The sequence below is a fragment of the Hydrogenophaga palleronii genome, from assembly GCF_031457455.1.
In the GTDB taxonomy this organism is placed as follows: Bacteria; Pseudomonadota; Gammaproteobacteria; order Burkholderiales; family Burkholderiaceae_C; genus Hydrogenophaga; species Hydrogenophaga palleronii_A.
Genome location: NZ_JAVDWU010000003.1, coordinates 507,567 through 554,626 on the forward strand (window position 1 = coordinate 507,567; position 47,060 = coordinate 554,626).

Here is a 47,060-nt window from a genome sequence, read left to right on the forward strand (position 1 = left end):
AGACGGGCCAATCGCAGATGCCGGGAGCGGCCGGAAGGCGCAGGCATCTCAGTAATAGTTGGCTTGGGTTGACGACTCTTCCTTGTTGAGGACAACGCCCAGGAGGTTGGATTTGGCAAGTCGCATCATGCACTCCTCGATCTCTGTCTCGGACGAGGCCCCATTTGCAATCACCAGCAGTACGCAGTCCATGTGCGGCAGCACAGCCATGACATCGTCAGCCACCAGCATCGGCGGAAGATCAAAAATCACCGTCCGGTCCTGGTAACGGTTACGCAAGTCGGCGATCAGATGATTCACTTTGGTAGAAGAAAGCACCTCGGCAGCCTTGGCAATCGGCCTGTGGGTAGGCAATACCACCAGGCGCTCCATGCCAGGATTGACCAAGGCAGCGGCCACATCGGCCTTGCCCTCAAGTACTTCATTAAGTGACTGGTTCTGGTGAAGCCCAAGCGACGCAGCCACCCTGGGCCGCCGAAAGTCGAAATCCACCAGCAACGCTGTCCGATCTGGCTGCTGCGCGATGCTGATGGCAAGATTGATGGCCATCAAGGTTTTGCCCGACTCCACCGTGGGAGAGGTAATGGCCAGCGTCCGCCACCCCTTTTCTTCCATCTGTTGCAACACCTGTGTTCGCAGCACATCAAAGGCCCAACTGGCCTGATGCGACTTCTGATGGGCCACGATGCGATGCTGCTCGAGATGCCTCTCGTCGAGTCTGACGACCGGGGTTTTTTGATACTGGATGGAAGCGGGAGCCGGATTCACCACTTCTGGTGCTGCATCCTCCGGAACCGGGGTCGGATCGATCTCCGGCTCATTGGCCGTCGCCAGAGCGATGCGGCCCCCTGTTTTCGCTTTCTCGATGGCGAGCTTGATGCGTTCCATGTGGCAGAGGACCTTCAACCCAGGCGGGCAAACATAGCAATCAACAGGGTGTTCAGGGGCATGATGAACAGATGGATCAGCGCCAGGCACAACAGTCCTGCGCTCGCGATCAACCATGCCGACCGCTTGCGCAGAGCATGCGCCGCCCTCTGTTCTGCCATGGTCGAGATGTAGGGGACAACCACCAAGGGGCGCTGCCCTGTGATGGCGCTCACCGCATTGACGCCACGCACGCGCGCAAACAGGTTCTCAAGCACCACCACCACGCCGGCAGCAGCGGCCAAGGAAAGGAAAAAGCCCAATGCCACCATTTTTTTGCGACTGGGCTTGATCGGGTATTCCGGCAACAAGGGCGGCTCCAGCAACGTGAACCGCTCGGCTTGCTGCCCGCCTTCCATGTTTTCGACCACCTGCGCAGACAGTTGTTTGGCACGCAGGTCTTCATACTTGGCTTGGGCCGAATCGTAGTCGCGCTGCAAGACGGCCAGGTCTCGCTCCACCTGCGGCGCTCTCAGCACCTGTGACCGAAGCCGCGCAATGTTGGCTCGAAGGCTGCGCTGTTGATCCGCTGACAGTTCCGCTCGAGCACGTGTCGAGGAAATCTGCGCCTCCAGCAGAGAAACGGCCAGTTGCGCCTGAGCGGCGGCAGCGGTGCGCGATGGGCTGACGGCATTGGCTTCAGCAATTACCGCCTTTTCCAGGGTTTCGATTCGGCGTATCTGCGCACGGATATCAGGATGACTCTCGGTATAGATTCCCCTGATGCGAGCCAGCTCAGCTCGGGCCCGCTCCAGCTCCTGTTCAGTGGATGTTGGCCCTATGGAGGCGCCTGCACCCGGCGCCATCACGCCTGCCCGCGCACCCGCCAGCTCCACTTCAAGTCTGCGCAACTCATCCAGGGCAGCCTGATGATCGCGCTCGGCGCCGCGCAGGTCGGCCTCCAGCGCCTGGATGCTTGCATTGCTTGTGGCATCGGGCATCACCCCACCCTGACGCTGCTTGTACGCAGCGATCTCCCGTTCCAGTTGCTCAAGCTGCTCTTTCAGTCTCTCGGCTTCTGCATTGAAGAACTCGGTCGTTCTTGCGGCCTGCTCGACACGCGACTGCGTATTGCTCTGCAGAAACAGCGTCACCAGTTCCTGCGCCACCGCAAGAGCCTTTTCAGGTTCCGAATGCTGAAACGACAGGTTGAAGGAGACGGAGGCGGGCCTCTGCCAGTCGCCTCCCCCGAGAGTCATCACCTGTACACCAATGCTGCCTCGCATCGCTTCAGTCACCTCGATTTCCTTGCCCGGACTCGACATGGCCTCTTCGGGAAACAGCTCGTGCTTTCGCACGATGCGAAGCAGATTCTCCCGCGTCATGAGCCTCTGGCGAAGAACTTGGACGCGATCCTCTGCGGGATTTGCATTGCCTGCTCCGCCCGCATCGGCCTGTATCCGAGGTCCCTCGACCAGAATCGTCGCGTAGGACTCGTAGACCCTGGGAGCGAGCAAAGCGATCACCACAGAGGCCGCAAGGACGGATCCGATGACAAGGATGATCACCACCCCCCAACGGCGAACGATGGACAGGTAATCATGAAATGTCAGTTGATAGTCGGCCGCCATGGTACGCAAGATTCAGAAATTGGGGTGCGAGTAGACAAGCCCGAGTCCAACGAGATTGCCGCTTGCACGACCGTCTGCAGCTCTCAGTCGCCGATGCTCCATCCCGAAACTCATCGACCAGAACGGCGTGAGCTCGGACAGCAACCGCGCAGAAAAACTGGAACCCGTGGTGTCTTCAGGGGCAAGAGACTGGGCCCGGCTGGCCCGTAGCGAGAGTGAGGTGCTGGACGTCACCACATAGTTCAGGGTCCAGTCCACTTCCTGCGTGCGCAGATAGCCCCCAACCGTACCGCCAGCCGCCACATTTCGAGCCCACCCGACTGAGGTCGAAAACCGCTCGCCGGCATACGCCAATTGAAGCCGCCCCACCGGATCCGTTTGGCTTCTCGATCCGCTGGTACGCACCACGCCCACCTCAGAGGTCAAGGTCAGGACTTCACTCAATGGCCTCTCATACCTGAACAACAGTCCCGCACGCGAGTCGTTTTCCGACTCGCCGTCGGGCACCAGGCGCGCGGCACTGGCTTCCAGGGAATACGTTTCGTCTTCCCCACGATCACGCTCAATGGCGATGGATGCCGCCGTCTCGTGGTAGTCCTCGAGCAAGGGGGCGTCGTAGCTCACACGGGTATGCACCGCTCCCAGATTCATCCGGGTGTTCGGCGCCAGATCCTTGGTCCATCTTGCCCCGAGCACGCCGGTTTCCTGGGTACTGTCGACCGAGACACGTCCAAAATCTGCAAATTCGGAAGAGCGGGTAGAGTCCCGGCCATAGGATGCACTCAAACTGAGAACAGACGTAGGACGGCTCAACTCCAAGGTGTAGCCAACGTCAGGAAGGTTGCGATTGGCGCTCAGTGCGGTGTTGCTCGACTGCTCGATGGCCACACCCATGGTCAGTACCGTTCTCACATCATCACGCACCGACTCGATTTCGTAGCGTGGGGCCAGACGGAACACGGTTACACGGCCCTCCCCGTCCGGAGCCAGCCCAGGATTGGTAACGCTTTCGACCTCGAGCGGTACGGTCAGAGAATGTTGTGCCCACCCATAGGGGGCAGCGACGACCAGCGACGTGGCCAGAAGCCTGCGCATGAGTACGCGTTTCATGCTCACGGCACCAGAATCGTGTCGCCAGGCATCAAGACGACGTTGGTGTCGAGCTGTGATCCTTTGATCAAGTCGTCGTAGCGAACTGGCAACACCTTAGGCCCTGACGGCGTATTCCTAAGCACGCGGATCGAATTGCCGTCGGCAAACCGGTCCAGGCCACCCGCCTGGCTCAGCATCTGGAGAACGGTTGTATTGGGCCCTGACAATACGACGGGGCCCGGATTGACCACCTTACCCAACACATAGACGCGACTGCCGTCTGTTCCGATCACTGCGACCGTCACCACAGCCTCCGGAATGTACTTCCTGAGCTTTTCGGCCACGCGCGCTTCCGCCTCCGGAGTGCTCAAACCGGCCACTTCCACCCGCCCGGCCAGAGGAAAGGTGATGCTGCCATCTGGCAGGACCCGCACTTCCATGCGCAAGGCTTCATCGCGCCATACGGAGACCATCAGTGAATCACCATGACGCAGGATGTAAGGGCTCGACGATTGGGCGAACGCGGCACAACTCGTCAAGCAAAGGATCGCGAACCTGAGGTATTTGGACAATGTCATCGCTTCGCTCCATTAATCAATCTAGCTTACCACCGCGCACGTTTGTGTCTGCTTGGAGCCGCATAGCTGCCGTCCTCTGAGGCGCGCCAGCAAGCGCACGACCATTTTCACAGCACCGCACACTGTCTGACTCCCTGTGCCGTCGATTTTGCGCCCATGTGAGAACTCTTAACGCTTTTCTCGGACAATGTGATCCACACTTGCGGGGAGCCTCCGTCACGATGAGGCGGCCGACGGACCGTTCACAGCGCTGAAAATTCGAGGCGCCAAGAGAAGTGACGGCGATCAGCGGGCCGTCGATGCCCGATCTCCGACGTTCCTTGTAGACGCTGCTCCTTTATGCCACACTCATTGCGCACCACCGACAACTTTCTTATGCATTTGCAGAGGACAGCAAGGCGTGACGCAACGAGCCTGGTTCTAGACAATCCTTCGCAAATGGGCGCCCTAGTGTCTGGGGCTCCTGCGTAGTTGGCTGCCACAGCGCGTTTGTGATGACTCTGTTTTGCTAGCGATCCTCATTTGAACTGTTTCAACATGCTCAAAAAACACCTGGCAGCGTGTCTTGTTGGTTTTGCCGTATGCACGACGGCCTTTGCCAATGACAAGTTCAGCGTCTTCTATATTGGGCACAGCCTCCTGAGCGACATCCCTGCCATGACCAGGACGCTGGTAGAAAGCGACCGAGGGTCTCGATTTTCGCTGCGCCAGCAGGAAATCCCCGGAGCGCCGCTGCGCTGGCAATGGGAGGCAAAAGACCGCAATGATCAGTTCGAGCCCCATTTCGGCGGCCGTTACGACATCCACCTCAGCAAGGGCGAATTCGATACCTTGGTGTTGACCGACAGCGTTCCGCGCGGCGGCCCTGGCATGGAGGCAGAGACGGTCGATTATCTTGGACGCATCGCCGACTTTGCCAGAAAACATCGGCCAGACATCCGGATTTATTACTATTCGACTTGGCACTTCCTCACCAGCGGAACGCCCAACAACTCACCGTATGACAAGGATGCGCCCAATCGGAATCTGAAGTGGCGCGAACGGATTGACGCCGATGCAAAGATGTGGGAGCGCATCGTCGACAAGGTGAATGCCGCCAGGCCAAGCGCTCCGCCGATACGGATCATTCCGGGAGGAACCGTTCTTGCCGCCCTTTCCGACGCCATTGATGCGGGTGAGTTCGCAGAATGGAAATCCATTCAGGATTTGTTTTCTGATGACATTCACACCAACCACTATGGCAAATATGCGGTGGCCTTGGCCCACTATGCCGTGCTCACCGGAAAGAGCCCGGTGGGTCTCACTTCCAACCTCAAGGATCTCTGGGGCCGGCCGTACTGGAATCACAAGACCTGGGATGGAAAAATCTATCCACCGATGCGCCCAGAAACCGTGAAAAGGATGCAGGAGATCGTGGCCAATACGATCTCCTCTTTGCCACGTTGACATTCAACGCGACAAGGCAGGGCACACCTGGCCAGTCGCTCTACTCATTGATTCTTAAGTGCGAATGACTGGAGCATCTTTATCCATGACATCCGCCCAGGCCCATACAACCCTTGGCGTGGTAGTGATCGGGAGGAATGAAGGCGAACGGCTCAGGCGCTGCCTGGATTCTGTCAAGCATTTCGATGCGCAGATTGTCTACGTCGATTCTGGATCGACCGACACCTCAAGAACGATGGCGGCAGAGATGGGCGCCAGCGTGGTTGAACTCGACATGTCCGCTCCATTCACGGCAGCAAGAGCGCGCAACGAAGGGGTTTTTCACCTCCTGGAGCTCCAGCCTTTCATCGAATACATCTTTTTCGTCGACGGCGATTGTGAAGTTGCTCCCGGCTGGCTCCACGCAAGCATCCAATATCTGCAAGACCATTCGGACTGTGCGGTGGTTTGCGGGCGGCGGCGTGAACGTTTCCCACAGCAAACCATGTACAACCGCTTGTGTGATCAAGAATGGGACACACCGATTGGCGAAGCCCGCCAATGCGGGGGTGATGCGGTCATGCGGACCCTTGCCATCACTTCCGTGAATGGTTATAGAGGCTCGATGATTGCCGGTGAAGAACCAGAGCTTTGTGTGCGACTTCGACAAAAGGGCTGGTCTATTTACCGGCTGGATCACGAAATGACTTTGCACGATGCGGCGATCACACGCTTCGGCCAATGGTGGAAGCGCAGCATGAGAGCGGGTCATGCATACGCTGAAGGCGCATGGCTGCACGGGGGCCTCCCGGAACGCCACTGTGTTGCCGAGACACACAGGGCACTTTTGTGGGGAGCGGGAATTCCTCTGACGGTTACTGCATTGGCGCTGATTTGGGGGCCCTGGTGGATGATGCTGTTGAGCATCTACCCGCTCCAGCTCTTTCGCCTTTGGCGGAAAAACCGCTCTTTCCTCACGGCATGGTTCATGCTGGTGGGCAAGTTCGCCGAAACCCTGGGCATCCTGAAATTCCATTGGACCAGAATCAAAGGCGACGCCGCCCAGATCATTGAATACAAGTAATCAGCTCACAAAGGCTTTCACTTGGCTCAAGGCATGATAGGCACTTGGTCTCCAGGCTTGGGGGACCCATCGATCGGAGGATGGCTCACGGTGCTCCTGTATGCCACCACCGCAGCATCCATATGGATGCTGCTGAGGCGCGTTGACTTTGCCCGCCAGGATCGCGAGCGTTGGGTCTGGCAGGTGCTGCTCATGGCATTGATTGCACTGGGAATCAACAAACAACTGGACCTGCAAAGTGCGCTGACCGAGTTGGGCCGTATCGTCGCTCAGCGTGAAGGATGGTATGAGAGTCGCAGGCAAACTCAGCTGGCATTCATTGCCGGCGCGGGCATTCTGGGCCTGACTTTCATGGTCGCCCTCCTCTTTCTCGCATGGGGCTCTCATCAGGCGACACTGTCTGCACTCATTGGGGGATTTGCACTGCTGCTTTTTGTCATGATTCGGGCAGCGTCGTTTCATCAGGTCGATCGGCTTTTGAACGCAGATTTTGCAGGGCTTCGATACAACTGGATCATTGAAATGGGAGGATTGACATGGATTCTTGCAAGCAGCATGCGGCGGTTCCGGAATACCTGATGGATTCCGCACAGGTGCACGGAGCCCCCATTGAAGAAAGCTAAGCACCTCGTACGCGATGCGGCCGCAGAGATCCTTCTTGCCGGTCGCATCACGCACCCCTCCGTTCGCGCGCGAGACAAGCTCACCATCGTGACCTTCCACCGCGTATTGCCCGCGACGATTCTGGGCCAATACCCGCTGCCCGGTATTGCCGTGACACCCGAGGAACTCAAGCGGTTCCTGGAGGTTTTCCAGGACCATTATTCGGTGGGGAGCCTTTACGAATGTGCAAGACTGCATCAATCCGGGGAACGCTCCGAGAAGCCGCCGTTGGCGGTTACTTTCGACGATGGTCAGCTCGACAACTATCTCTTTGCATTGCCTGTGCTGAATGCAATGAACATGCGTGCAAGCTTTTATGTCGTCACAGACGCCATCGAGAGCAATGAAGTCCTTTGGCACGACAGAATCGCCTATGCCGTGCAGAGGCTCCGGCAGCGCAGCGAATCCGAACTTCGCACCTGGCTTGCCGACTGGGGGGTATCGGGCGATGCAGCCGACCCTGTGAACGCCGCAGTGGCCGCAGCCAAATTGCTCGATCCTGGTGAGCGGAACCGGCACCTGGAGCGACTCGAAAAAATTGTTGGCGCTCACATGCGTCCAGATTGGGACGGGATGATGACCTGGGACCAACTCCGGGAAATGCAATCGGACGGGCATGAAATCGGCTCGCACAGCACCAGCCACCCCATTCTGCCGCTGGTCTCCGATCAAGAGCTTCATCAGGAAACAAGCCATTCCCGACGTCTGCTCGAAGCGCAGCTGGATCACGAAGTGCGGTCATTCTGCTATCCGAACGGCGACTATGATCAGCGGGTCATCGCGTCCGTGCAGCAGGCAGGCTACGAGTTCGCTGTCACCACACGCTATGGCATCAACTCTCAAAACAGCGATCCGTTCAGCCTTCGGCGCGTCGATCTGCAAAGTGGGTATGGAACAAATGCCGCCGGCAGGTTCAGATCGAGTGGACTCCTTCTTCGCATGTCGGGCCTGCTGCCCGGCATGGCCTAGCCAACAAGCCGCCGGAGATTGGGCAGAATGAAGGACGAAATTTCGTACGTATTGATTTCCCCTTGCCGCAACGAATCCCGCTACATGCGCGAGACGTTGGACTCGGTGCTTGCCCAGTCGGTGCTTCCGACGAAATGGGTCATCGTCGACGACGGATCGACCGATGCCACGCCCGACATCCTGCGGGAATACGCAGCCCAACACACCTGGATCCAGATCGTCACAAGAAAGGATCGAGGGCACCGGGCCGTGGGACCGGGCGTCGTCGATGCTTTTTATGCTGGCTATGAGGCGATCGAACCCTCCGACTACACATTCCTGTGCAAGTTGGACCTGGACCTGAGACTGCCACCCAGGTATTTCGAGATACTGATCGAGCGCATGCGGGCCGACGACCGCCTGGCCACCTGCAGCGGGAAAGCCTACGTCATGCAGCATGGCCAGCTCGAACCCGAGCGGCACGGAGACGACACTTCACTTGGCATGACGAAGTTCTACCGCACGACGTGCTTCCAGGCCATCGGCGGTTTTGTCCGGGAAGTGATGTGGGACGGTATCGACAACCACCTCTGCCGCATGCGGGGCTGGATCGCATGCAGCTGGGATGAGCCGGATTTGCGATTCATTCATCTGAGACCCATGGGCTCCAGCCAGGACAGCATCTACGTGGGCCGCATGCGCCACGGATACGGCCAGTACTTCATGGGCACGGGACTGTTGTTCATGGCCGCGAGCGCCTTTTCCCGCATCACCCAGAAGCCCTATGTCATGGGCAGTGCCGCCATGCTGTGGGGCTGGATCAAGGCGGCGATACAGCGAAAGCCTCGCTACGAAAACCCCGCGTTCAGGCGCTTTCTGAGGCAATACCAGATGCGCAGCCTGCTGATGGGAAAAGAAAAGGCGCTGCAATCCATGGAACGGAGCCACTGATGTGCGGCATTGCTGGAATCATCGGCGCCCAGACGGATGCGAACCGGGCCGCCTTGCGCCGCATGACCGATGCCATGCGGCTTCGCGGGCCGGATGGCGAAGGGTTCTGGGAATCGCCCGCTGAGCCAGGCGGCCATGCGGTCATGTTCGGTCATCGGAGGTTGTCGATACTGGATCTCTCCGACCACGGTGCCCAGCCGATGATCCACCCTGGATCTGGGAACGCCATCGTCCTCAACGGCGAAATCTACAATTTCCAGAAGCTGCGCGCCGAACTCGGCCACGCCGCAGACACCCTGCAATCGTCGGGCGACACGGCGGTCCTGCTGGAGGGCTTGTCCACCCGCTCGGAGCGGGCGCTACCCACCCTGCGAGGCATGTTCGCCTTCGCCTTCTGGAACAAGTCCACCGGAGAATTGCTGGTCGCGCGCGATGCCATGGGCATCAAGCCCCTGTACTTTGCGACGAATCCATCGGGCGCCGACAACTGGACTTTTGCCTTCGCATCGGAAGTGCGGGCGCTGTTGGCTGCGAAGCTGCTTCGAAATCCTAAGCTCAATCCCATGGCGGTGGGCTCGGTTTTGTGGAACGGCTACACGGTGGCACCCGAAACCGCCGTACGGGGTATCGAGTCGTTGCTGCCCGGCGAGGCCATGTGGTTGGATAGCCAGGGGCGCGTGATCCGAAGATTCAGCTACTGGCGCCATCCCGATGGTCGAAGCGGGAAAATTGCCACGCAAGAAGAGGTCGAAAATGCGCTGACCGAGTCGGTTCGGGCGCACATGATCAGCGACGTTCCCTTGGGCATCTTCCTGTCGGGTGGTATCGATTCTTCAGCCGTTGCGAACCTGGCAAAACGGGCTGGCGCTGCAGAAATCAATTCCTTCACACTCACGTTTGAAGAAGCAGACAGCAATGAAGCGGTCTTTGCCAGGCAGGTTGCCGATGCCATCGGCACCAGGCACCAGGAAATCCTGCTGACGGAGCAATCGTTTCTGGACCATCTGGAAACGGCACTGGACAGCCTGGACCAACCCAGTTTTGACGGCCTGAATTCGTACTTCATGTCGCGGGCCGTGCGCGATGCCGGCTTCAAGGTGGCGCTGGTGGGCACGGGTGGTGACGAGTTGTTCGGCGGCTACCAGTCTTTCTCCGATCTCCCCAGGTTGCATGCCGGCCTGGGGTTTCTGCATGCGATGCAAGGTGCACCGACGAGGCTTGCGGCGCTATTGGCCCACGCTCTTTTCGGCCGTGCGAGCAATGGATACCCTCCCCAGACCCGGTGGGCCAAGCTTCCCTCCATGATCGAGCAGGGGGGATCGTTGCTCTCGCTTTACCAGATTGCCTATTCGCTGTTTCTGCCGGACACCCAGCGTTCGTTGATTCACGCGGACATTCGATCACTTGTGCTCCCGGACGGGCTTCCCAGCGGCCGGCGCGACGCCTTGATCGCAGATCTAGAGGGAAGATCGGCGCTGGACACGATCAGCGTGCTGGAACATCGCATGTTCCTGGGTGAGCGCCTGTTGCGTGACACAGATGCGGCCAGCATGGCGGCGTCGCTGGAGACCCGGCTTCCCTTTGTCGACACGGAACTGCTTTCGGTGATCAGCCGGATGGAGCCGGGCGCGCGATTCCAACCGGTGAAGACCAAGCTTGCCTTGCGACGGGCCGGCTTGAAGGGGCTGGATCCCCACATGTTCGACCGCCCCAAATCCGGTTTTGAGCTCCCCTTCAATCGATGGCTCAAGAGTTCGCTGGGTGAGGAGATCGGTAGCACCCTGCTCGATGCCCCCCTGGTGGCTTCCGCCGGATTGCAGCCTGAAGCGGTGGCCCGCCTGTGGCAGGCATTCATTGCTGGCGCCAAAGGTCTGTACTGGACCCGCATCTGGGCCCTGTATTCACTGATTCGCTGGGTACGCGTCAACCGAGTCACCTTGTAAACCATGCCTCATCCCCACGTCGGCTATGTGCTGAGCGAATACCCAAAAGTCAGTCACACATTCATTCGCAGGGAAATTCTTGCGCTGGAAGGCGCGGGCGTTCAGGTGGAGCGCTTTGCGATCAGAGGGTGGGGTGAAGATTTGCCCGATCCGACAGACCGAGACGAGGCCACACGCACCCGCTATGTTCTTGCCAGCGGTTTCATGTCGCTGCTGGGTGCGATGCTGGGCTCGCTTCTCCGCTCACCACTGAGAACCTGGCGTGGTTTTTGGCTTGCAACACGAATGGGCTGGCGAGGTGATCGCCCCGTGTTTGTGCACTGGATCTATGTCCTGGAGGCGGCCTTGATCTCGAAATGGGTTCGGGAACGGGCGGTCACCCACTTGCATGCCCACTTCGGAAGCAACCCGGCCGAAGTTGCCATGCTCGCCGCTGAACTGAGCGGCATCACCTACAGCTTCACGGCGCACGGCACGGTGGAAACGGACGGAGCCATCACCATCAAGCTCCCGGAGAAGATTCGCCGCGCCGCTTTCGTGGTGGCGGTCAGCGAGTATGGCCGGGCCCAGATGATGCGCTGGATCCCTTTCGAAGACTGGAAGAAGATTCACGTCGTCCACTGCGGTATCGATGCCGACTTTCTGGAACATGAACACACTGATGTCCCCGACGTCGATCAGTTTGTTGCAGTGGGGCGGCTGTCGGGCGAGAAAGGACACCTCATCCTGGTCGAAGCGCTGGCCCGATTGGTGGCGCAGGGCCAGACCTGCCGGCTGGTGATTGCCGGCGATGGACCGCTGCGCTCAGCCATCCTGAAACGCTGCCGTGAACTGGGAGTGGAACGTTTCGTCACCATCACGGGATGGCTTTCCGGCGAGGAGATACGAGCTTGGTTGATCAGGTCGCGCGCCTTGATTCTTCCCAGCTTTGCGGAAGGCCTTCCCGTGGTGATCATGGAATCCCTTGCGCTCGGGCGACCCGTGATCGCCAGCTGGGTATCAGGGGTACCGGAACTGGTCAAGGACGGACAAACTGGCTGGCTGGTACCGGCAGGGGACGTCCCGTCGCTTGCGGAGGCCATGAGCGCATGCCTGCGATCCACGCCGGAACGGCTGGCGGCCATGGCGAGCGCGGGAAAGACCGCCGTGCGCAAAGCCCACGATGCCAAAATCGAGTCGCAAAAGCTGGCGGCTTTGTTCCGGTCGATCGACGAGACGCCAGCCGCTGTGCCCACTCCGGTACGAGATCCGTTGTAGGACGCTGACAGTCTCCCATGTCCACTGTATTCACTCGACACTCACCAACATGAAGCCCTATGACGGCGACAAGGTAAAACAATGGGCTGGGGACAGCCATTTCCGCGCGTGGCGTGCCGATCTGGCCCGCTTCAAGCAGCAGGGCTACAACGGATGGGGTTCGGAGGGCTTCTGGGCGCTGAGCATCTATCGCCTGCAGCGATCACTCCTCTTCAGAAAGCCGCGACTGCTCTGGCTTCCCATTCGAATCCCGGTGGCCTTGCTTAAAAAGCTGCTGACCGTGGTGACCCACATCAATCTGTGTCCCGAGGCCGAAATCGGACCTGGTCTTTTCATTCCGCATGTGGGGCCGATACAGGTTTTTCCCTGGGCAAAGATTGGGGCCGATTGCTCGATCCATCAGGTATGCACCATCGGCGCAGGCTCCCGCCCAGGGGGCCCGGTCATCGGTGATCACGTGATGATCGCTTGCCACACCTGCATCCTTGGCCCGGTATCCGTAGGGGACGGCGCCGTGATCGGGGCCGGTGCGGTGGTTGTCACCGATGTGCCCCCGGGCTGCACCGCCACGGGCGTGCCAGCCAAGTGGCGGGGCGAATCGATGACAGCCGTTGGCCACAGATCCCCGCCCTGATACACGCCAGAGGACACGGCACGCAAGCTCAGAAGGTCGCCCCCCGGTATGACAAGGGGTTGGCCCACAAATTCATATCCCCAGCCGTCGGCGAATGCGCGCCCGGTTGCGGGTCACCGTCTGCCTCGCCAGCAATGCTGAAGCACTGTACAGCGACATCCAGCCCGTGCGGACGGCCTCGATGGCCCATGCCCAGCCCAAGCGGCCAGTGTAGTCAGGTCGCCATGGTTTCTTGACCGTGAAATGACAAATGCCGCTGAGCGAGCGAATTGCAGTGGGGTCAGCAGGTTGCAGCGTTGGCGCTTCAAGAGAGGGCACCACGCCAAGGTTGGACATCTGCATGTTCCAGCGCGGGTCCAGCCGCCCCCAGTGACCTGCCAATATGGCATTGAGGGCATCTTGATCAGGAAAACTCAGCCGGTGGCTGTGCTGATCCAGGAATTTGAACGTGCGCTCTGAAATATTTTCAGCTCTCCAGACTGGCAAATTGAAAAGCAGCATGCCTGAATTGAAATACACCCCATCCTCCGGAGCGGCAAGTTCTGGAAACGGCGCTCGCACCTGCCGCTCGAAATCACCCAGCGAATAGTTTTGCACCGCCCAAAGAGGAAATACACCCATGTCAATATCCCATAGGGCCGCAAGGTCCGCTGTAACCAGAATATCGCTATCGAGATAGAGCGCCCGCTTGCGTTCCTTGGGTAAAAATTCCGGGATCATGATACGCAGGTATGCCGAGCTGGAATACAAGGCACTGTTGAGCCCGGATACGCGCTCCATTCGAGGCTCTGCAAAACGCAGCGTCAACTGGGGATGGACCTGTCCGAGCGTCGTTTCAATACGAGCGCGGTTGTCTTCGCCCAGTCCACCATCAGCAACCACAATCTCCACTGCACGCCGCCGGTCAAGTCGGCGAAGCGCCGAGTGCAACGTCACGGTCAGCGGCAGGGCAAACGCAGCGTCTGCGCCAGCGATGATGCAGATCGGTTCTTCCGTATTGTTCTTGGTCATGATCACACCTTGTTTGAGGCAGGCAGCCGGAAGAGACAACAGTCATTCCGATGGCTGTGAACAGCTTCGAGACGGAGGTCCATGGAATGCATATCTGCTCCATGCGAATTTACTACACCGAGACTGGCGGCCTGTGAACCAGCAACGGCGTCGGCCGCCTGAATCCGGGGTCTATATCGGGTCTTTCGACATCCGTCTATATGCAATTCGTCCATTCATCGAGGTTTTGCCGAACCAGTGAACTTGTACACTTGACATCGTCTTGTTGATGGTGACTACTTCATCCGTGATGCCGTGAGCGCGGTGCCGGGATTCTTTGAAGACCCCGCGATAGGACAGCCACGGTGGAAGCGACACACTTCGCTGCAATGCTCGCGTCCTTCCGTGCCACTTTGCGGCCATACATCGCGTTGTCATGGCAATGCGAATCAATGGCGGCAAATCGCTTTGCGTTCGTGCGTCCGGCAAGGCCGTGGCGTTTCATGAAAATGTCCAAGCGGAAGTCAGTTCGCAAAGGACAACGATGCACCAAAGCAGGTGTGCAACTGACTGTTTATGCGGAATACCACTCAACGTCTTTCCTCAAGCTCCAAGCAGCACAGCGATCAAATCACCGATGTCCAAGGGTGGGTCAAAGTCTGCGTAGGGGCGCTGCTCCTGGTCGGACTGAGCGCACGTTTGTCCCCGCTGCTCGACATCGAGGGTCGTCTGTTCTGGCAGTACATGACCGAGGACGGCTATCTGATGCAAACGGTGGCCCGCAACATGGCCATCGGATTGGGCATGTCGACCGCTGAAGGCACGATGCCGACCAACGGCGTTCAGCCGCTGGCAACCTTCTTGTTCGCCGGGTTGCATTTCCTCGCGCAAGGCGACAAAACGCTGGCGATCGCCCTGGTGACAATTTTCTCCACACTGGTTGCCCTGATTTCAACCTGGCTTCTGGTATGTGTGGGTGCAAAGGTTTTTGGCCATTTGCCGCATGGGCGGGGTTTGGCCTATGTGGCCGCCGGACTCTGGTTCGCGGCGCCATTGATCACGCGGCACAGCATGAACGGTCTGGAGACGGGGCTGTATCAGGGAACCCTCCTGCTGGCCACGTTGTTCTATTTGCAGCGTTTTTGCACAACAACGGCTCCAAGCCGGAACAGCCACTTGCTGCTGGGTTTTCTGCTGGGCCTGACCTTCCTCGCCCGAAACGATGCCGTGTTTTTTATCGCAGCCTTGCTGATTGCCCACCTGCTCTTGCCGGTACCAGGCCGCAGTGACACCATTGCGAGCCGTTTCACCACCGCAATGATTGCCGGTTCCATCAGCATCGTGGTGGCCTCGCCGTGGCTGACCAACAACTACCTGGCCTTTGGATCGATTGTTCCGATCAGTGGCACGGCCCAGTCCCATGCAGCAGACATTGGGCGCAACCTGCCCTGGGTTGCCGCTTACCTGTTTGAGAACGCCTGGTTATGGCTTCCCGTGCCAGGCAGGGTCGAAGCCTTGCTCCCGGTTCAATTGGTGACCTTCACCGCCACAGCGGCGGCGCTGGTGACCTACTGGTTCCTCATTGGGCGCCTTGCCGCCGCAGCCAGAATTCATTTTGTAGCGGGCACATTGTTCACAGCTGGCCTTGTGACCTATTACGGGTTGTTCTTCGGCGCGAGCTGGTTCCTGCCGCGGTATTTTTCCGCCGCATCGCCCTTCCTCTGGTTGTTCGTCGTGGGTGCGGTCTACATGGGGGGCCGAACGGTACTGGCATCGGGTCGACTTCGGCTGGCCGCTGTCTACGTGGGCGTGGGTTGCCTGACCGCCATGGCCGCCCTGTTTGCTGCGAACGACTACCGGAAAGGAACCACACACATGCACAAGCAGGTGGTGGACTGGACACAGACCAACCTGAAAGCCGAGGTATGGGTGGGCGCGCCCCAGACAGGCACACTGGGGTACTTTCATGACCGAACGATCAACCTGGATGGCAAAGTCAACCCCGAAGCCCTGCGCAGCCTGCTGAACGACGGGCACAACCTGAACTATGTGCTGGCCTCGCCAGTGCAATACATCGTAGACTGGGTTGGCATGGCCCAATGGGTGAAGCTGGATCATTTCAGTGCCCGCTTCGGGCAGGAGTTTGAAGTGGTCGTCGAAGACCCGGTACAAAACCTCGCGGTGCTCCGACGCCTGCCTTCGACACCCTAGATGAACGACCTGACCTCCGCCACCGCCATCCTCACTTCGTCGCGCCGATGGGCACTCGGCGTAGTGGCGGCCATCTACCTTGCAGTGGCCGCCGCGGTGCTCTCTCAGGTCAACCGCGAGACCCTGCAGCTGGCGGCGTCTTTGCCCCTGTGGATCATGCTGAGCCTCCTGGGGCTGTCTCTGCTCAACTATGCGCTGCGGGCGGTGCGTTGGGTCATGCTCTCGCGCGCCCTGGATCTGCAGGTTCCCCACCTTGCAAACACGCTGTATTACTTCAGCGGCTATTCGCTCACAGCCACACCCGGCAAGGCCGGTGAAGCCATCCGCCTGTGGCTGATGAAGTCCGGACACGGGATCGCTTACAGCCGATCCATGCCGCTCATGCTCGCCGACCGCGCACTGGATACCTGGGCCATCATGCTGCTCACGCTGGTGTCCTTCTCAGGCTTCCAGGCCTATCGCTGGCATGGCGTCGCCTTGCTGGTGATTGTGGTCCTGTTGTCGCTGCCGCTGGTTCGCCCAAAGATGCTGGAGCCGTTGCTCCTGGCGGCGGCGGGCGTTGTCAAACGACGCGTACGTCTGTTGGTGCGTTTGCGACGGGTGCTTCGGGCCATGGGCCGTCTGAGCAGTTGGAAAACCTACGGCGCCACGCTGGTGCCCAGCGTGATCGGATGGTGGGCTGAGTCCTTTGCCTTGTATCTGATCCTGCAACACTTCGGAGCCGATGTGAGTGTGACCAATGCGGTCTTCGTGTTCTCGTTCAGCATGATCGTGGGCGCCATCAGCATGCTGCCTGGTGGTCTGGGCAGCACGGAAGCCACCATGGTCATTCTGCTGACGGCACTGGGTGTCAATATGGACGTGGCGTTGATTTCGACAGCGATCATCCGAGCCACCACATTTTGGTTCGCAGTGGTGATCGGTCTGCTGTTGACGCCGTCGGCCATGACCACATCGCGCAAGGCAGCCAAAGCGGGCATGTTGCTCAGAGTCAAGGAAACCGCCTGATGCCAACCTGGGCACAAAAGGAACTGCAAGGGTGGGGCCGCGTGCTTCGCTCCACCGCCGAGGTCGCCAGACCCGAGCGCATGCCCGTCATTGCCGGGCTTCTCACTGAGGGCACTGCCTCTGTGCTGGCGCGAGGCAACGGACGCAGCTACGGGGACGCTGCCCTCAACAAGGGCGGCCAGGTCATCCTGACGTCGCGCCTGGACCGGCTGCTGGATCTCGATGAGGTGGGCAACTGGGTCACTGTGGAGGCCGGAGCCACCTTTGGGGATCTTGTCCGCACCCTGGTGCCCCGGGGTCATCTGCCCGCCGTGGTGCCAGGCACCGGCTTTGCCACGGTGGGTGGTGGACTGGCCAATGACATCCATGGCAAAAACCATCACTGTAGCGGCAGCATCGGCCAGCAACTGGACTGGATGGAACTGCGCACCCCAGACGGGCAACTGCACCACTTGATGGGTGATGACGACAGCGATTTGCTGCGAGCCACGCTGGGCGGCGTGGGCCTGACCGGGGTGATCGAACGGGCCCGCATCCGAACCGAACGTGTGCCATCGAATGCGGTGTCTCTCAAACGCGAGCGCATGGGCCATCTGGATGAGTTTCTGGCCCGTTTGCGTGAGGAACAGGACCGCACCCCGTATGTGGTGGGCTGGATCGATGCCATGGCGCGCGGTGCGCAACTCGGTCGCGGCATCCTCGAACTGGCCAGGCCCAGTGAGCAGGGCGTCACGTCGGCGCCTCAGCGCGCCCGCCGTGTTCCGACGGATTTCCCCTCGTTGGCCCTGAATCGATGGAGTGTGCGGGTCTTCAACGAGCTGTACTCCAGGCGCATTCCAGCGCAGGGGCGAACAGAGTTGCTTCCTTATGAAAAATTCCTGTTTCCGCTTGATGCGATCCATGACTGGAACCGGATCTACGGCCACCGGGGTTTCCACCAATTCCAGTGTGTGGTGCCTTTCGAAAGTGGCGCAGCCGCGCTGCGCCTGATGCTGGGTTTGATCGCGGATTCCGGCATGGGCTCATTCCTGGCCGTGCTTAAGACCATGGGCGCGTCAGGCCGAGGCTATCTGTCCTTTCCGCGTCCAGGATTCACCCTGGCCCTTGACTTCCCGAACGGCCCCCGGGTCGCCGATCTGATGGCGCGCCTGGAGTCGATCACCTGCGACCACGGCGGGCGGACCTACCTCGCCAAAGATTCCACGCTCACACCTGGCAACATGCGACAGATGTACACCCAGCTCGATCGGTTCAGCGAGGTGCTCGCCCAGGTGGATCCGCTGGGGCGCATGGCCTCCGATCTTTCCCGAAGGTTGCAGCTCAGAGGAGCGGCCATCACATGAAGGAACACTGGCTGGTCATCGGCGCCACTTCAGCGATTGCACGCGCCTGCATTCGTGAACTGGCCCAGCAAGGCGCAGACATCACGCTGGTGGGGCGTGATCTCAGCGACCTAGAAGCCTCCGCCAGCGATGCTCGGCTGCGTGGCGCTGAAAATGCGCGGGTTTTGCCCTGCGACGTCGGCGATCCACACGCACGGCAGATTCTGCTGGAACAGGCCTTGATCGAACAGACCCGGCTGAACGTGTTGGTAGCGGTCGGCCTGATGCCGGAGCAGGACACGATGGACACCGACCCCGCGTTGCTGGCGCGCATGGTGGAATCCACCTACACCGGCCCCATGGCGCTGCTGCAGGGCCTGGCACCGCATTTCGAACGGCAGGCCGGTGGTCAGGTCGTCGTGATCGGGTCTGTGGCAGGTGATCGCGGTCGGCGCAAGAACTACCTTTACGGCTCGGCGAAGGCGGGGCTGGCCACCTATGCGGAGGGCCTGCGCGCCCGGCTGTTCCCGTGTGGCGCCACGGTCACCGTGGTCAAGCCGGGCTTCATTGACACGGCCATGACCTGGGGGCTTCCCGGACTGTTCCTCGTCTCCTCGCCGGAGAGTTGTGCAAAGGCCATCCTGAAAGCCGCAAAAAAGGGGCAAGCCGTTCTCTACCACCCGGGCTTCTGGCGCCTGATCATGCTCATCATCCGCCACATTCCGCCAACGATCATGAAGCGCCTCAAATTCTGAGCGATGTCCATTGCCGAATTTGCCCCTGTGAAGGCCCTGGAATGCAAACCACCCTAAGCGAAGCGCAAACCGAGGAGGTCCGCCAAGCACTGCTCGGCCCCTGCTCCGACGAGCTGATCGATTTCATCGTGCGGTTGAACCTCTCACTGCCGGCGGGTGAATTGCCGCAGGCCGTGGTGGAAACCGCATCGAGGCTGGGATGGGCAAGCTTCGATGCACAGCCACAGCTCAGTCCGCTGGGATGGCTGGTGGCAGACCCTCTCAGGGAGTACCGGATGTGGCTGGACCGAGGTCGCCGCATCCATGGCGAAGGAGACAGCGCGCTGCTGGCGCCAGAAAGCTACGCGGGCAAATCGGTGCTTGAGGTCGGATCGGGTTTCGGTTGCAACCTTTTGTCCCTCGCTCGAAGAACGGACGGGAAATTCGTGGGTGTCGAGCCGATGGCGATTTACCGCCAGTTCACCCCATTGCTGGCTGAGCGCGAAGGCGTGGTGGCGCCTGAAGTGGTCGATGGAGCGGGAGAAGCGCTGCCTTTTGGCGACCGGCAGTTCGATATTGTCCTGTGCTATTCAGCCCACCAGTACATGGACATCCGCAAAGCACTGCAGGAAATGGCCAGGGTCCTCAAGCCAGGTGGCCAGTTGCAGGTCATCGGCGGCTCGCCGGACTCCTACGTCCAATACGTCAATCAATACCTGTTGACGCGTCAGCCAGTGGCACTCTTGCTGAACCGGGTTCGCACGCTGATCAATACCCTCAGCTACCAATGGCTGGGCAGGCGCATGCTGGTGTCGCCTTCGGTCTTCGCTACCGCGGCGCCAATCTATCCCTCGCGGGCAACCATGTACCGTTGGATCGCCTCGACCGGATTGTCCCTGCGTCCCGACCTGACTCAGCGGGTGGGCGGCGAAACCTGCTTCGTGGCAGACAAGCCCTGAACGCCAACGCAGCTTCGGACCAACGTACACATTCCGCATATGGAAAACCGAAAACCTGCCCATCCAGATGCTCTGCCGTTCTGCGTGGATCTTGACGGCACGCTCATCCGTACCGACCTCACATTCGAGAGCCTGCTTTCGGTATTGAAGCGTGCACCGTGGACATTGTTTCTACTGCCCTTGTGGTTGCTTAGGGGAAAGAGCCATCTGAAGCATCAACTGGCAACACGAGCACATCTGGACACCACGGTGCTGCCCTACAACCCCGCCGTCGTGGAACTGACCCGGGCAGCCAGGGCCGCAGGTCGCACCACCGTTCTGGTCACGGGCAGCCATGAGCAGCTGGCGCAGCGGATCGCCGAAGACCTGTCGCTGTTTGATCAGGTGCTGGCCACCCAAGCCGGTACCAACCTGATCGGCTCCAACAAAGCGCGCCGGCTGGATGAGGTGTTCGGGCAGGGCAACTATGAATACGTGGCCAATGCCCACGTGGATCTTGCAGTCTGGCGCAGTGCGGCAGCGGCCGTCACCGTGAATGCGCCCCGACGGGTTGTGCGTCAGGTGGTGGCCATGGGCAAGCCCCACAAAGACCTGCCAGCATCCGGCAACCCCCTGCGGGTCTGGTTGCGCGCCATCAGAATCCAGCAATGGGTCAAGAACTCGCTGCTGTTCATCCCCATTCTTACCGCCCACGAGGTGCTGAACCTGGAAGCGGTCGTCGATGGCCTTATCGCATTTGTCTGCTTCGGGGTTTGCGCATCCGCCACCTACATCGTCAACGATCTGCTCGACCTCGACGCAGACCGGCACCACCACAAGAAGAAGAACCGCCCCTTCGCTGCAGGAACGCTCAGCGTTCAATGGGGCATCGCCTCAGTCGTGGGTTTGATGCTCACCAGTTTGCTGCTCGCGCTGGCATTGCCATTGGGCTTCCAGTTGAGCCTGCTTGGCTACCTGGTGACCACCCTGCTGTACTCGCTGTGGCTCAAGCGGGTGGCCAGTCTCGACGTGCTGGTTCTCGCAGGCCTGTATACGCTTCGGATCATTGCCGGCGGTTTCGCAACAGGCATCGCACTGTCCTTCTGGCTGCTGGCCTTTTCCATGTTCATCTTCCTGTCCTTGGCCTTGGTCAAGCGCGTCGCGGAACTCGTGGAAGTGCGCAAGCGGGAAACAGTGGCAAAGGCGACCCTGGGCAAACTTCGCGGCCGCGAATACGACACGGAAGACATCCCGGTGCTGCAAAGTCTGGGGACCAGCAGCGGATACCTGGCCGTACTGGTGCTCGCGCTCTACATCCACAGCACGGAGGTGTTCGAGCTGTATCGCCGACCCGAAATACTCTGGTTCATTGCGCCATTGCTGCTGTTGTGGGTTACCCGACTCTGGGTCGTGACAGCTCGCGGTTACATGGACGAAGATCCCATTTTTTATGCGGTCAAGGATCCTGAAACGTGGGCCACCGCAATGGCCGTTGTCCTGATCATGCTGGCAGCGACCTTTTGGCCCCTTTGACGACCGACAGACCGCTGACCGCCCGCAAAAAAATGAACCCATCCACCCCGCCTTCAGTCTGTACGATCTGCGGTCTGCCGGTTGTTCTGGCCAGCCTGCATGAAACGCTCGACGACCTGCTGGCCCGCATTGCGCGCGGTGAAGGCGCATGGTTGTTGACCCTCAACACCGAGATGCTGGCCCGAAGTGCCAGAGACCCGAACTACCGCAATCTGATGCTCCAGGCCGACATCATCACCGCTGATGGCATGCCACTGGTCTGGGCCTCGCGGTTCAAGCGGACAGGTCAGATCATTGCGGGAAGAACCACGGGTGTCGACCTGGTCGATGCTTACCTGCGCCTTCCGCAAGTGCCGCCCTACGCCATCATCGGCGGACTGGACCCCATGGCCACCCTGGCTCTGTACGAACCCGCCGCCAGGGAGGCCTGCCGCTACCTGTTCGATGGCAAAGTCGACCTCGGCGAAGCGCAGCTGGAACAGTTTGCCAGCGCCTTGAAAGAGCAGGAGGTGCGAACCGTCTTTATCGCGCTGGGTGTCCCCAAACAGGATCGACTCGCATTGCAACTGCGTGCCAGATTGCCTTATCTGGTGCTCATGGGCATCGGCGGAACCTTTGAAATCCTTGGACCCAACGGCGGGCGGGCGCCCGGTTGGATGCGCAGTGCCGGGCTGGAGTGGCTGTACCGGCTGGCCCGGGAACCCGGCCGCCTCTGGAAGCGCTATCTGCTCAGCTATCCCGCCGGGATCGGGATGCTTCTCAAAGACTGTCTGAAAGTGCGCCCCTGACAGTACGGTCGGGAGAAGGCACCTTTGTTGGCGCAAGAGGCATGGGGTAGACTGCCTGTCCGGATCATCAACCTGGCAAATACGGCGAGCCTGGCAAGCAAATGCAAGGCCGTCGGATGAACGCCTTTATGGCGCGGAAACGGAAGAGCGTGTACGAATCGTTTTACGGCCTGACAGAGAAACCTTTCTCCATTCAGCCAGATCCGGACTTCCTGTTCATGAGCCAGCGCCACGCGCAGGCTTACAGCATGCTGGAGTACGGAATGATGAGCCGGGCAGGGTTCACCGTGATCTGTGGCGACATCGGGTGCGGAAAGACGACGCTGGTGCGCCGCCTGCTCAACAAACTGGGCGAAGAAGTCCGTGTCGGGTTGGTCACCAACACCCATCAGGACATGGGCAATCTGCTGGAGTGGATCATGCTGGCCTACGGGCTTCCATTCGAGGGCAAATCACAGGTCAGCCAATACGATGCGTTCCAGCAATTTCTGATTGCCGAATACGGCATGGGCCACCGGGTGGTGCTCATCATTGACGAAGCGCAAAACCTCAGCGTGCCTGCGCTGGAATACTTGCGCATGCTCTCCAACATCAACGCCGACAAGGACCAGCTGCTTCAGATGATTCTGGTGGGCCAGCCGCAGTTGCGAGACAACCTCAAGCGCCCGGAACTCACCCAGTTTGCCCAGCGGGTGGCGGTGGACTATTTCATTCCGCCCTTGGGCACGGTGGAAGTGGCGGACTACATCGAACACCGGCTTCGCGTGGCCGGGCGCGACCGCAAGCTTTTCAGCCCATTGGCGATGGCCAAGATCGGCAAGGCTGCACAGGGCGTTCCGCGCAACATCAACACGCTTTGCGACATGGCCCTGGTCTATGGCTACGCCTACGAGGCCCGTGTCATCGATGTGCACATCATTGACGAGGTGCTGCACGATCGTTCCCAGTTCGGTGTCCTGGGGGATCATCCGCCCACAAAAGCGGGGGAAAGTTTGCCTGGTCGTGAATAATTTGTCAGTCTAATGTTCTATTCCTGACGCGATAATGGCGGTTTAACGGGGGGCGCCATGTGGCAGGAATCACTGAGGTCGGTGTGACAACGCAATCAACTTCAACCAACGACATTGCCATTGTCGGCATCGCTGCCCACCTTCCTGGCGCCACCCATCCACAGGCTTACTGGAACAACCTGCGGGAGGGCATTGAGTCCATCCGGCGACTGAGCGAAGCCGAATTGCTCGCAGCTGGCGAGAGCCCCGAGCGCATGCGGCACCGCAACTACGTGCCCGCTGCCGCGGTGCTCGATGGTTTTGAGCAGTTCGACGCCGATTTCTTCGGGTTCAGTCCCAAGGAAGCGGCCATCATGGACCCCCAGCACCGCCAGTTTCTGGAGGTGGCCTGGGAGGCGCTGGAGAGTGCGGGGCATCCGCCCGAATCCTTCCCGGGCGCCATTGCTGTCTACGCCGGCTGTGGCATGGGCAGCTACTTCTACTTCAACATCTGCTCCAACCCGGACCTGGTGGCCAACACCGGCATGTTCCTGTTGCGCCACACCGGCAACGACAAAGACTTTCTCTCCACCCGGGTCAGCCACATCTTTGACCTCAAGGGCCCCAGCGTCAACATCCAGACCGCCTGCTCCACGTCACTGGTGGCAGTGCACTACGCCTGCCAGTCGCTGCTGGGCGGCGAATGCGACATGGCCCTGGCCGGGGGCGTGACGATCGAGTTACCGCACGCGCGTGGCTACGTCTTTCAGGAAGGCGAAATCCTCTCACCCGATGGCCACTGCCACGCCTTTGACCACCGTGCCCAGGGAACGGTGTTCGGTTCGGGCGCAGGCGCGGTGGTGCTGCGCCGCCTGGAAGATGCCCTCAAGGACGGCGACCACATCTGGGCCGTGATCAAGGGCACGGCGGTCAACAACGACGGTGCGGCCAAGGCCGGTTACCTGGCGCCCAGCGTGGACGGCCAGGCCAAGGCCATCGCGGAAGCACAGGCCGTGGCTGGCGTGTCGGCCGACACCATCGACTACGTGGAATGCCACGGCACAGGCACCTTCCTGGGCGACCCCATCGAAGTAGCCGCATTGACCCAGGCGTTCCATGAAACCACAACCGAGACCGGCTTCTGCCGCATAGGCTCGGTCAAGACCAACATCGGCCACCTGGACACCGCGGCCGGCGTGGCCAGCCTGATCAAGGTGGCGCTGGCGCTCAAGCACCGGGAGCTGCCGCCGAGCCTGGGCTATGAGCGACCCAATCCTTCCATCGACTTCGATGGCAGCCCGTTCCAGGTCAACCACACCCTGACCCCCTGGGTCTCGCACAAAGGACCACGCCGCGCGGGCGTGAACTCCCTGGGCGTGGGCGGCACCAATGCCCACGCCGTGCTGGAAGAAGCGCCCGAAGCCGCAACCAGTGAGCCGTCGGACTGGCCGTTCCAGCTGCTGGTGGTGTCAGGCCGCTCGCGCGCGGCGGTGGACGCGAACGCCAAGGCGCTGGCAGCGCACCTGCGCGCCCACCCCGAACAACCCCTGGCCGACGTGGCCTTCACGCTCAAAGAGGGTCGCCGCGCTTTTGAACACCGGCGCGTGCTGGTGGCCGAAACCCACGAAGACGCCGCCACCCTGCTGGAAGGCACCGACACCCGCCGCGTGTTCAACCACAGCCACCTGGGCGACGACCCGGAGGTGGTGTTCATGTTCCCGGGCGGCGGAGCTCAGTACGCCGGCATGGCGCGTGAACTCTACGCCACCGAACCGGTGTTCCAGGACTGGATGGACCAGGGCCTGGCCGTGCTGCAGCGTCAGCTGGACTACGACATCCGCGCGCTGTGGCTGCCCGAGCCGGAGCAGCAGGATCATGCGGTGGAGAAGCTCAAGCGCCCTTCGGTGCAGCTGCCGCTGATCATGATCGTGGAATACGCGCTGGCACAGTTGTGGATGTCGTGGGGCGTGAAACCCGCCGCCCTGGTGGGCCACAGCATGGGCGAGAACACGGCCGCCTGCCTGGCCGGCGTGATGTCGTTCGAAGACTGCATTGGCCTGGTGCTGCTGCGCGGCCAGCTGTTCGACACCGTGCCCGTGGGCGGCATGCTCAGCGTGCCGCTGCCTGCCGCCGAAGTGCGCGGCCTGCTGGGCAGCGAGCTGGACATGGCCAGCGTGAACGCGCCCGAGCTGTGCGTGGTGTCCGGCCCGCAGCATGCGCTGGACGCACTGGAAGCTGCGTTGCGTGCGCGTGAGGTCGAACCCCAGCGCGTCCAGATCGACATTGCCGCGCACTCGCGCATGCTCGAGCCCATCCTCAGCCGCTTCGAAGCCTATCTGCGCAGCATCCGCCTCAGTGCCCCCAAGCTGTCCATCATCTCCAACCGCGACGGTCAGCCCCTGAGCGCTGCGCAGGCCACGGATCCGCTGTACTGGGTCGCCCACTTGCGCAACACGGTGCAGTTCGCCGACTGCCTGGCCACGCTGATGAAAGAAAGGGGTCGGGTGTACCTGGAGGTTGGACCGGGCAAGGCCCTGGGTTCACTCGCGCAGGCCAATGGTGTTGCGTCGAACCAGGTCATCAATTCGCTGCGCCACGCCGACCATGCCATCGCCGACGACGTGTGGTTCCTGGGCACGCTGGGCCGGTTGTGGGCCACCGGCGTGAAGGTGGACTGGGAGCCGATCTGGGGCGAAGCGCGTCGCCATCGCGTGCCACTGCCCACCTACGCCTTCCAGCGCAAGCCGTATTTCATCGAACCCGGCGAAGCCCGCCATGCCGCGACCGAGCCCGTGCAACTGGTGCGCACCGACGACGTGAGCCAATGGGGCTACCAGCCCCGCTGGCGGCCACGCCAAGCCGATGTGGAGATCGATGTCTCGCAAGACCTTGCCACGACCACACCACAGAACTGGCTGGTGTTCATGGATGACGCGGGCCTTGCGGACAATCTGGTCCACCGGCTGCGCCATGCTGGCCACCCTGTGACGGTGGTGCGCGCAGGCGACATGTTCGCCCGCGTGAGCGAGCTCGAATACGTGCTGGCGCCGGAACGCGGCCGCGAGGGTTACGACGAACTGGTGCGCGACCTGGTGGCCACGGGCCACACGCCGCAGCAGATCGTTCACGTCTGGCTGGTCACAAGAGGAGAGCGCTTCCGGCCTGGCAGCAGCTTCTTCCATCGCAACATCGAGCAGGGTTTTTTCAGCCTGCTGTTTTTGGCCCAGGCGATGGCCGGCGAGAACCTGCCCAAACCCATGCACCTGACGGTGCTGAGCACCGGCGCCGCGCGCGTGCGCGACGAGGCCTTGCCCTACCCCGAAAAAGCCACGGCCATGGGACCTGCCCGCGTGGCGCCGCGCGAGCTGCCCGGGCTCACCTGCTCCGTGATTGACGTGGTCCTGCCCACTGTGGAAAAAGGCTGGCGCACCAAACCGGATGCGGGTGCACTGAACGCTATGGCAGAGCGCGTGCTCGAAGACCTGTTCGCCACACCGAGCAATCGGGTGGTCGCCCTGCGGGCCGACAAACGATTTGAACTGGGCCACGCACCGCTGCCGCTGGCGCCCACCGATGGTCTGCCCGGCATGCGTGAGCGTTGCGTCTGCCTGCTCACCGGCGGCCTGGGGGGCATCGGCCTGACCTTGGCCGAGCGCCTGGCCCGCGAAAAACACGCACGCCTAGTGCTGCTGGCGCGCCAGCCACTGCCCAAGCCAGATACCTGGGACGCCCTGCTGCGCAGGGGCGACCCCCTGGACCCGGTGGTCCAGCGCATCCTGGCCGTTCGCCGCCTCGAAGGTCTGGGTGCTGAAGTGATGGTGATCGCCGCCGACGTGTGCAACGTGAAGGACATGCAGGCGGCCGCCGAACAGACCCGCAACCGCTTTGGTCGTATCGAGGTGGTGATTCATGCCGCGGGCGTGGTGGACGACGGACCACTGCTGACCAAGACCTCGGGCGGTGTCGAGGAAGTATTTGCACCCAAGGTGCATGGCGTGCAGATCCTGCACGAGCTGTTCCCTGATGGCAGCATCGACCGGCTGGTGCTGTTCTCCTCCACCAGCACCATCACCGCGCCCGCCGGCCAGGTGGATTACGTGGCGGCCAACGAATACCTCAACGCCTACGCCCGCAGCCGCGCCGGCGGCCGCACCCAGGTGCTGGCGATTGACTGGGGCATCTGGAACGAGGTGGGCATGGCGGCCAAGGCCATGGCCAGCCGCCTGGGCGAAGGCGCTCCGCCCCCCCGCCACCCGGCGGGCAGTCCACTGCTGGATGAAGCCACCTTCGACGCCGCCGGTCACCGGCTGTTCACGGCCCACTGGCGAACCTCTGATCGCTGGATTCTGGACGGCCACCGCACGGCCTCTGGCCAGGCGCTGCTGCCCGGCACCGGTTACCTGGAACTCGCGGCGCAAGCGCTGCGCGGCAATGGTGAGACCGGGCCGTTCACCATCAACGACCTGTACTTTTTCCGCCCGCTGGAAGTCAACGACGACCAGACCCGCGAGGTGCGCGTAAAACTGGAGCGCAGCGAGGAGGGCTACAGCCTCGAAGTGCGAAGTGACGTGCTGTTCGAAGGTCGCAAAGGCTTCCAGCTCAATGCCCAGGCCAGTCTGGTGCCTGGCGCGCTGGACCACGCCGAGCGCATCGACGCCGCTGCCCTGCTGTCTCGCTGCCCGAACCACCGCGACGAAGACCCCAACGGCCTGCGATCGCCACAGGAAGCGCACCTGAACTTCGGCCAGCGCTGGCGCGTGCTGCAATCGGTGGCCTACGGCGAAGGCGAGGGCATCGCCCGCCTGCAGCTCCCGAGCGATTTTGAAGCCGATCTCACGACCGGGTACCTGCTGCACCCGGCGCTGCTGGATCTGGGCACAGGCTGGGCCATGCAGCTGATCGCAGGTTATGCCCCCGACCATCTGTGGGTGCCGGTGTCGTACCGCTCGGTCAAGGTCCACCGGCCGCTTCCAGCCTGCGTGTGGAGCTGGGTACGCAATGCGCAGGACAACCGTGCGGACGCACCGTTTGCGGTGTTCGACGTGACGCTGTTCGACGCGCAAGGGGCAGTCTGCGTGGAGGTGCAAGGCTTCTCGATCAAGCGCCTTCAGGAGGGCGGGTTTTCATCGTCGGTCAGCCGCCTCGACGCGCGTGAGCTGGTCTTCGACGATCCCGCCCCTGGTGGCACGCATGCCAAACTCTCCCAGGCGGAAGAACAATTGCAACACAACATGTCGCAAGGCATTCTGCCGTCCGAAGGCGCTGACGCCTTTGGGCGCGCGCTGGCCACGGGCTTGCCTCAGGTGGTGATCACGTCCATGAACCTGGACGCACTGGTGCGCCAGGCTGGCGAAGCCATGGCCGCAGAAGCTGGCTCAGGTCAGAAGTTCCAGCGCCCCGATCTGGACAGCGACTATGTGGAGCCCCGCAACGACGTGGAACGCACGCTGGTGGGTTTCTGGGAGGAGCTGCTCGGCGTGGATCAGGTGGGTGTGCAGGACAGCTTCTTCGATCTGGGGGGTCACTCCCTGATCGCCGTGCGCCTGTTCGCCATGGTGAAGAAGGCCTATCGGGTCGAGTTCCCGATCTCGGTGCTGTTCGAGGCCCCCACCATTGCACTGTGTGCCGACATGATCCGCGAGCGCATCGGTGACACTGGCGCCGATAGTGGCAGCAGCGCGGACACGATTGGCAGCGTTGCAGCGCCGCCCAAGCGCCGCTTCACCCACCTGGTGGCCATGCACGATGGCGAGGGCGGCGAACGCACCCCGTTCTTCCTGGTGGCCGGCATGTTCGGCAACGTGCTCAACCTGCGCCATCTGGCGCGGCTCATCGGTGCGGGCCGGCCTTTTTATGGCCTGCAGGCGCGTGGCCTGTATGGCGACCAGGCGCCCCACGAAACCTTGGTCGAGGCGGCCACCGACTACATCCTCGAAATGCGCCAGGTTCAGCCCCATGGGCCCTACCTGCTGGGTGGCTTTTCGGGCGGAGGCATCACGGCGTACGAGATTGCAAGACAGCTCGAAGCGGCAGGCGAGCAGGTTTCGTTGCTGGTGATGCTGGACACGCCGTTGCCGGTTTCACCGCCCTTGAAGCGGATTGACCGGGCCTTGATCAAGCTTGGCGAATTGCGCCGCGAAGGTCCCGGCTTTCTGTGGCACTGGGTCAAGCGACGCTACCTGTGGGAGCTCAGTCGCTGGCAGTCGGGTCATGGGCCGCAAGCCCCCGCATCGACCCACCAATTGCACAATGCAGCCATTGAAGCGGCGTTTCGCAACGCCTTGCCTCGCTACGATGTGCAGCCATGGAATGGCAATGTGGTCCTGTTCCGTCCACCACTGAACCGCCGCTGGAAGGTCACCGGCGGTCGCTGGGTCGGTGCTGAGCGAGAGTACCTGTACGAGGACAACGACTGGACGCGTTTCATGCCGGCACTGCAAGTCATTGAAGTCCCTGGCGACCATGACTCGATGGTGCTGGAGCCCAATGTGCGTGTGCTGGCCAGCCACATGAAATCGTATATCGAAGCGGCCGAGAGGCAGGAGCCCCGCGCATGAGCGCCGCAGCGCTTGGCACGGAGGGCCGTCCATTGAGCCGACCCACTGGCCCCACCGTGCTCACAGTGCTGCTGAATTTCCGAACGCCTGACATGACGCTTAGGGCACTGGAGGCTGTGCTTCGGGAGATGCGGGACATCGCCGGTGCCATTTCGGTGGTGGACAACCACTCGGGTGACGGCTCGTTCGAAAAAATGCGCGATGCCGTGCAGGCGAGGGGCTGGGATCGGGTGCGTGTACTGCAGTCGGGTCACAACGGTGGCTATGGCGCAGGCAACAATTTCGGCATGCGCCAGGGACTGCCCGATGGTTCGGCCCCCGATTTTGTGTATCTGCTGAACTCTGACGCCTTCCCTGAACCTGGGTCGCTGCGTATTCTGCTGGACCACATGGTCCGGCATCCGCGCGTCGGTTTTGCCGGGGGGCGCACCCACGGGGAGGATGGCGAGCTCCACAACACCGCGTTCCGGTTTCCTTCCATCTTCAGCGAGTTCGAGAGCGCTGCCGTCACCGGGCCCATTTCCCGCCTTCTGAAGAACTACATCGTGGCCATGCCGGCGCCTCAGAACGTACAGGAAGTCGACTGGCTGGCCGGTGCCAGCCTGATGGTGCGGCGCAAGACGCTGGACGAAATCGGCATGTTTGACGAGCACTACTTTCTCTATTTCGAAGAAACTGATCTGTGCTTGCGCGCCCGCCGAGCCGGCTGGACATCGGTGTACGTGCCGCAAAGCCAGGTGATGCACATTGGTTCGGTCACGACCGGCATGAAAACCTGGCGACGCATGCCTTCCTATTGGTTCGACTCGCGCTTGCGGTACTTCGCGAAAAACCATGGGGTTCTGTACGCGGCCACGGCCACCCTTGCTCACCTGGCAGGTGCCTTGATCCTGCGATTGCGCTGGCTGCTGAGCAGCGGCAGCCGAAAGAGCGAGGAGCCTGATCGCTTTTTGCGGGACCTGATCTCCCATGACCTGCGCTGCATGTGGCGCCGCAAGCTGGGGGCGGATCATCCTGGATCCACACCTTGAGTCCGCAACCTGGCCCGCAGCGACCGCGCGACTGATTTCTTTTTTCTGAGTCCGGAGCATTTCATGAGCAGCTTTTCCTGTGTGGTGATGGGCAATGAGTCCCTGTTGATCCAGTGTGCCGAGCGCCTGCTGCAAGAAGGCGACAGGATCCACGCGGTGGTGACCCGCAATGCGGACATTCGAGCGTGGGCTGTGCACAAGGGGCTTCGGGTGGAAGCACCGGGCGAGGGCCTGGCAGAGCGCCTCGCGGGTGTCGAATTCGACTGGCTGTTCAGCATCGCCAACCTGTCGGTGATCCCGCAGGCGGTGCTGGACCGCGCCACACAAGGGGCCATCAACTTCCACGACGGCCCGCTGCCCCGGCACGCAGGCCTGAACGCCCCGGTGTGGGCCATTCTGCAGCGCGAGAAGCAGCACGGCGTGACCTGGCACATGATCGAGGGCGGCATCGACGAGGGCGACATCGTCAAGCAGAAGCTGTTTGACATGGCGCCCACCGAAACCGCGCTGACCCTGAACACGCGCTGTTATGAAGCGGCGATGGAAAGCTTCGCCGAGCTGTTGGCCGACCTGCACGGACCGGGTCTGCAGCGCCTGCCGCAAGATCTCAGCCAGCGCAGCTACCACGCTCGCCTGGACCGGCCAGCCGCTGCCGCGCGGCTCGATTTTTCGCAGCCTGCCGAGACGCTGGTGGCCCTGGTTGCGGCGCTGGACCACGGCACCTACTGGAATCCGCTGACCTGTCCCAAGGTGGACATCGCCGGCCGCGTGCTGCTTGTCACGGCCGCCGCGACCGAGCCTGCAGTGGACGACGCGGTGCCCGGTCAGGTACTGGATGCCACGCCAGCCGGCCTGGTGGTCGCCACCGCGTCGATGCCGGTGCGGCTGACAGGTCTGCGTGACATGCTGGGCCAGGCCGTGTGCCCTTCCACCGTCGCGCGCACAGGTGATCGCCTGCCCCTGCTCGATGTCGCACAAGCTCAGGCCCTGACCGAAGCCTTGGCCCAGGTGGTCGGTGGCGAAGAGGGGTGGCGCCGCTGCCTGCAGGCACCCCAGGCCATCGATCTGCCTGCCGCCATGGCCGCCGCCGGCCCGGCGGCGCTGCGTCAGACCACACTGCATGCGCCAGCAAGCCTCGCGGGGGACTCCCTGCTGGCAGCCGTGGCGGCCTGGGCGGCCCGCGTCAGCGGCAAGTCGATCTTTGACCTGGCCTACCGGCATGTGACCGCCCCCCGAGCCCCGGGCTACCTGTCGACATGGGTACCACTTCGTCTGGCGGCGGCGGGTGATACCCCGTTCAACGCCTTTGCTGAACACTGCACCGCCGCGCTGGAGAAGGCGCGCCGCCATCCGGCGTTTGCGCTCGACCTCGTGGCACGCGACCCGGCGATCAACGGTCTGACGATCCCGCAGGTCGGGCTCTCAGTCGGCGCTGGCTTCATGGAGGGCAGCGCCGTGACCGTGCAGCTGACCCCTGAGGGTGGCCTGACGCTGTGGCACGATGCTGCCCGGCTCCCCGACGATGCCGCCGCACAACTCGCCCAGCGTCTGCAAGGGGTGCTGAACGCGCTGGGTGATCCGTCGGCCCGGAACACGCCGCTGGGAAGCCTGCCCATCCTCTCGCCCGCCGAACGCGAACAGGTGCTCTATGGCTGGAACGCCACGCGCTGCGAGTACGAGCGCCAGACCTGCGTGCACCAGTTCTTCGAGGCGCAGGTGAAGCGCACCCCGCAAGCCACCGCCGTGGTGTTCGAGGGCACAGCGCTGACCTACGCCGAGCTCAACGCCCGCGCCAACCGCGTGGCGCATCGCTTGCGTGGCATGGGTGTGCAGCCCGGCACGCTGGTGGGTCTGTACACGCCGCGTTCGCTGGATCTGCTGGTGGGCGCGCTGGCCATCCAGAAAGCCGGTGGCGCCTACGTGCCCCTGGACCCGGCCTATCCGGCCGATCGCGTGGCGCTGTACATCGAAGACAGCGGCGCTCCGGTGATCGTGGCGCAGTCGGCCCTGGTGGACACTCTGCCCGCCCACCAGGCGCAGGTGCTGGTGATCGACGAAGACCCGCAGATCAGCGCCCAGCCCGACACCGACCCGGACAGCGGGGTGCAGCCAGCCGACATCGCCTACATGATCTACACCTCGGGCTCCACCGGCCGGCCCAAGGGCGTGATGGTCGAGCACCGCAACGTGGCCAACTTCTTCCGTGGCATGGACGACCGCATCCGCCACGACCCGCCGGGTGTGTGGCTGGCCGTGACCAGCCTGTCGTTCGACATCTCCGTGCTGGAGCTGTTCTACACCCTGGCACGCGGCTTCAAGCTGGTCCTCTCAAGCGACGAAAACCGTGCTCTGGTCTCCAGTGGACAACTGCCCATTTCGGCGCAGAAGATGGATTTCAGTCTCTACTACTGGGGCAACGACGACGGTGCCGGCCCCAAGAAATACGAGCTGCTGCTCGAAGGCGCCAAGTTCGCCGACAACCACGGCTTCTGCGCGGTGTGGACACCCGAGCGCCACTTCCACGCCTTTGGCGGACCCTACCCCAACCCCTCGGTCACCGGCGCAGCGGTGGCGGCGGTCACCAAAAACATCGGCGTGCGTGCAGGCAGTTGCGTGGGCCCCCTGCACCACCCGGCGCGCATCGCCGAAGAATGGGCCGTGATCGACAACCTCACCAACGGCCGGGCCGGTCTGGCCATTGCGTCGGGCTGGCAACCCGACGACTTCGTCTTGCGCCCGCAGAACACGCCGCCGAACAACAAGAAGGCCATGTTCGAGACCATCGAACAGCTGCGCAAACTCTGGCGCGGCGAGGCGGTGCCGTTCCCCACCGCCAGCGGCGAACCGTTCAATGTGGTCACCCAGCCTCGCCCTGTGTCCAAGGAGTTGCCGATCTGGGTCACCACCGCCGGCAACCCCGAGACCTGGAAGGAAGCCGGCGCCACGGGCGCCAATGTGCTCACCCACCTGCTGGGTCAGACGGTCGAAGAAGTCGGCGGCAAGATCAAGATCTACCACCAGGCGCTGCGCGACGCCGGTCACGACCCGGCGCAGTTCACCGTCACGCTGATGCTGCACACCTATGTGGCGCGCGACCGGGAGCAGGCCCGCGAAACGGCCCGGGGCCCGATGAAGGACTACCTGCGCAGCGCAGCCGGCCTGATCAAGCAGTACGCCTGGGCCTTTCCGGCCTTCAAGAAACCGGCTGGTGTGAGCAACCCGTTTGAGCTCGACCTGCGCTCGCTGACCGAAGAAGAGATGGAAGGCATCCTGGACTTTGCCTTCGTGCGCTATTTTGAGGACTCCGGCCTCTTCGGTACCGTGGACGATTGCTTGCAACGGGTGGAAGAACTCAAGGCCATCGGCGTGGCCGAGGTGGCCTGCCTGATCGACTACGGCATTCCCACCGAGAAGGTCATGGAGGCCCTGTACCCCCTGGCCGAAGTGCTGCGCCGGTCGAACCAGCCCACTGCAGTGCCGAACGACGATTACTCCATCGCCGCGCAAATCATCCGTCATGGTGTCACCCACCTGCAATGCACGCCCAGCATGGCACGCATGATCGCCATGAACGACGAAGCCCGGGCGGCACTCTCGAAGGTGCAGCACCTCATGATCGGTGGCGAGGCCCTGCCTGGTACCTTGGTGGCGGATCTGGGTCAAGTCACCAAGGCGTCCATCGAGAACATGTATGGCCCCACCGAGACCACCATCTGGTCGTCCACCGAAACGGCCAGCGCGGGTGAAGCGGTCGTCAACATCGGCCGGCCCATCGCCAACACCCAGATGTACGTGCTCGACGACCACCAGCAACCCGTGCCGGTGGGTGTGCCCGGTGAGCTCTACATCGGTGGCGACGGCGTCACGCGCGGCTACTGGCAGCGCGATGACCTCACCGCCGAGCGCTTTCCCGCCGACCCCTTCGTGCGCCCTGAATGCGTGGCCCCCGGCGGTACCCGCATGTACCGCACCGGCGACCTGGCGCGCTGGCGGCCGGACGGCCGCATCGACTTCCTGGGCAGGGCCGACTTCCAGGTCAAGATCCGCGGCTACCGCATCGAACTCGGCGAAATCGAGGCCGTGCTCGAATCCGCCGAGGGCGTCCGCCAGGCCGTGGTGGTGGCCCGCGAAGACCAGCCGGGCGATGTGCGCCTGGTCGCCTACCTGCGTGCCGATGCAGGCCTGTCGACCGAACGCCTGCGCGAATGGGCCGCCACGCGCCTGCCCGAACACATGGTGCCCGCGCACTTCATGACGGTGGACGAATTCCCGCTCACGCCCAACCGCAAGGTCGACCGCAAGGCCCTGCCCGCGCCGACACAGACCACCCTGCGCGAACGCACCGAGGTGTTTGTCGCGCCCGAGAACGAAATCGAGCAAAAGATCGCCGCCATCTGGTCGCGCGTGCTGGGCGTGCCGCAGATCGGCGCCAAGGACAACTTCTTCGCGCTCGGCGGGCATTCGTTGCTGGCGGTGCAGGCCCACCGCGAGATCAAGCAGGCGCTGGGCAGCAGCAAGATCAGTATCACCGACATCTTCCGCTTCCCGACCCTTGCCGCGCTGGCCGCGCACCTGGACGACAGACCCCGCGACACGCCGGAAGCCGCCGCAGAGTCGACCGAGCGGGCTCAGATGCGCGCCGACGCGATGTCACGCCGGCGGGCCATGCGGGCGGGCAAACAGCCGCAGGAGTGATGCACGCCATCCCCCTCACCGAAGAACCGTCCCAGTCTCTGCAATCGCTGCGCCAGCGACTGAGCGAGCGACTGGGACCAGGCATCGGCATCGCCTGCATGGATGTCGATGGTGATGCACGACGCTTGTACTCCGAAGAATGTGCGGCCGTGCGAGTGGCCGTGCCCCGGCGCCAGCGAGAGTTCGCGGCAGGTCGCCAAGCTGCCCGCCGGGCCATGATGGACATCGGATGGCCTCCCCTGGCCATCCCAACCGCCCCCGACCGGTCACCCGTCTGGCCCGAGGGTCTGGTGGGCTCGATCTCGCACAATGATCAGGCTTGCGTGGCGGTTGTGTGTCCGCGCGGACAGTGGCAGGCCATCGGCATCGACATCGAAGTCCATCGGCCTATCGAAACCTCGCTGTGGTCCACGATCTGCACGCCACGGGAAATGGCCCTTTTACCCTCCCAGCCCAGGCCACTTCGCGGACTGGCGGTCGCTCACCTGTTCTCTGCCAAAGAAGCCGTATACAAGTGGCAGTACCCGCTCACGGGACGCATGCTGGATTTCCAACAAGTGCAGATCACACTGGGCGCTACGATGCAGACCTTTTCTGCGCGGATCGCCGATACGGACCCGGCAGCAGCCCCGGCTGCAGAAGTCAACGGCCACATCCTCGTCGATCGAGACCATATCGTCTCCTGGGTGTTGACCCGCGCAGCCTGCTGACCCACACAGTTCGGCAAACAGCCGGGTCGCCAGGCTCACCCCACCACAGAGTTCATCCAGACCACGAGTGCTCCACCTCAAGAACGGCGAAGGCCTCTCGCACCACTTCCCAGGAGGTTGTCCATGTGCTCGATGCGACGCCGGAACTCCTGTTCGAACGTGTGCTGACGGGCAAACGCCAGCGCAGCACGCGCCATTTCCTCCACCTGTTTCGGTTCGCGGTACAACCGTTCGATCGCAGCAGCCATCGCGGCCCAGTCGTTCATGGGCACACTCACGCCTGCGGAGCAACGTCGCATCAGACCCTCGAATGCCTCATTGGCATAACCCACGATGGGCACACCGCAGGCCATCGTCTCCAGGTAGGTGCACGAAGGATCTCCCTGGCGATGGCAACACACGAACAGGTCCACCTGATCACGCACGGTGGGCATCAGCTCAGAGGAAAAGTCCAGCACACCCCCAAGGCGCAGAATGCCTCCGAGCTGATGCTCCTCGATCGCGGCGTTCAGGTTCGGCACGAGGGGGCCATCGCCGTAGATGTCCAGTGTGAAAGGCACGCCGAGATCGCGCAACGCCCTGGCCACACGTATCAAATGGTCCGCCCCTTTCATGGCATTCAACCGGCCGGAAAACGCCAGGCGCATCGGGGAAACGGTCGACCAGGGCACTCGGCCGGCGACTTTTGGCGCATCGGGCAGCATGTCTGAAGCCACCCGACTGTCGAAATACAACAGGGTGCGTTCGTTGAGCGCCTTGTAGGCATCGAAAGTCGGCGTTCCGTTGCAATGAACCGCCGAGGCTGCCTTGGCAGCGGCCACGTTGGCACGCTCCTGGCGCCAGGCCCAGAGTTTTCGGCGCCAGGCAATCACGGGGTTGAGCCCTTCCGAATCGATGATCTGCCAGCGGGTGCGCAAGGAGTACTCCGACACCAGCACATACGGGACGCCCAGCGACCGGCAAAGGGCGGGCATGTGATTGAGACGGTGATCGGTGCCGCCTTGCACCACCGCCGCGCGAGCAACAGCGCTTTCAGCCTCCTTGCTGTCGAAGTTCGCCACCGTTACCTCGAATGGCAGCTCGCTCGGCCGAAACCAGACGTCGTCGAGATTGCCCGAATGGTTCGCTTCGTCCTTCTGTGCCAACAGTGCCACTGGCCCGTCCCAATGGTCCACATACATCTGCATGCCACCCACGAATTTTCCGGTCAACCGGACTCTGCCGTCTGAAGAAAGTCCGACGTCGAGGCTGGGCGCGATCAACAGGGTCTTGTTGTTCATGGTGAATATACGAAGCGATAGGTTCGGACAGCTTTGAATGTTGGCAATCTGCGTCCCGCATTTCGAGTGTATGGGTCAGATGGCGTGCGCGCGCAGAAGACTTCGACGAAAGGGCGACAAATTGGTTGACGGGCCATGATCGACCACCCCTTCGCAGGGCACGATTTGCAGGGGCGGCCTCTATACTTCAGGCATGAAATCAAAAAGGTTCATGCCCCTCGTCAATCTTGCATTGCGGCAGTTGCGACAACGGACCGACGTGGATTTCAGCCGCATTGAAGCCGAGATCATTTGCCCCGAAGAAGTACAGGCATGTGGGCCATTGATTTACCTGGATGGCCAACTCGACAGGGTCAGAGTGGGCAACCAACCTTTCAACCCCTTGAACGTGGAACTCGAGCAGGTCCATGCAACCGAAGTACGGCACGCCCCCGCCATCAGATACACCTTGTCTGACTGCATTGTTCACGACGCAGGCTTCGACAAGTTCAAGACCTCATACCGAAAAAGTCGTCTGAGACAACCGGACTTCCTGTTTTCTCCGGTCACCGAGGTAGCCTCGTTGAGCTACAGCATGACCAGCACAAGCCACATGTTTTTCGGCCATTGGCTGCAGGATGCATTGCCTGCAGCACTCCTTGCCAGACCAGATGAAGCGCTGCTGCTCGACGTGCGCAGTGACGGCGCACACGCCGCCGAATACGTGAAGGCTGCCGAGCTGCATCCTTTGCCACAGGGCGTGTACCTTGCACGCAAACTGCACTTCTACCAGGACTTCAGCCAGGGCCTCTCCAAGCGGGCCCGACTTGCAAGCCTGCGTGCCAGGTTGGCGGCCAACATACCCGATGGACAACGCTACAAGCCCGGGAGCGCCGTGTACTTCAGACGTGGACACACCGGTGTTGCCAGGTTGATCGAGAACGAGGATGAACTCATCCGTACGCTCACGGACAGAGGGTTCGAGGTCTTCGATCTGGAAGGTGCCAGCGTGGCGGACATCCAGCAACGGTTCCGGCATGCACGCATGGTTGTCAGCATCGAAGGCAGCCAGCAATGCCACCTCTCGTTTGCAATGCCTCCCGGCGCCTGTTTGATTTCCTTGATCCCTTCGGACCGCTTCACCATGGTGCTCCTGGGCTACGCCCGAGCCGTGAACCTGTTGCCGGGCTTCCTGGTGATCGACCCCGCCAAAGCGGGCTATCGGGTCAACCTGAGCAACTTGCTCAAGACCCTGGATCTGGCCGAGAAGCGCCTTCAAGACCAGCCCGTCAACCACTCACCTGTCGGCGACGCGGCCGTGAGCCCAGCAGCCCTATGAAGCACGGCCTGAAATACGCCTTGGCACTGGTGCTGAGCGCCTGCGGCTGGCAGAAGACGCTGGATCCTGCTGCGCTTCAACAGCTCTATGCTGAGCCCCTGTCCGCACCTGAAAAGCCCCTGCGCGTCTTTCACATCGGGCACAGTCTGGTCGGCAGAAACATGCCGGCCATGCTCGAGCAGCTGGCAGGGGCCGGCCACGACCACCGGTCGCAGCTCGGCTGGGGTGCCAGTCTGCAATCCCACTGGGAGCCCGACATCCCGGTCAAGGGCTCCGAAGTGGAGAATGCACACGACAGATACCAGGAGGCCAAGGGTGCCGTCGAAAGTGGCAGCTTCGACGTCTTGGTTCTGACAGAGGCGGTTGAGATCAAGGATTCGATCAAGTATTTCGACAGTCCCAAGTACATCCGGCGCTGGGCGCAGGACGCCCGAAAGGCCAACCCCGCGATGCGGGTCTACCTGTATGAGACCTGGCACCCGCTCGACGACCCCGATGGCTGGCTGAATCGCCTGGATCGCGATCTGGGCGCCTACTGGGAAGGTGTGCTGCTGGCCCAGGGACTGGCACATGGGGACACGGGAGGGCCGGTGTACGTGATCCCGGCCGGCCAGGTGATGGCCCGGTTCGTCCGCAAGCTGGAGCAAAGCGGCGGTTTTCCCGGTTTGAGTTCCCGCGAAGACCTGTTTGCCCGTTTGCCGGACGGTCAGCAGGACATGATCCACCTCAATGACGTGGGCATGTACCTCGTGGCCCTGACCCATTACGCCGTGCTGTATCACCGCAATCCCGCAGGGCTGCCGCATCAACTGCTCCGGGCCGATGGCTCGCCTGCCAATGCGCCTTCCGAGGCGGCGGCTCGGGCCATGCAGGAGGTGGTCTGGGAGGTTGTGACCCAGTACCCCAAAACAGGGGTAAATGCCAACTTGAAACATTGAAGAATGCAGAACACAGGCATTTCGATGCGATGATTCCACTGTGATGGCCGCGCTCGCCAGGTCGTCCCGCAAGCACACTCCAGATGAATACAGTTGCACAAGTCAAGCCATTTGGCAGAACGGAGCGGCCGCGCCATGAAGGTTCTTAGCCACAGAGGCTATTGGAAGACCGTTGCTGAAAAAAACACGCCGGCTGCGTTCGAGCGGTCCTTTTCCCTGGGTTTCGGCACCGAAACCGATTTGAGAGATCTCGCGGGCCAATTGGTGGTTTCCCATGATCCACCCGCACGGGGGGCATTGACGGCTGACGACCTGCTGGCGATTCATCAACGACATGACGCCGCCCTGCCGCTGGCCCTCAACATCAAGGCCGACGGCCTCCAGTCGCTCCTCCTGGCCAGCCTTGAGCGCCTGCCGCAGCTCGACGCATTCGTGTTCGATATGTCGATTCCCGATGCGATACAGTGGTTGAAGGTCGGCGTGCCGATCTTCACGCGCCACAGCGATGTGGAACCAGATCCGGTTCTCTACAGCTCTTCGGCGGGTATCTGGTTGGACGGGTTTCACGGCGACTGGTGGGATGGTGCGGTGATTGCGCGCCATCTGGACGCCGGCAAGAGGGTCTGCATTGTGTCCCCTGAATTGCACCGTCGCGAGCATCGCGCCGCCTGGGAGCGGCTTGCAAACGACGGCCTGCCGAGTGACGGAACGGTGATGATTTGCACCGATTTGCCTGAAGAGGCGAGGGAGTATTTTGGCAATGACCATTGAAGCAGTCGTCTTTGACATGGATGGCGTCCTGATCGACGCCAAGGACTGGCACTACGAAGCGCTCAACCATGCCCTCGAGCTTTTTGGCTACACCATCAGCCGGGCGGACCACCTCTCGACCTTTGATGGGCTGCCCACCCGCCGCAAACTCGACATGCTCACGCAGGAGCGTGGCCTGCCGCGCGGCCTGCATGGTTTTCTCAACGACCTCAAGCAGCAATACACCGTCGATCAGGTCTACCTGAAGTGCAAGCCGCTGTTCGTGCACGAATACGCACTGTCCAACCTGAAGGCACGTGGGTACAAGCTCGCCCTGGCATCCAATTCGATCCGCTCCACGGTGGAGCTGATGATGAAGAAGAGCAACCTCGACGTCTATTTCGACGCGATGCTGAGTTGCGAAGACGTGAGCCAGCCCAAGCCGTATCCCGACATTTACCTGCACGCCGCAAAGGTGCTGGGTGTCGCGCCGGAAAACTGCCTGGTGGTCGAAGACAACACAAACGGCATCCGCGCCGCTGAGGGCGCCGGTTGTCCTGTGCTGGTGGTCCAGAGCGTTCACGATGTGCAGCTCGACCGCATTCTTGATGCCATCGGTCGCACGGAGGGGCGCAAAGCATGAAAGTCATCATTCCCATGGCAGGCAACGACGAACTGTTTCGTCGTCACGGCTTCCACTACGCCAAGCCGGTGATCGAAATCGATCGCCGGCCACTGGTTGAACATGCGTTCGAGAGCCTCAACTCGATTCCTCAGGCGAAATTTGTTTTTGTCGTTCGCAAGGAAGATGACCTCCGCTTTCACCTGCGAGATGTTCTTCAGCTTCTGAATCCGAACGTCACCGTGCTGCGTGCAGATGGCGACACTGCGGGCGCAGGGTGCACAGCCCTGCTCGCCATCGAACACATCGACCCGGAAGAAGAACTCATCATCGCCAACGCCGACCAGATCGTGAACGTTGACTTTGAAGAGATCGTCAGCAATTTCCGTGACCGGGGGCTCGATGCCGGCACCATCGTCTTTGACTCCGTGCATCCCCGCTGGTCCTTCGTCAAGACCGATGCGAACGGCTTCGTCATCGAGGCGGCGGAAAAACGCCCGATCAGTCGCAACGCGACGGCAGGCGTCTACTACTTCCGGCGCGGCGCCGATTTCGTCATGGCGATGCAGAACATGATCAAAAAAGGCGCCTCGGTCAACAACGGCTACTTTGTCTGCCCATGCTTCAACGAGCTCATCCTCGCGCAAAAGCGGATCGGCACCGTGGAGATCGAGCGTGATCAATACATCTCGCTGGCCACCCCGCAGGCGATCGATGAATATGAACAGGTTTTATCTGCACGCAGAAGGGAGTGAGGTTCATGGAGCTATTCAAACTGTCCGACATGACCAAGGGTTGGTTTGTCGGCAATTTTTCGCCCACGGTGCAGCGTTCCGACGCGGTCGAGGTTGCCGTCAAGACCTATGCAGCCGGCAGCCATGAGGCCCGGCACCTGCACAAGATTGCACAGGAGATCACCCTGATCCTGCAGGGTCGGGCGCGAATGAACGAGACCGTCTATGAGGCAGGCGACATCGTGGTGATTGCACCGGGCGAATCCACAGACTTTGAGGCCCTGACTGACGTGACCACGGTCGTGGTCAAGACACCCAGTGTCGCTGGAGACAAGTACGAATGTTGAACATTGTGGTCCCCATGGCCGGGCGTGGTTCGCGGTTCGCAGACGCCGGCTACACACTGCCCAAGCCCCTCATACCGATTCACGGACATCCGATGATTCGCGTGGTGATCGACAACCTCACCCCTGCAAGTGATCATCGCTTCCACTTTTTGATCTTGCGCGAACACGCCGAGCAATACCAGCTCGACGCCCACTTGCGGGCCTGGGCACCGGGCTGCCGGATCATCTTTGTGGACTCGGTCACCGAGGGCGCGGCCTGCACGGTGCTGCTGGCGCGGGAGTTCATCGACAACGACGATCCGTTGATGATCGCCAACTGCGACCAGTACATCGATGCGGACATCAACACCTACCTGCAGAGCATGGGTGACGCCGACGGATTGATCATGACCATGTGGGCCGACGATCCAAAATGGTCGTTCGTGCGCCGCAACGCCGAGGGACGCGTGGTAGAAGTGGTCGAGAAGCAGGTGGTGTCGAACGAGGCCACGGTCGGCATCTACAACTTCCGCCGCGGCGCCGATTTTGTGCAAGCCGCCGAGGACATGATCGCCGCCAATTTCCGGGTGAACAACGAGTTTTATGTCGCCCCGGCCTACGACCAGATGATCAGCAGGGGTGCACGGATCGAATGCCACAGCATTGGCCGCCTTGATGCGGGCATGCACGGCATTGGTGTCCCTGCTGACCTGACGGCCTTTTGCGAAAGCCCTGTGTCGCACCGCGCCGTCGCAAGGCTCGACGCCGTTGAACCGCAGCGCTGACGCCCCAGAACATGCTCAGCACGCAGTGGTTCCACGATCGCCTTGCCCGGCGCATCCTGCGCTGGGCGGTGCGCCATGCCATCAGGCAGGGTGAGCACTTCGCCACCTACAACGAGCGACCGAAGCGGGCCAGCCAGATAGGAACCTGGCCCGAACGAGGCGCGCCTGCCAAGGACTGTGCCATCGTGATGCAAGGTCCCATCGCGACGGATGATGCCTTCACGAAGGAAACGCTGCTCCTCTATGCCCGGAATTTCCCGGCATGCAAACTGATTCTGTCGACCTGGGCCGACACCCCCCGCGAGCTTCTGGATCCGATCCGGCAGCTTGGCGTCGAGATTGTTTTGTCCGAAAAGCCAAAGGTGGCGGGACTGTTCAACGTGAACATGCAGCTGGTGAGCGCGGGCGCTGGCGTTCGCGCCGCCGTGGCGGGAGGGGCTGAGTGGATCCTCAAGACCCGGACCGACCAGCGCATGTACAACCCCGATGCCATGGCCTACCTCATCGCGCTGGCCCAGGCGTTTCCGGTGGCGCCCGGTTTCCGACAGCGCCACAGAATCATCGGTGTTGGCCAGGGCTCCCTGAAGTTTGCGCCTTACCACGTGACGGATCAATCGGTCTTTGGCCATGCGCAGGACATGCTGACCTACTGGACGCCACCCTTGCGCGACACGCCACCGCCCACGGGTTGGCCTGTGGGCCTTGGCGACATCTACACACAGACGCCGATCGGCGAGCTTTGCCGCCAAGCGGCCGCCGAGACCTACATCACCAGCAGTTTTCTGTCGAGCGTTGGTCGCACACTGGATTGGTCGCTCGCAGACACCTGGGCCGCCTACCGCGATCATTTTTGCTTTGCCGACTACGCAGCCACAGACCTTTATTGGGTCAAGGCACAAAGCTATTCCCTGCGGGAGAACTTCCTCGTCTACGACAAAGTGTCGAACCGGCAGGAATTCACCTTCCGCGAGTGGTTGCTGATGCACACCGGATCTCTCAAACCCGAAGACGCGCAGCGCTACGAGGGGGTTTTTGCGACCCGGTTCGACGACGCCGTGGTGCCCTTGCCCGCCCCCCAGATCACGTGACTCCTACGCCTGAGGGATCGCCCGTCGTGCAGCGGGCATCGTGCCCAGGCTCCCGTTCGGGCCGTCATGCGGTGCCCCTATACTGACTGACATGGCTTTATCGTCCCGGCCACCCCGCTCCATTCTCAAGCGCCGCAGCAGCATCTCGACGGCAGCACAGGCCTTGCTTGATGCAGCGGCCATGATGGGCCTGGGCTATGCCCTGATACGGTTCTACATCGGGGGCATGAATGCGCCCTACACGGTGCTTATGCTGCTGCTGCTGGTGGGCATGTGGGTGACCTATGACCAGTTCGGTCTCTACCGCAGCAACAGCAGCCACACACGCAAAGCCTTCAGCCTCTTCAAGGCCTGGACCCTGGTGTTCGCCTTCCTGCTGATGGTGGGTTTCGCTACCAAGCAGACAGAGATTTTCTCTCGCCTCCTGGTGGGTCAGTGGTATGTGCTGGGCTACCTGATCCAGGTGGTCCTTCACTACAGCATTCGCGAATTGCAGATCCGCCTGCTGCGTCGGACCGTGACGCCCGAGAACGTGCTGATCGTCGGCACAGGTCGATTGGCCCGCTATCTGCACAACAAGATCTCCAACAACCCCTGGCTCGGACAGCGCGTGATCGGTTGCCTGGCACTGCCAGCGACCGACAAGACCCCGTCGGACAACGGCTTCACACGGCTGCACGAGTCTTCGGATTTTGCGTCACTGTCCGATCCAGGCGTGGTCGGTCAATTCGACGAAATGATGGCCATCATCGGGCAGCACGACATCGACACCGTGTACTTTGCCATTCCTCTCGATGCCTCTGAACTCATCGAGGGCATGTACTTCAGTCTGCTGGACAAGCACGTGGCGGTGCACTGGGTTCCCGACATCTATTCGCTCCTGCTGGTGAACCACAGCGTGCGTGAAATCGCAGGCCTGCCGGTACTCACACTGTCCGAAACGCCGTTGACCGGCACCCGGCTGCTGCTCAAGGCCATTGAAGACGTGCTGCTCTCCGGGCTGGTGTTGCTGCTGGTCTCGCCACTGTTGCTGATCATTGCACTGGCCATCAAGGTGGATAGCGCCGGCCCGGTGTTCTTCCGCCAGGCGCGCAAAGGCTGGAGCGGAAAGACCTTCCGCATCTGGAAATTTCGCAGCATGCACGTGCATCAGCCGGACGATGGCATCGTCAAGCAAGCCACGCGAGACGATCCGCGCATCACCCGCGTCGGCGGTTTCCTGCGCAAGACCAGCCTGGACGAGTTGCCGCAACTCATCAATGTGTTGCGAGGCGAAATGTCACTGGTGGGGCCAAGGCCACATGCCGTGCAGCACGACATGGAGTACTCCCAACGCATCAACAGCTACTTCGCGCGCCACAACATCAAACCCGGTATCACCGGCCTTGCCCAGGTGCGCGGACTGCGGGGCGAGACCGCCACCATCGAACAGATGCAGCAACGTGTGGAAGCGGACATTGAATACATCAACAACTGGTCACTCTGGCTGGACTTCACCATCCTGCTGCGCACGCTGGGCGCGTTGACGGGGAAGAATGTCTACTAATCTGCAGACTGGATAGTCATTCGTCTGCGCATTTGCTGGCGCGCAGGCCGACTGAGTCGTTGTTCCCATCAAGCCGCCGTGGTGCGCTGTAGGCCAGCGCTTCACGCTGGAACGGCTCGCCCGCGAAGACGCTGGCCTGATGGTGATCTGCGCCTGTCCGGAAGGCCACCCGGTGCTCGACGAACTCCAGACCCTGTGCGACGCCCTTTACTGGAAGGCCGAAAAGGGCTGGGATTTCTCCGCCTATGCAGTGGCTTTGTCGGAACTGGCCCACCTCTCGCCCGGCGCCGACGTGCTGGTGATGAACGACTCGGTCTTCGGCCCCTTCAGGCCGCTGGTTCCCTTCATGGAGGCCGCGCCATGGCGCTTCACCGGCTTCACAGCCAATTCGCTCGAAGAAAACCACGTGCAGTCCTACGCCTTTGTAGTCAAGGCCATTGATGCTGCACTGATGGATGCGTTGGCACCGGTGATGTCCACGGCTTGGTCGTACAACTCAGCTGATCCGGTGATCCTGCATCAGGAAAAGAAGCTGGCCCGCGTGGCGGCCCCCCATTTCAGCATCGGCGCCTTTGGTACGGCGACAACCCAACGAAACCTGATCTGTGCCTGTTCTATCCGAAAGAACTGGTGGCGGCCGGGTTTCCGTTTGTGAAGCGATCGCTGGTGGGCAAGTTTGCTGAGGGTTTTCAGGAGCCGGGGAAGATGAAGGCTTTGCTGGGGTCGCTGGGGCATCCGGTAGATTGAGCGCAAACATTCCCTGCGACGGCGACCTGCGCGCGCGGTCACGACAACAGACGGATCTGTGACTCAAACTCCTGTGAAAGCTGCACAGTCAGTGCAGTGGTCAAGGATGGATGTGTCCACGGATTCGGCTCACCTCCACTAACTCCTTCTATATGGACTCCCCCACAACGGCAAGGGACTGACCGATTTGGGACCAGTGGGTAAAGCACCTGCAGTCGTATATCCGGCATCTGTTGTGGAATCGTGAATGTCCCGTGCCGACATGGAATCTGCGTCACCGCGTCGCCACACGATGCAAGCGGCTGTTTTCAAGCCGGAAGAGTTATCGGCGTTGTGCGGTGTGGGAG

37 protein-coding genes are annotated in these 47,060 nt (G+C 61.6%); 30 read left to right on the forward strand and 7 right to left on the reverse strand.

All coding sequences use genetic code 11. The features are described 5' to 3' along the window. Positions 1–48: 48 nt before the first annotated feature. The 4 genes from J2W49_RS09940 to J2W49_RS09955 are packed head-to-tail and all read right to left on the reverse strand — an operon-like array spanning position 49 to position 4,168. Complete coding sequence (locus tag J2W49_RS09940) at positions 49–888, reverse strand: CpsD/CapB family tyrosine-protein kinase (RefSeq protein ID WP_310315076.1); 840 nt, start codon at positions 886–888, stop codon at positions 49–51. A gap of 14 nt (positions 889–902) precedes the next feature. Further along, positions 903–2,498 (reverse strand): GumC family protein, encoded by a 1,596-nt coding sequence (locus J2W49_RS09945; protein WP_310315079.1) that lies wholly within the window; start codon positions 2,496–2,498, stop codon positions 903–905. A gap of 12 nt (positions 2,499–2,510) precedes the next feature. Continuing rightward, positions 2,511–3,608: a hypothetical protein gene (locus J2W49_RS09950; RefSeq protein WP_310315085.1), complete on the reverse strand. Its 1,098-nt coding sequence runs from the start codon at positions 3,606–3,608 to the stop codon at positions 2,511–2,513. A 2-nt stretch (positions 3,609–3,610) separates the two neighbouring features. Then, complete coding sequence (locus tag J2W49_RS09955) at positions 3,611–4,168, reverse strand: polysaccharide biosynthesis/export family protein (protein WP_310315088.1); 558 nt, start codon at positions 4,166–4,168, stop codon at positions 3,611–3,613. A 537-nt stretch (positions 4,169–4,705) separates the two neighbouring features. On the opposite strand from J2W49_RS09955, the gene J2W49_RS09960 reads away from it, so the two are divergent. The 8 genes from J2W49_RS09960 (at position 4,706) to J2W49_RS09995 (ending at position 13,073) form a co-directional block, all read left to right on the forward strand. Further along, a complete protein-coding gene (locus J2W49_RS09960) occupies positions 4,706–5,614 on the forward strand; it encodes a DUF4886 domain-containing protein (protein ID WP_310315090.1) in 909 nt (302 codons plus the stop codon). An 85-nt stretch (positions 5,615–5,699) separates the two neighbouring features. Then, on the forward strand, positions 5,700–6,677 hold the full coding sequence (locus tag J2W49_RS09965; protein ID WP_310315092.1) for a glycosyltransferase family 2 protein: 978 nt from the start codon (positions 5,700–5,702) through the stop codon (positions 6,675–6,677). A gap of 90 nt (positions 6,678–6,767) precedes the next feature. Continuing rightward, positions 6,768–7,256 (forward strand): hypothetical protein, encoded by a 489-nt coding sequence (locus tag J2W49_RS09970; RefSeq protein ID WP_310315094.1) that lies wholly within the window; start codon positions 6,768–6,770, stop codon positions 7,254–7,256. Positions 7,257–7,286: 30 nt separating this feature from the next. After that, positions 7,287–8,309 carry a polysaccharide deacetylase family protein gene (locus J2W49_RS09975; RefSeq protein ID WP_310315097.1) on the forward strand — a complete coding sequence of 341 codons (1,023 nt, stop codon included), beginning with the start codon at positions 7,287–7,289 and terminating at the stop codon, positions 8,307–8,309. Positions 8,310–8,336: 27 nt separating this feature from the next. Next, positions 8,337–9,239, forward strand: a complete 903-nt coding sequence (locus J2W49_RS09980; RefSeq protein ID WP_310315099.1) for a glycosyltransferase — start codon at positions 8,337–8,339, stop codon at positions 9,237–9,239. After that, a complete protein-coding gene (gene asnB, locus J2W49_RS09985; RefSeq protein WP_310315102.1) occupies positions 9,239–11,182 on the forward strand; it encodes an asparagine synthase (glutamine-hydrolyzing) in 1,944 nt (647 codons plus the stop codon). The genes J2W49_RS09980 and asnB overlap by 1 nt, the downstream gene beginning before the upstream one ends. A gap of 3 nt (positions 11,183–11,185) precedes the next feature. Continuing rightward, positions 11,186–12,439: a glycosyltransferase family 4 protein gene (locus tag J2W49_RS09990; protein ID WP_310315105.1), complete on the forward strand. Its 1,254-nt coding sequence runs from the start codon at positions 11,186–11,188 to the stop codon at positions 12,437–12,439. A gap of 49 nt (positions 12,440–12,488) precedes the next feature. Continuing rightward, positions 12,489–13,073 (forward strand): serine O-acetyltransferase, encoded by a 585-nt coding sequence (locus J2W49_RS09995; RefSeq protein WP_310315108.1) that lies wholly within the window; start codon positions 12,489–12,491, stop codon positions 13,071–13,073. Positions 13,074–13,145: 72 nt separating this feature from the next. On the opposite strand, the gene J2W49_RS10000 is transcribed toward J2W49_RS09995, so the two are convergent. Further along, positions 13,146–14,084: a glycosyltransferase family 8 protein gene (locus J2W49_RS10000; protein ID WP_310315113.1), complete on the reverse strand. Its 939-nt coding sequence runs from the start codon at positions 14,082–14,084 to the stop codon at positions 13,146–13,148. 678 nt (positions 14,085–14,762) lie between these two features. Between J2W49_RS10000 and J2W49_RS10005 the strand changes: the two genes are divergently transcribed. The 12 genes from J2W49_RS10005 (at position 14,763) to J2W49_RS10060 (ending at position 36,579) form a co-directional block, all read left to right on the forward strand. Next, entirely contained in the window at positions 14,763–16,274 is a 1,512-nt protein-coding gene (locus J2W49_RS10005) for a hypothetical protein (RefSeq protein ID WP_310315115.1), read from the forward strand. Next, positions 16,275–17,282, forward strand: coding sequence for a lysylphosphatidylglycerol synthase transmembrane domain-containing protein (locus tag J2W49_RS10010; RefSeq protein ID WP_310315118.1), 1,008 nt, complete (start codon positions 16,275–16,277; stop codon positions 17,280–17,282). It begins immediately after the preceding gene. Beyond that, entirely contained in the window at positions 17,282–18,625 is a 1,344-nt protein-coding gene (locus J2W49_RS10015) for an FAD-binding protein (protein ID WP_310315121.1), read from the forward strand. The genes J2W49_RS10010 and J2W49_RS10015 overlap by 1 nt, the downstream gene beginning before the upstream one ends. Continuing rightward, a complete protein-coding gene (locus J2W49_RS10020) occupies positions 18,622–19,359 on the forward strand; it encodes an SDR family NAD(P)-dependent oxidoreductase (RefSeq protein ID WP_310315124.1) in 738 nt (245 codons plus the stop codon). Before J2W49_RS10015 ends, J2W49_RS10020 begins: the two co-directional genes overlap by 4 nt. A gap of 41 nt (positions 19,360–19,400) precedes the next feature. Continuing rightward, positions 19,401–20,297 carry a class I SAM-dependent methyltransferase gene (locus J2W49_RS10025; RefSeq protein ID WP_310315126.1) on the forward strand — a complete coding sequence of 299 codons (897 nt, stop codon included), beginning with the start codon at positions 19,401–19,403 and terminating at the stop codon, positions 20,295–20,297. A 39-nt stretch (positions 20,298–20,336) separates the two neighbouring features. Then, positions 20,337–21,809 (forward strand): UbiA family prenyltransferase, encoded by a 1,473-nt coding sequence (locus J2W49_RS10030; RefSeq protein WP_310315128.1) that lies wholly within the window; start codon positions 20,337–20,339, stop codon positions 21,807–21,809. A gap of 32 nt (positions 21,810–21,841) precedes the next feature. Then, positions 21,842–22,597 (forward strand): WecB/TagA/CpsF family glycosyltransferase, encoded by a 756-nt coding sequence (locus J2W49_RS10035; RefSeq protein WP_310315131.1) that lies wholly within the window; start codon positions 21,842–21,844, stop codon positions 22,595–22,597. 149 nt (positions 22,598–22,746) lie between these two features. Beyond that, complete coding sequence (locus J2W49_RS10040) at positions 22,747–23,607, forward strand: ExeA family protein (RefSeq protein WP_310315134.1); 861 nt, start codon at positions 22,747–22,749, stop codon at positions 23,605–23,607. A gap of 83 nt (positions 23,608–23,690) precedes the next feature. After that, positions 23,691–30,143, forward strand: a complete 6,453-nt coding sequence (locus J2W49_RS10045) for a type I polyketide synthase (protein ID WP_310315136.1) — start codon at positions 23,691–23,693, stop codon at positions 30,141–30,143. Beyond that, a complete protein-coding gene (locus J2W49_RS10050; protein ID WP_310315139.1) occupies positions 30,140–31,174 on the forward strand; it encodes a glycosyltransferase family 2 protein in 1,035 nt (344 codons plus the stop codon). The genes J2W49_RS10045 and J2W49_RS10050 overlap by 4 nt, the downstream gene beginning before the upstream one ends. 63 nt (positions 31,175–31,237) lie before the next feature. Next, entirely contained in the window at positions 31,238–35,869 is a 4,632-nt protein-coding gene (locus tag J2W49_RS10055) for a MupA/Atu3671 family FMN-dependent luciferase-like monooxygenase (RefSeq protein WP_310315142.1), read from the forward strand. Next, entirely contained in the window at positions 35,869–36,579 is a 711-nt protein-coding gene (locus J2W49_RS10060) for a 4'-phosphopantetheinyl transferase family protein (protein ID WP_310315145.1), read from the forward strand. The genes J2W49_RS10055 and J2W49_RS10060 overlap by 1 nt, the downstream gene beginning before the upstream one ends. A 77-nt stretch (positions 36,580–36,656) precedes the next feature. On the opposite strand, the gene J2W49_RS10065 is transcribed toward J2W49_RS10060, so the two are convergent. Continuing rightward, positions 36,657–37,859 (reverse strand): glycosyltransferase family 4 protein, encoded by a 1,203-nt coding sequence (locus tag J2W49_RS10065; protein ID WP_310315147.1) that lies wholly within the window; start codon positions 37,857–37,859, stop codon positions 36,657–36,659. Positions 37,860–38,058: 199 nt separating this feature from the next. Beyond that, positions 38,059–38,328, reverse strand: a complete 270-nt coding sequence (locus J2W49_RS10070; protein ID WP_310315150.1) for a hypothetical protein — start codon at positions 38,326–38,328, stop codon at positions 38,059–38,061. 105 nt (positions 38,329–38,433) lie between these two features. Here J2W49_RS10070 and J2W49_RS10075 point away from each other — a divergent pair, with 105 nt between their 5' ends. The 10 genes from J2W49_RS10075 to J2W49_RS10120 all read left to right on the forward strand — a co-directional run bounded on the left by J2W49_RS10075 (position 38,434) and on the right by J2W49_RS10120 (position 46,621). Then, positions 38,434–39,177 carry a glycosyltransferase 61 family protein gene (locus J2W49_RS10075; RefSeq protein ID WP_310315155.1) on the forward strand — a complete coding sequence of 248 codons (744 nt, stop codon included), beginning with the start codon at positions 38,434–38,436 and terminating at the stop codon, positions 39,175–39,177. After that, positions 39,174–40,115: a hypothetical protein gene (locus J2W49_RS10080; protein WP_310315158.1), complete on the forward strand. Its 942-nt coding sequence runs from the start codon at positions 39,174–39,176 to the stop codon at positions 40,113–40,115. Before J2W49_RS10075 ends, J2W49_RS10080 begins: the two co-directional genes overlap by 4 nt. A gap of 135 nt (positions 40,116–40,250) precedes the next feature. After that, complete coding sequence (locus J2W49_RS10085) at positions 40,251–40,886, forward strand: PI-PLC domain-containing protein (RefSeq protein WP_310315161.1); 636 nt, start codon at positions 40,251–40,253, stop codon at positions 40,884–40,886. Beyond that, positions 40,876–41,508: an HAD family hydrolase gene (locus J2W49_RS10090; protein ID WP_310315164.1), complete on the forward strand. Its 633-nt coding sequence runs from the start codon at positions 40,876–40,878 to the stop codon at positions 41,506–41,508. Before J2W49_RS10085 ends, J2W49_RS10090 begins: the two co-directional genes overlap by 11 nt. Continuing rightward, positions 41,505–42,242 carry a glycosyltransferase family 2 protein gene (locus J2W49_RS10095; RefSeq protein ID WP_310315167.1) on the forward strand — a complete coding sequence of 246 codons (738 nt, stop codon included), beginning with the start codon at positions 41,505–41,507 and terminating at the stop codon, positions 42,240–42,242. Before J2W49_RS10090 ends, J2W49_RS10095 begins: the two co-directional genes overlap by 4 nt. 5 nt (positions 42,243–42,247) lie before the next feature. Continuing rightward, complete coding sequence (locus J2W49_RS10100) at positions 42,248–42,568, forward strand: cupin domain-containing protein (RefSeq protein WP_310315169.1); 321 nt, start codon at positions 42,248–42,250, stop codon at positions 42,566–42,568. After that, complete coding sequence (locus J2W49_RS10105; RefSeq protein ID WP_310315172.1) at positions 42,562–43,332, forward strand: glycosyltransferase family 2 protein; 771 nt, start codon at positions 42,562–42,564, stop codon at positions 43,330–43,332. The genes J2W49_RS10100 and J2W49_RS10105 overlap by 7 nt, the downstream gene beginning before the upstream one ends. A gap of 11 nt (positions 43,333–43,343) precedes the next feature. After that, positions 43,344–44,420 carry a WavE lipopolysaccharide synthesis family protein gene (locus tag J2W49_RS10110; RefSeq protein WP_310315175.1) on the forward strand — a complete coding sequence of 359 codons (1,077 nt, stop codon included), beginning with the start codon at positions 43,344–43,346 and terminating at the stop codon, positions 44,418–44,420. A gap of 91 nt (positions 44,421–44,511) precedes the next feature. After that, on the forward strand, positions 44,512–45,966 hold the full coding sequence (locus tag J2W49_RS10115; RefSeq protein ID WP_310315178.1) for an undecaprenyl-phosphate glucose phosphotransferase: 1,455 nt from the start codon (positions 44,512–44,514) through the stop codon (positions 45,964–45,966). A 139-nt stretch (positions 45,967–46,105) separates the two neighbouring features. Further along, positions 46,106–46,621 (forward strand): hypothetical protein, encoded by a 516-nt coding sequence (locus tag J2W49_RS10120; RefSeq protein WP_310315181.1) that lies wholly within the window; start codon positions 46,106–46,108, stop codon positions 46,619–46,621. The last annotated feature ends 439 nt before the right edge of the window (positions 46,622–47,060 follow it).

Bases quoted from the DNA above. Each gene is read 5' to 3' on its own strand.
- J2W49_RS09950 (WP_310315085.1), bottom strand. From the start codon at position 3,608: ATGAAACGCGTACTCATGCGCAGGCTTCTGGCCACGTCGCTGGTCGTC.
- J2W49_RS10035 (WP_310315131.1), top strand. From the start codon at position 21,842: ATGAACCCATCCACCCCGCCTTCAGTCTGTACGATCTGCGGTCTGCCG.
- J2W49_RS10020 (WP_310315124.1), top strand. From the start codon at position 18,622: ATGAAGGAACACTGGCTGGTCATCGGCGCCACTTCAGCGATTGCACGC.
- J2W49_RS09990 (WP_310315105.1), top strand. From the start codon at position 11,186: ATGCCTCATCCCCACGTCGGCTATGTGCTGAGCGAATACCCAAAAGTC.
- J2W49_RS10095 (WP_310315167.1), top strand. From the start codon at position 41,505: ATGAAAGTCATCATTCCCATGGCAGGCAACGACGAACTGTTTCGTCGT.
- J2W49_RS10060 (WP_310315145.1), top strand. From the start codon at position 35,869: ATGCACGCCATCCCCCTCACCGAAGAACCGTCCCAGTCTCTGCAATCG.
- J2W49_RS10105 (WP_310315172.1), top strand. From the start codon at position 42,562: ATGTTGAACATTGTGGTCCCCATGGCCGGGCGTGGTTCGCGGTTCGCA.
- J2W49_RS10025 (WP_310315126.1), top strand. From the start codon at position 19,401: ATGCAAACCACCCTAAGCGAAGCGCAAACCGAGGAGGTCCGCCAAGCA.
- J2W49_RS10075 (WP_310315155.1), top strand. From the start codon at position 38,434: ATGACCAGCACAAGCCACATGTTTTTCGGCCATTGGCTGCAGGATGCA.
- J2W49_RS10055 (WP_310315142.1), top strand. From the start codon at position 31,238: ATGAGCAGCTTTTCCTGTGTGGTGATGGGCAATGAGTCCCTGTTGATC.
- J2W49_RS10120 (WP_310315181.1), top strand. From the start codon at position 46,106: ATGGTGATCTGCGCCTGTCCGGAAGGCCACCCGGTGCTCGACGAACTC.
- J2W49_RS09960 (WP_310315090.1), top strand. From the start codon at position 4,706: ATGCTCAAAAAACACCTGGCAGCGTGTCTTGTTGGTTTTGCCGTATGC.
- J2W49_RS10010 (WP_310315118.1), top strand. From the start codon at position 16,275: ATGAACGACCTGACCTCCGCCACCGCCATCCTCACTTCGTCGCGCCGA.
- J2W49_RS10050 (WP_310315139.1), top strand. From the start codon at position 30,140: ATGAGCGCCGCAGCGCTTGGCACGGAGGGCCGTCCATTGAGCCGACCC.
- asnB (WP_310315102.1), top strand. From the start codon at position 9,239: ATGTGCGGCATTGCTGGAATCATCGGCGCCCAGACGGATGCGAACCGG.
- J2W49_RS10085 (WP_310315161.1), top strand. From the start codon at position 40,251: ATGAAGGTTCTTAGCCACAGAGGCTATTGGAAGACCGTTGCTGAAAAA.
- J2W49_RS10080 (WP_310315158.1), top strand. From the start codon at position 39,174: ATGAAGCACGGCCTGAAATACGCCTTGGCACTGGTGCTGAGCGCCTGC.
- J2W49_RS10090 (WP_310315164.1), top strand. From the start codon at position 40,876: ATGACCATTGAAGCAGTCGTCTTTGACATGGATGGCGTCCTGATCGAC.
- J2W49_RS09955 (WP_310315088.1), bottom strand. From the start codon at position 4,168: ATGACATTGTCCAAATACCTCAGGTTCGCGATCCTTTGCTTGACGAGT.
- J2W49_RS10015 (WP_310315121.1), top strand. From the start codon at position 17,282: ATGCCAACCTGGGCACAAAAGGAACTGCAAGGGTGGGGCCGCGTGCTT.
- J2W49_RS10000 (WP_310315113.1), bottom strand. From the start codon at position 14,084: ATGACCAAGAACAATACGGAAGAACCGATCTGCATCATCGCTGGCGCA.
- J2W49_RS10110 (WP_310315175.1), top strand. From the start codon at position 43,344: ATGCTCAGCACGCAGTGGTTCCACGATCGCCTTGCCCGGCGCATCCTG.
- J2W49_RS09945 (WP_310315079.1), bottom strand. From the start codon at position 2,498: ATGGCGGCCGACTATCAACTGACATTTCATGATTACCTGTCCATCGTT.
- J2W49_RS09995 (WP_310315108.1), top strand. From the start codon at position 12,489: ATGAAGCCCTATGACGGCGACAAGGTAAAACAATGGGCTGGGGACAGC.
- J2W49_RS09980 (WP_310315099.1), top strand. From the start codon at position 8,337: ATGAAGGACGAAATTTCGTACGTATTGATTTCCCCTTGCCGCAACGAA.
- J2W49_RS10115 (WP_310315178.1), top strand. From the start codon at position 44,512: ATGGCTTTATCGTCCCGGCCACCCCGCTCCATTCTCAAGCGCCGCAGC.
- J2W49_RS10065 (WP_310315147.1), bottom strand. From the start codon at position 37,859: ATGAACAACAAGACCCTGTTGATCGCGCCCAGCCTCGACGTCGGACTT.
- J2W49_RS10030 (WP_310315128.1), top strand. From the start codon at position 20,337: ATGGAAAACCGAAAACCTGCCCATCCAGATGCTCTGCCGTTCTGCGTG.
- J2W49_RS09940 (WP_310315076.1), bottom strand. From the start codon at position 888: ATGGAACGCATCAAGCTCGCCATCGAGAAAGCGAAAACAGGGGGCCGC.
- J2W49_RS09965 (WP_310315092.1), top strand. From the start codon at position 5,700: ATGACATCCGCCCAGGCCCATACAACCCTTGGCGTGGTAGTGATCGGG.
- J2W49_RS10100 (WP_310315169.1), top strand. From the start codon at position 42,248: ATGGAGCTATTCAAACTGTCCGACATGACCAAGGGTTGGTTTGTCGGC.